42 protein-coding genes (1 of these 42 only partly in view) are annotated in these 48,034 nt (G+C 72.2%); 15 read left to right on the forward strand and 27 right to left on the reverse strand.

Going from position 1 to position 48,034, the window contains the following annotated elements; translation table 11 throughout:
* From AB0230_RS09720 to AB0230_RS09730, 3 genes are all read right to left on the reverse strand, one after another.
* Positions 1-873: the 5' portion of a LacI family DNA-binding transcriptional regulator gene (locus tag AB0230_RS09720; RefSeq protein WP_363578635.1), read on the reverse strand. It extends 99 nt beyond the left edge of the window; the window shows 873 of its 972 coding nt (coding positions 1-873); the start codon lies at positions 871-873; its stop codon lies beyond the left edge, outside the window.
* A gap of 279 nt (positions 874-1,152) precedes the next feature.
* Entirely contained in the window at positions 1,153-2,040 is an 888-nt protein-coding gene (locus tag AB0230_RS09725) for a hypothetical protein (protein WP_366375416.1), read from the reverse strand.
* 50 nt (positions 2,041-2,090) lie between these two features.
* Complete coding sequence (locus tag AB0230_RS09730; RefSeq protein WP_366375418.1) at positions 2,091-3,461, reverse strand: FGGY family carbohydrate kinase; 1,371 nt, start codon at positions 3,459-3,461, stop codon at positions 2,091-2,093.
* A gap of 47 nt (positions 3,462-3,508) precedes the next feature.
* Here AB0230_RS09730 and AB0230_RS09735 point away from each other — a divergent pair, with 47 nt between their 5' ends.
* Both AB0230_RS09735 and AB0230_RS09740 read left to right on the forward strand, forming a co-directional pair.
* Positions 3,509-4,765, forward strand: a complete 1,257-nt coding sequence (locus AB0230_RS09735) for an HAD-IA family hydrolase (RefSeq protein WP_366375420.1) — start codon at positions 3,509-3,511, stop codon at positions 4,763-4,765.
* Between the two features lie 72 nt (positions 4,766-4,837).
* Positions 4,838-5,317 carry a GNAT family N-acetyltransferase gene (locus tag AB0230_RS09740; protein ID WP_366375422.1) on the forward strand — a complete coding sequence of 160 codons (480 nt, stop codon included), beginning with the start codon at positions 4,838-4,840 and terminating at the stop codon, positions 5,315-5,317.
* Positions 5,318-5,418: 101 nt separating this feature from the next.
* Here AB0230_RS09740 and AB0230_RS09745 read toward each other — a convergent pair whose 3' ends face one another.
* Positions 5,419-6,108 carry a DUF2848 domain-containing protein gene (locus AB0230_RS09745; RefSeq protein WP_363391075.1) on the reverse strand — a complete coding sequence of 230 codons (690 nt, stop codon included), beginning with the start codon at positions 6,106-6,108 and terminating at the stop codon, positions 5,419-5,421.
* Between the two features lie 129 nt (positions 6,109-6,237).
* Here AB0230_RS09745 and AB0230_RS09750 point away from each other — a divergent pair, with 129 nt between their 5' ends.
* Positions 6,238-7,584: an MFS transporter gene (locus tag AB0230_RS09750; RefSeq protein ID WP_366375424.1), complete on the forward strand. Its 1,347-nt coding sequence runs from the start codon at positions 6,238-6,240 to the stop codon at positions 7,582-7,584.
* Between the two features lie 63 nt (positions 7,585-7,647).
* Here the strand turns inward: AB0230_RS09750 and AB0230_RS09755 are convergent, their stop codons facing one another.
* Positions 7,648-8,307, reverse strand: a complete 660-nt coding sequence (locus tag AB0230_RS09755) for a GntR family transcriptional regulator (protein WP_363391078.1) — start codon at positions 8,305-8,307, stop codon at positions 7,648-7,650.
* 45 nt (positions 8,308-8,352) lie between these two features.
* On the opposite strand from AB0230_RS09755, the gene AB0230_RS09760 reads away from it, so the two are divergent.
* Positions 8,353-9,156: a carbon-nitrogen hydrolase family protein gene (locus tag AB0230_RS09760; RefSeq protein WP_363578211.1), complete on the forward strand. Its 804-nt coding sequence runs from the start codon at positions 8,353-8,355 to the stop codon at positions 9,154-9,156.
* Between the two features lie 88 nt (positions 9,157-9,244).
* Here the strand turns inward: AB0230_RS09760 and AB0230_RS09765 are convergent, their stop codons facing one another.
* The 10 genes from AB0230_RS09765 to AB0230_RS09810 all read right to left on the reverse strand — a co-directional run bounded on the left by AB0230_RS09765 (position 9,245) and on the right by AB0230_RS09810 (position 21,846).
* Complete coding sequence (locus AB0230_RS09765) at positions 9,245-12,052, reverse strand: FAD-binding and (Fe-S)-binding domain-containing protein (RefSeq protein WP_366375427.1); 2,808 nt, start codon at positions 12,050-12,052, stop codon at positions 9,245-9,247.
* Entirely contained in the window at positions 12,049-13,047 is a 999-nt protein-coding gene (locus AB0230_RS09770) for a PfkB family carbohydrate kinase (protein ID WP_366375429.1), read from the reverse strand. Before AB0230_RS09770 ends, AB0230_RS09765 begins: the two co-directional genes overlap by 4 nt.
* Positions 13,044-13,886, reverse strand: a complete 843-nt coding sequence (locus AB0230_RS09775) for a class II fructose-bisphosphate aldolase (protein ID WP_366375431.1) — start codon at positions 13,884-13,886, stop codon at positions 13,044-13,046. Before AB0230_RS09775 ends, AB0230_RS09770 begins: the two co-directional genes overlap by 4 nt.
* Before the next feature lie 233 nt (positions 13,887-14,119).
* On the reverse strand, positions 14,120-15,109 hold the full coding sequence (locus AB0230_RS09780) for an ABC transporter substrate-binding protein (protein ID WP_366375433.1): 990 nt from the start codon (positions 15,107-15,109) through the stop codon (positions 14,120-14,122).
* Between the two features lie 41 nt (positions 15,110-15,150).
* Positions 15,151-16,233, reverse strand: a complete 1,083-nt coding sequence (locus AB0230_RS09785) for an ABC transporter permease (RefSeq protein ID WP_315995228.1) — start codon at positions 16,231-16,233, stop codon at positions 15,151-15,153.
* Positions 16,230-17,009: an ATP-binding cassette domain-containing protein gene (locus tag AB0230_RS09790; protein ID WP_366375435.1), complete on the reverse strand. Its 780-nt coding sequence runs from the start codon at positions 17,007-17,009 to the stop codon at positions 16,230-16,232. Before AB0230_RS09790 ends, AB0230_RS09785 begins: the two co-directional genes overlap by 4 nt.
* A gap of 2 nt (positions 17,010-17,011) precedes the next feature.
* Positions 17,012-18,403, reverse strand: a complete 1,392-nt coding sequence (locus tag AB0230_RS09795; protein WP_315995230.1) for an FGGY family carbohydrate kinase — start codon at positions 18,401-18,403, stop codon at positions 17,012-17,014.
* Positions 18,400-19,437, reverse strand: coding sequence for a class I mannose-6-phosphate isomerase (locus AB0230_RS09800; RefSeq protein ID WP_366375438.1), 1,038 nt, complete (start codon positions 19,435-19,437; stop codon positions 18,400-18,402). The genes AB0230_RS09795 and AB0230_RS09800 overlap by 4 nt, the downstream gene beginning before the upstream one ends.
* The gene (locus tag AB0230_RS09805; RefSeq protein WP_366375440.1) at positions 19,437-20,729 is read right to left on the reverse strand and encodes a LacI family DNA-binding transcriptional regulator; all 1,293 of its coding nucleotides are present in this window, start codon (positions 20,727-20,729) and stop codon (positions 19,437-19,439) included. The genes AB0230_RS09800 and AB0230_RS09805 overlap by 1 nt, the downstream gene beginning before the upstream one ends.
* A gap of 85 nt (positions 20,730-20,814) precedes the next feature.
* Entirely contained in the window at positions 20,815-21,846 is a 1,032-nt protein-coding gene (locus tag AB0230_RS09810; RefSeq protein WP_366375442.1) for a DUF4432 family protein, read from the reverse strand.
* A 94-nt stretch (positions 21,847-21,940) separates the two neighbouring features.
* Here AB0230_RS09810 and AB0230_RS09815 point away from each other — a divergent pair, with 94 nt between their 5' ends.
* From AB0230_RS09815 to AB0230_RS09825, 3 genes are all read left to right on the forward strand, one after another.
* On the forward strand, positions 21,941-22,780 hold the full coding sequence (locus tag AB0230_RS09815; RefSeq protein ID WP_363391112.1) for an aldolase: 840 nt from the start codon (positions 21,941-21,943) through the stop codon (positions 22,778-22,780).
* Positions 22,777-23,931, forward strand: a complete 1,155-nt coding sequence (locus AB0230_RS09820) for a Gfo/Idh/MocA family oxidoreductase (protein WP_366375444.1) — start codon at positions 22,777-22,779, stop codon at positions 23,929-23,931. The genes AB0230_RS09815 and AB0230_RS09820 overlap by 4 nt, the downstream gene beginning before the upstream one ends.
* A gap of 144 nt (positions 23,932-24,075) precedes the next feature.
* Complete coding sequence (locus AB0230_RS09825; RefSeq protein ID WP_315995236.1) at positions 24,076-25,071, forward strand: LacI family DNA-binding transcriptional regulator; 996 nt, start codon at positions 24,076-24,078, stop codon at positions 25,069-25,071.
* A 23-nt stretch (positions 25,072-25,094) separates the two neighbouring features.
* On the opposite strand, the gene AB0230_RS09830 is transcribed toward AB0230_RS09825, so the two are convergent.
* On the reverse strand, positions 25,095-26,435 hold the full coding sequence (locus AB0230_RS09830; protein ID WP_366375446.1) for a hypothetical protein: 1,341 nt from the start codon (positions 26,433-26,435) through the stop codon (positions 25,095-25,097).
* A gap of 31 nt (positions 26,436-26,466) precedes the next feature.
* Between AB0230_RS09830 and AB0230_RS09835 the strand changes: the two genes are divergently transcribed.
* From AB0230_RS09835 to AB0230_RS09845, 3 genes are all read left to right on the forward strand, one after another.
* Positions 26,467-27,909, forward strand: coding sequence for an oligosaccharide flippase family protein (locus AB0230_RS09835; RefSeq protein ID WP_366375448.1), 1,443 nt, complete (start codon positions 26,467-26,469; stop codon positions 27,907-27,909).
* A 161-nt stretch (positions 27,910-28,070) separates the two neighbouring features.
* Positions 28,071-29,258 (forward strand): nucleotidyltransferase family protein, encoded by a 1,188-nt coding sequence (locus tag AB0230_RS09840; RefSeq protein ID WP_366375450.1) that lies wholly within the window; start codon positions 28,071-28,073, stop codon positions 29,256-29,258.
* A gap of 136 nt (positions 29,259-29,394) precedes the next feature.
* Positions 29,395-30,399 (forward strand): glycosyltransferase family 1 protein, encoded by a 1,005-nt coding sequence (locus AB0230_RS09845; RefSeq protein ID WP_315995240.1) that lies wholly within the window; start codon positions 29,395-29,397, stop codon positions 30,397-30,399.
* A 12-nt stretch (positions 30,400-30,411) separates the two neighbouring features.
* Here AB0230_RS09845 and AB0230_RS09850 read toward each other — a convergent pair whose 3' ends face one another.
* Positions 30,412-31,497: a glycosyltransferase family 4 protein gene (locus AB0230_RS09850; RefSeq protein WP_366375452.1), complete on the reverse strand. Its 1,086-nt coding sequence runs from the start codon at positions 31,495-31,497 to the stop codon at positions 30,412-30,414.
* 140 nt (positions 31,498-31,637) lie between these two features.
* Here AB0230_RS09850 and AB0230_RS09855 point away from each other — a divergent pair, with 140 nt between their 5' ends.
* The 4 genes from AB0230_RS09855 to AB0230_RS09870 all read left to right on the forward strand — a co-directional run bounded on the left by AB0230_RS09855 (position 31,638) and on the right by AB0230_RS09870 (position 36,150).
* Positions 31,638-32,540, forward strand: a complete 903-nt coding sequence (locus AB0230_RS09855; RefSeq protein ID WP_315995242.1) for an SDR family oxidoreductase — start codon at positions 31,638-31,640, stop codon at positions 32,538-32,540.
* A gap of 217 nt (positions 32,541-32,757) precedes the next feature.
* Positions 32,758-34,152, forward strand: coding sequence for an alpha/beta fold hydrolase (locus AB0230_RS09860; RefSeq protein ID WP_366375454.1), 1,395 nt, complete (start codon positions 32,758-32,760; stop codon positions 34,150-34,152).
* Positions 34,149-35,702 carry a GMC family oxidoreductase gene (locus AB0230_RS09865; RefSeq protein ID WP_366375456.1) on the forward strand — a complete coding sequence of 518 codons (1,554 nt, stop codon included), beginning with the start codon at positions 34,149-34,151 and terminating at the stop codon, positions 35,700-35,702. Before AB0230_RS09860 ends, AB0230_RS09865 begins: the two co-directional genes overlap by 4 nt.
* Before the next feature lie 103 nt (positions 35,703-35,805).
* Positions 35,806-36,150 (forward strand): LysR family transcriptional regulator, encoded by a 345-nt coding sequence (locus AB0230_RS09870; RefSeq protein WP_315995245.1) that lies wholly within the window; start codon positions 35,806-35,808, stop codon positions 36,148-36,150.
* A 166-nt stretch (positions 36,151-36,316) separates the two neighbouring features.
* On the opposite strand, the gene AB0230_RS09875 is transcribed toward AB0230_RS09870, so the two are convergent.
* The 10 genes from AB0230_RS09875 to AB0230_RS09920 all read right to left on the reverse strand — a co-directional run bounded on the left by AB0230_RS09875 (position 36,317) and on the right by AB0230_RS09920 (position 46,890).
* Positions 36,317-37,957 carry an ABC-F family ATP-binding cassette domain-containing protein gene (locus AB0230_RS09875; protein ID WP_363391136.1) on the reverse strand — a complete coding sequence of 547 codons (1,641 nt, stop codon included), beginning with the start codon at positions 37,955-37,957 and terminating at the stop codon, positions 36,317-36,319.
* A 184-nt stretch (positions 37,958-38,141) separates the two neighbouring features.
* The gene (gene xerD, locus AB0230_RS09880; protein WP_363391139.1) at positions 38,142-39,071 is read right to left on the reverse strand and encodes a site-specific tyrosine recombinase XerD; all 930 of its coding nucleotides are present in this window, start codon (positions 39,069-39,071) and stop codon (positions 38,142-38,144) included.
* A gap of 1 nt (position 39,072) precedes the next feature.
* Positions 39,073-39,651, reverse strand: coding sequence for an NUDIX hydrolase (locus AB0230_RS09885; protein ID WP_366375459.1), 579 nt, complete (start codon positions 39,649-39,651; stop codon positions 39,073-39,075).
* A 1-nt stretch (position 39,652) separates the two neighbouring features.
* Positions 39,653-41,350: a CTP synthase gene (locus AB0230_RS09890; protein ID WP_315995279.1), complete on the reverse strand. Its 1,698-nt coding sequence runs from the start codon at positions 41,348-41,350 to the stop codon at positions 39,653-39,655.
* Positions 41,351-41,460: 110 nt separating this feature from the next.
* Positions 41,461-43,155, reverse strand: coding sequence for a DNA repair protein RecN (gene recN / locus AB0230_RS09895; RefSeq protein ID WP_315995249.1), 1,695 nt, complete (start codon positions 43,153-43,155; stop codon positions 41,461-41,463).
* Complete coding sequence (locus AB0230_RS09900; protein ID WP_315995250.1) at positions 43,152-44,072, reverse strand: NAD kinase; 921 nt, start codon at positions 44,070-44,072, stop codon at positions 43,152-43,154. The genes recN and AB0230_RS09900 overlap by 4 nt, the downstream gene beginning before the upstream one ends.
* The gene (locus AB0230_RS09905) at positions 44,069-44,869 is read right to left on the reverse strand and encodes a TlyA family RNA methyltransferase (RefSeq protein WP_363391149.1); all 801 of its coding nucleotides are present in this window, start codon (positions 44,867-44,869) and stop codon (positions 44,069-44,071) included. The genes AB0230_RS09900 and AB0230_RS09905 overlap by 4 nt, the downstream gene beginning before the upstream one ends.
* The gene (locus tag AB0230_RS09910; protein WP_363391152.1) at positions 44,866-45,036 is read right to left on the reverse strand and encodes a hypothetical protein; all 171 of its coding nucleotides are present in this window, start codon (positions 45,034-45,036) and stop codon (positions 44,866-44,868) included. Before AB0230_RS09910 ends, AB0230_RS09905 begins: the two co-directional genes overlap by 4 nt.
* Before the next feature lie 19 nt (positions 45,037-45,055).
* Positions 45,056-46,093 (reverse strand): HAD-IIA family hydrolase, encoded by a 1,038-nt coding sequence (locus tag AB0230_RS09915; RefSeq protein WP_315995253.1) that lies wholly within the window; start codon positions 46,091-46,093, stop codon positions 45,056-45,058.
* Positions 46,090-46,890 carry a hypothetical protein gene (locus tag AB0230_RS09920; RefSeq protein ID WP_366375462.1) on the reverse strand — a complete coding sequence of 267 codons (801 nt, stop codon included), beginning with the start codon at positions 46,888-46,890 and terminating at the stop codon, positions 46,090-46,092. The genes AB0230_RS09915 and AB0230_RS09920 overlap by 4 nt, the downstream gene beginning before the upstream one ends.
* Before the next feature lie 6 nt (positions 46,891-46,896).
* Between AB0230_RS09920 and AB0230_RS09925 the strand changes: the two genes are divergently transcribed.
* Positions 46,897-47,937, forward strand: a complete 1,041-nt coding sequence (locus AB0230_RS09925) for a hypothetical protein (RefSeq protein WP_366375464.1) — start codon at positions 46,897-46,899, stop codon at positions 47,935-47,937.
* Positions 47,938-48,034: the final 97 nt, after the last annotated feature.

Here is a 48,034-nt window from a genome sequence, read left to right on the forward strand (position 1 = left end):
CTCGGCGGCGAGCGCGCCGATGCGGCGCGGGTCCTGGTCGATCACCGTGACGGAGGGGGTGAGCGTGTCGGCCATGGGGAAGTCGCCGAAGCCGACGAACGGCAGCGGATCGCCGCGCAGCACGTGGGCGAGCGCCATCGACGACCGGGCGTTGGCGGAGAACAGGGCCGTGGGGGGCTCGTCGAGGCCGCGAAGACGCTCGAGAGCGGATGCCGCCGATGCGCGGTCGGAGACCTGCGAGGCGACGAGTCGCTCGTCGACGTCGACGCCCGCATCGCGCAGCGCCCGCCTCCAGCCCTCGACGCGCTTGGTCTCGGTCGAGAGGTGCACCATGTCGCCGACGTAGGCGATGCGGCGGTGCCCGTGCGAGAGCAGGTGGGTGGTGGCCAGGTGAGCGCCGGCTTCATCGTTCTCGGTGAACGTGTCGGTCAGCAGTCCCGCCGGCGCACGGTCGACGAACACGATCGGCGTATGCCCGCGCCACCGCTCGAGCCACGAGTGGTCGGTGCCGACGGGGGCGATGACCAGTCCCGTGAGCTGGCGACCCAGCAGCGACTCGAGCGCGGGCCTCTCGTCGTCGGGGTTCTCGCCCAGGCTCGTGACGAGGGTCGACAGGCCATGGCGGCGCGCGGTGTCCTCGACCGCGCGGGCGATGGCGGCGAAGAACGGATCGACCACGTCGGGGACGGCGACCCCGATGACCGAGGCGCGGCCGGCGCGGAACGTCGTCGCCAGGGCGTTGGGGACGTAGTTGAGCTCGCGCATCGCGGCCTCGACGAGGGCTCGCGTGTCGGGGAGCACGTGCGGATCGTCGTTGAAGACGCGCGACACGGTCTTCGTGCTCACCCCGGCGCGCTGAGCGACGTCGCGCATCGTGGTCACGAGGCACCTCCGGGGTTCGGGCGAGTGGGGGCTTCGACGTGCCACCCTATCCGCCGGACCGACCGCGCGCCCCGCACGGCGGCACGGACGACGGGCGCCGAACCCCCGCGCGCCGCGGGGGTGGGCGCCGCGCGACCGGCGTCGCGGATCGACCCGAGTGCCCGCCCGGCACGGCGGCATCCGTCTTCCGCGTGCACCCGCGGGGAGCCGGTCCGAGGGGAGTCGGACGCGACCGGACGACGCAACCGGTGCCGGGCGGACGGGCTCATGTCAGCGGCCGTCGACGGCGTCGGCGAGCTCGCGCAGGCGCGGCAGGGCGCGGCCCGAGAGCAGCTCCTCGCGGCGGTCGGCGTCGATCGAGAGGCTGTCCTTCCACAGCGACCGGCCGGCCATCGCGCCCGAGGCGCCGTTGGCGACGGCCGTGCGCACCTGCTCGATGAACGTCTCGTGGTCGACACCGGCCGACAGCACGGCCCACGGCACGCCCTGGGCGGCCTCGGTCACGCGCGCGCTCGCCTCGGCCGAGCCGGGGTACTGCAGCTTGAGGATCTTCGCGCCGCACGCGACGGCGAGGCCGGCTCCGTCGACGACGAGGTCGGCGAACTTCTCCGCGTACTCCTCGTCGCTCTCGCCCTCGAGCTGGTACGTGAGCAGCTCGACGATGAGCAGCAGGCCCTCCTCGTCGCACGCCTTCACCAGGTCGCGGATCTCCTGCGCGACGCGGGAGTCGGCATCCTGCTTGTCGGGGCGCGTGTACCAGAGCATCTTGGCCACGTCGGCGCCCTGCTCGCGGATGGAGTGCGGCGTGGTGCCGGGAACGAAGCGCGTGTACTTCAGACCGTCGACCGTCTCGGCACCCGAGGCGTCGAGACCGACGACGAGCGCGGTGTCACGGGCGAGCACGCCGTCGTGGACGATCTGCGGCAGCGCGACCTCGGGGTCGAGCAGGATCGCCGGCGCGTGGTTGGCGAGGTGGCGGACGAGGTCGGCCTTCACCTCGGCGAGCTCCTCGCGCGAGATCCCGTCGGAGCCGTTGGGAGCGTCCTTGATGGCGGCCTTCATGCCGTTGCGCTGGTCGGCGGCGACGATGAGCATGTGACCGTCGGGCGTGCTGATCGACTGCAGCGCGCGGCGCTCGATCGTGGTGAGTGCGTTCATGATCTCTCTTCTCTGGGGTTCTCGCGCGCGGGTGGGCGCGGGTGGTCTGTTCAGGAGGGGACGGATGCCGAGACGAGGCGCCGCGCCATTTCGGCGGCTCCCCACGCGACGTCCTGCTCGCGGGTGGACAGGGACGGATCGGGGAGCACCTCGGCGCGGGCGCGACGGACGGACGCCATTCCCGCCCACCCGCCGGTGAGGGTGGAGTGGGTGGCGGGAGCCACCTCGCGGTCCATCGCCGCGATGAGCGCGGCGACCTCGTCGTTGCTGTGCCGCAGCACCGCGCCGAAGATCTCGGCGGGGCTCGCCTCCGTGTGCAGCGTCAGCCGCAGCACGCCGTCGTCGTTGCGGGCGCCGGTGACCTCGATCGCCCCGGCCGGCAGCTCGCCCTCGTACGGGAGCGCCATGACCGCGTCGTCGAGCGCATCACGGCCCGCGCGGTCGCTGACCCCGGCGGCGTGCAGCGCGCGGCGCAGCAGGAGACCGGTCTTCACCCCGGCGACGAGCACGTGCTTGCCCGGGACGACGTGGCGGACCTCGTTGATGAGCGCGTCGGCCAGTCGTCGGCGCGCCGCGAAGCCGACAGGCGCATCGAGCACCCTCAGCAGCACCTCGGCCGTGCCGAGCGAGACGTGGTAGCCGTCGGCATCCAGGGTGCCGTTGGCCTGAGCGGCGACGAGGTGGTCGTGCCCGGCGACGGTGAGCGCGGCCCCCGCGACGCGGGGTCCGAAGGCGGCGGATGCCGTGCCCCAGGCCGTCCCGCCTCCCCGCAACGGCGGCAGCAGCGCGTCGTCGACGCCGAGCGCCTCGAGCATCGCCGGCCAGGCGGCGCCGGAATCCTGGTCGATGAGGCCGGTGCGCGAGGCGAGCGAGAGCTCGAGAGCCACGTCTCCGCCGAGGGCGGCGACGACGAACTCGGGCAGGTCGAGCCAGCGCAGGCCCGTGAGGTCGGTGCCCTGGTCGCGCAGCCATGCGAGCTTCGCGACGCTCACCTGGGCGCCGAGCGGCAGGCCGGTGCGGCCGGCGAACTCGTCGCGCACCTCGGCGGGGAGGGCGGCGATCTGCTCCCACCCGCGCGGGTCGAACCACGCGAAGCCGGGTGCTGCGGCTCGACCGTCGACGTCGATCAGGATGCCGGTCTCGCCCATACCCGCCACGGCCAGGGACGTCAGCGCAACGGACGTGACAGGGGCGAGCTCGGCGTCGACGAGATCGATGAGCGCGCGGACGGATGACCGCAGGTCGTCCGCGTCGATGTCGGTCGTGCCGCCCGGGCCGACCCGCCACGGGGTGGGCACCTGGGCCCCCGCGATCTCGGTGCCGGCGTCGTCGACGACGAGCATCTTGATGCCCGTGCTGCCCAGGTCGATGCCGCCGTGGAGGCGCGACTGCTCGGCATCCATGTCACCGGTGTCTTGCATGAGCGGCCGTCCTCTCCGGAACCTCTTCGAGTCCCGGAATGACGAGCATGACACCGGTGACTTGCTACGTCTATGGTGGAGGTATGCCGTCGTCGTGTCAAATACCCGAATCGCTCGCCGTCCTCGTCGCCGGTCCCGCCGGCAGCGGCAAGAGCACGCTCGGACGCGCCCTCGCCACCGCGCTGCGCGCACCCCTCGTCGACCTCGACAGCGTGACCACCCCGCTGCTCGACGCCCTTCCCGCCGACGCCCTCGGCGGACACTGGCTCGCCTCCCCGCACGCCGGGGCCATCCGCGCCGGTCGCTACGCGGCACTGCGCGCAACGGCCGCCGATGCCCTCTCCACGTCGGGCCGCGTGGTCGTCGTCGCCCCCTTCACCGCGGAGCTCGCGGGCGGGGACGACTGGACGGCGCTGCGCGAGGCACTGCTGCCCCTCGAGCCCGTCGTCATCCATGTCGACGGGGACCCGGCGATCCTGGCGTCCCGCCGCGCCGCGCGGGGCGCCTCCCGCGACGCGCACCGCGTGGACGTCACGACGGTCGCACCCGCCGTCCCGGTGATCGCCGTCGACGCCGAGCTCACCACCGGGCAGCAGCTCGCCCGCGTCCTGCCCGCGCTCGGCATCCGCCGCCCCCTCGACGCGGGAGCCGCGATCTTCGCGCGCGAGTTCGACGCCGTGCTGTTCGACCTCGACGGAACCCTCGTCGACTCCACGGCATCCGTCGCCCGGTCCTGGCGGCGCTTCGCCGAGCACTTCGACGTGTCGATGGAGGCCCTGCACGCCAACCACGGTCAGCCCGCGCGCACGCTCGTGAGCCTGCTGCTGCCCGCCGAGCGGCATGCCGAGGCGCTCGCGCACGTCACCGACCTCGAGGTGGCGGATGCCGTGGGTCTCGCCCCCATCCGCGGCGCCGCCGACTTCTTCGCCGCCGTACCGGCCGACCGCCGCGCCATCGTGACCTCGGGGTCCGTCCCCATCGCCACGGCCCGCCTGGCCGCGGCCGGGTTCGCCCACCCCGACGTGTTCGTCACGGTCGACGACGTCGTCAACGGCAAGCCCGACCCCGAACCCTTCCTCCTCGCGGCCGAGCGTCTCGGCGTCGACCCCTCGCGCTGCCTCGTCGTCGAGGACGCCCCGGCCGGCATCGCCGCGGCCCGCGCGGCCGGCTGCGCCGTGATGGCGCTGACCGGCACGACCGCCGACGAGGAGTTGGGCGCCGATCTGGTGGTGGACGGACTGGATGCCGTTCGGCTCGAGGTCACGGCATCCGGGGCACTGCGGTTGCGGGGCTCCGTCGGCTGACCATCCGCGACCGGGATGCGGAGGATCCACCTCCCCGGAGGCGGGCGGCCCCGCGGGGCGATGATGGAGGGAATGACCCTCTCAAGCAGCCACGTCCTTATCACCCGCATCACGCCGGCGATGGCACGACGAATCGTCGCTCGTGACGAGGAACCCGGAGACGACTGGCATCCGGACTATCCGTTCGTCGACGAGCTCGACCCGCTCGACGCCCTCGCGGCGTCCGAGTCGAGCGCGTCACCGTTCACGATGTACGCCATCCGTGAGCCGGCGACGCGGCTCGCCGTCGGCGGCCTCGGCTTCTTCGGCCCACCCGACGCGAGCGGAACCGTCGAATTCGGCTACGGCCTCATCCCCGCGGCACGAGGACGGGGGCTCGCGAGTGCCGCCGTCATCCTCGCCCTCGCGCACGCCCAGCACTGGGGCGCCCGCCGGGCGGTCGCCGACACCGAGACCGACAACGGCGCCTCGCGCCGCGTGCTGGAGAAGGCCGGGCTCCACGAGACCGGGCGACGCGGCACCCTCGTGCTCTTCGCCCGCGACCTCCTCTGAAGGCGCGGGCGGGACGAGAGCCCGAGCGACGACGAAAGCCCGGACCGTTCGGTCCGGGCCGTCGTCGCTCACGGCCGGTGGACCGCGGCGCGAACGCTCGCTCAGCCGATGGGCGTCGGCATCCGCTCGACGTCGTAGCGGACGACGCTCGACTCCCCGGTGCTCTCGTCGAGCAGCTCGACCTCCCAGCGGTCGCTGAACTGGTCGACGCCCGCGACCATCGGGATCGTTCCCGAGATGAGGGCGACGCCCTCCTGGCGCTCGCCCCGCTCGGCCAGGACGTCGAGCCAGTACTGCGGCGAGAGCAGCTCGCCGACGCGGCCGTCCTGGATGAGGGTGCGCTCGGCGCCCACCCACGCCCGGAGGCGCAGGTCGTCGGCGCGATCGGCCAGAGACGACAGACGCCAGGCCCGGCGACCGAGCATGTCGGGACCGGCGTTCTTGCTCCAGGCGACGCCGTGCACCTCGAGGGCCCGATCGGTGTGGTCGCAGGCGACGGTGAGCAGCACGTCGTCCTCGCCGGGGCCGATGACGACGATGCCCCACTCGGCCTCGCCGGACGTGCGCTCGTGCTGCGCCTCGACCCGGTCGCCCTGACGGGCCAGATACGACGAGACGGGGTACAGCGAGGGGGTGGTGGTGGGCGCCGGGACTCCCAGCTCGGCCAGTTCGTCGATGTGGTGCTTCACGGCCGCCTGGTCGCGACCGGCGTAGCCGGCGTTGTACATGTGCGTCACGTCGACGGAGACGAGGGTGCCCTCGCCGATGATCTCGAATTCCAGAGCGGTCACGTCGCCTCTTCCCATTGTTACGACGCGGGAAAATTTCCCCGTATCGGTTGCGTATACGTTTTGTATACAGGAAGTATGAGGGAAACGAAAACGCGGCGGTCCTCCTCGCCGACATCAGATGGGACTCTCATGACGAACGTTCGAAACGCTGTACCGGGCGGCCGGGAGCGCACGCGCTCGCTCGCCAAGGCGTACACCGCCAGCCTCACCGGCACCGCCCTGGAGTGGTACGACTTCGCCGTCTACTCCGCTGCCGCCGCCGTCGTGTTCCCGGCGCTGTTCTTCCCCGAGAACGACCCGCTCACGGGCGCGCTGCTGGCGTTCTCCACCTACGCCGTGGGGTACCTGTCGCGCCCGGTCGGCGGCATCGTGTTCGGCCGCCTCGGCGACAAGATCGGCCGCAAGAGGGTCCTCGTCATCACCCTCCTCCTGGTGGGCATCGCGACCTTCCTCATCGGCGTCCTTCCCACCTACGGCGCCATCGGCCCGCTCGCGGCCGTCATCCTCGTGCTGCTGCGCTTCGCTCAGGGCGTCGGCGTCGGCGGCGAATGGGGCGGGGCCGTCCTCCTCTCGAGCGAGTTCGGAACTCCGCGGCGCCGCGGCTTCTGGGCCTCCGCCGCCCAGGTCGGCCCGCCCGCCGGAAACCTGCTGGCCAACGGCGTGCTCGCCGTCCTGACCCTCGCCCTCTCCGACGAGCAGTTCCTCGCGTGGGGATGGCGCGTCGCCTTCCTCCTGTCCGCGGTGCTCGTCGCCTTCGGCCTGTGGATCCGCCTCGCCCTGGAGGACACCCCGATCTTCCGCGCCATCGAGCAGTCCGGCGACCGACCCGAGGCCCCCATCAAGGACGTGTTCCGCCTCGAGGGCCGCGGACTCCTCGCCGCCATCCTGTGCCGCCTCGCACCCGACATCCTGTACGCGATGTTCACCGTCTTCACCCTCACCTACGGACTCACGCAGCTCGGCATGGAGCGCTCGCAGGTGCTCACGGCCACCCTGATCGGCTCCGCCTTCCAGCTGGCGCTCATCCCCCTCGCCGGGTGGATCAGCGACATGGTCAACCGCCGCCTGCTGTACGCGATCGCCGCCGTGGCGGCCGCAGGATGGCCGTTCGTGTTCTTCCTCATGATCGGCGGCGGCTCCCAGCCGCTGTTCATCCTGGGCGTCGTCGTCGGTCTCGCCATCCACTCGTTCATGTACGGACCGCAGGCCGCCTTCATCACCGAGCAGTTCAGCCCGCGCCTGCGCTACACCGGATCGTCCCTCGCCTACACGATCGCCGGCGTCTTCGGCGGCGCTCTGGCTCCCGTGATCTTCACGGCGCTGCTCAGCGCGACCGGCAGCTGGGTCGCCCCGGCGATCTACCTCGGCGTCGCGGCCGTGCTCACCATCGTCGGACTGCTGCTCGGCCGCAACCCGCAGCACGAGGAAGACGAGGAGTACCTCGACGTGCTGACCGGAGCACGGGCCACGTCGTGACGACCGACGGCATCCGGTCCCCTCGGTCGGAGCGCTGCCCGCGCCCCGGCCGAGGGCCGCGCCTCACGCCCCCGTCAGGATCGTCCGGAGCGTGATGCTCAGGTGGTCGTCGATGGCCTTCTCGGCGGCCGCCTGATCTCCCGCGCGCAGGGCCTCGACGATCGCGCCGTGCTCGTGCGTCACGGCGTTCCACCGCGAGGGGCCGATGCTCAGCGCGGAGATCCCGACCCGCACCTGCTTCTCGCGCAGAGCCGCGTAGTTGCGCGAGATCAGCGCGTTGCCCGCGGCGTCGACCAGGGTCTGGTGGAACTCCCGGTCGAGCTCGATGCACTCGCGGGCCTGCTCGAAGGTCAGGCGGTCGAGTCCCGCGGTCACCGCGTCCTGACGTCGCATGACCTCGGCGAGTGCGTCGTGCGGCGAGAGCCGCTGGGCCAGGGCGCGCTGGACGGCGAACCGCTCGATCAGCCCGCGCATCTCCATCAGCTCGGCCGTCTCGCGCGGGGTGAGCGCGGCGACGCGGGCTCCCCGGCGGGGCTCGAGGTCGACCAGGCCCTCCGACGCCAGGATCAGCAGCGCTTCGCGCACCGGGGTGCGCGAGACCCCCACGGCGTCGGCCACGTCCTGCTCGTTGATGAAGCCCCCCTCGACCTGTGGGTCGGTCAGCAGCGAGCGGAGGTGTCCGAGAGCACGGTCTCGGCCCGAGGGGGGCGCGACAGAAGGCATACGACAGGTATACAACACGGGGATACCCGTACGAAGGAGACTCACATGCGCATCGCCCTGGCTCAGGTCGTCGCCGGTTCCGACCCCCTCGAGAACCTCTCGATCATCGCCCGCGAGGCCGCGCGCGCCGCCGAGGACGGCGCCGCACTCGTCGTCTTCCCCGAGGCGGTCATGTGCCGCTTCGCCGGCCCCGACCTCGCCGAGGTCGCGCAACCGCTCGACGGCGCGTGGGCCGACGAGGTGCGCCGCATCGCCCGCGAGGCGGGTGTGACGATCGTCGTCGGCATGTTCACCCCGGCCGACACCCCCGGGCGGGTGCGCAACACGCTCCTCGTCGCCGGGGCGGCCGAGACCGCCTACGACAAGATCCACCTCTACGACGCGTTCGGCTATCGCGAATCGGATGCCGTCGAACCCGGCCTGCAGCCCGTGCTCTTCGATCTGAACGGCGTCCGCATCGGACTGGCCACCTGCTACGACGTCCGCTTCCCCGCCCTGTTCCGCGCTCTGGCCGACGACGGCGCCCACCTCGTGCTGGTGGCCGCCTCCTGGGGGTCGGGACCCGGCAAGCGCGAGCACTGGGAACTGCTCACCCGTGCCCGCGCCCTCGACACGACGACCGTGGTGGTCGCGGTCGGCCAGGCCGACCCCCGCGCCACCGGACGCGACGACGGCGTCGGAGCGCCCACCGGCATCGGCTACAGCGCGGTGGTCGCCGCCGACGGTGCGGACCTGGTCCGCCTCGGCGAGGCCCCGCAGACGCGGGTCGTCGACGTGTCCGAGGCCCTGTCCGCGGTCGCCGAGGTGCGCGCGAAGATCCCGGTCCTCGCCAACGCCCGGCGGTTCTGACCCGGGCACGCATCCCCGCCCGCCGGAGCACGCCTCCCGCCGCCGCTCCCGCGGTGCAGCCGGGCGCCCCGCGCCACGACGCGGCCCCTCAGCCGAGGGGTCGCGTCGCCTCCTCCAACAGCTCCAGCACGTGCACGTACGACTCCCCCGTCGCCTTCGTCATCCCGAGCTCGCAGGTGCGGTTGCACGACGCGAAGGCATCAGCGCCGAACCCGGCGACCTCGGCCGCCTCAGGGGCGGTCGCCGCCTCGGTCAGCTCGGGGTGCAGCATCCCCCGGTCGCCCGCGTACGCGCAGCATCCCCATGCGTCCGGCACGCGCACCTCCGACGCCACGGCCTCCCCCACCGCCCGCAGCGCCGGATCGATCCCCAACTGCGTCGACGAGCAGGTCGGATGCAGGGCCAGCAGCTGCGCCACCGGCGTCGGCGTGAGACGCGGAAGAAGAGTGGATGCCGCGAAGGCCACGGCATCCACGACCTCCACGCCCTCGTCGCGCAGGGTCGCGGCGAAGCCCTCGGTGCAGCTGGACGCGTCGCAGACGACCGGGAGGGCCCCGTCGTGCGACGCCGCGCGCACCGCGGCGCGCACGCGGGAGGTCATCGTGGCGTGTCCCTTCGCGTAGCCCTTCGACGACCACGGCGTCCCGCAGCAGAGCGCGTCGATGCCGTCCGGCACGACGGCTGAGACCCCCGCACGTTCCAGCAGGCGGGTGAACGCCGCGGTCGCACCGATGCCCTCGGCGGGCCCGAACATGCTGCCCACGCACGCGGGGAGGAACACCGCGACCGGCTCCACTCCGGGAGCCCCGACGACGGTCCCGAGCGATCGACGAGACGCCCCACCCGCGGGCAGCTCCGCCGCGTACCGGGGCACCGTGTCGGTGCCGAGCACCGCGCGAGCGGCATCCGTCACCGCGCGCACGGCGGGAGTGGGGAGGGCCGATGCGACGCTCAACGCGGCGGCCCCCGCCCGTGTCACCGCACCCCACCCGGTCGCCGCGGCGGACCAGCCCGCAGCGAGCACCGGGTTCGCCTCATCGCGGCGGAAGCGCTTCATGAGCGCCCCGGTGTTGATCTGCACGGGGCACGCCGTCTGGCACATGCCGTCGACGGCGCAGGTCTGCACGCCGTCGTAGTCGTAGTCCTTCTCGAGCTCCGCGACGAGGGCGCCGTCGCCGCGTTCGCGGGCGGCGGTCGAGGCGCGCCGCACGACGATGCGCTGGCGGGGGGTCAGCGTCAGCGACCGACTCGGACACACCGGCTCGCAGTACCCGCATTCGACGCATCGGTCGGCCTCGGGCTCGATCGACACCGGGGTCTTGAGGTTCCGCATGTGCGCGGCCGGGTCGTCGTCGATGATGACGCCCGGATTCAGGATGCCGCCCGGGTCGAGCAGCCGCTTCAGTCGCACCATCACGTCGTACAGTTCGTCGCCGTACTGCCGCCGCACGTACGGCGCCATGGCGCGGCCCGTGCCGTGCTCGGCCTTGAGATTCCCGCCGGCGTCGAGGACGAGGTCGACCATCGCGTCGGTGAAACCCTCGAAGCGCCCGAGGGCCTGCGCGCCCTCGAAGCGGTCGGTGAGCATGAAGTGGATGTTGCCGTCCTTGGCGTGGCCGAAGATCACACTGTCGCGATAACCGAAGCGTTCGAACAGCTCCTGCAGACCCTCGCACGTGTCGGCGAGGCGCTCGACCGGCACCACGACGTCCTCGAGCAGTGCGGTCGTGCCGCTCGGCCGGGCACCCGCGACCGAGGCGTAGAGGCCCTTGCGGAACGTCCACGCGGCGGCGCGCTGCGCCGCGTCGCTCGAGAACACCGCGGGCTCGCGCAGCGGTTGCTGCCCGAGCACACGGGCGCCGGCGGCGGCGAGATCGTGCAGCGCGGGGGCGTCGTCGGCGTGGTACTCGACGAGCAGCGCCGCCTGCGTCGTGGCCTCGAAGCCGTGGATGGCGGCGGGCGTGCCGGCCAGACGCTGTCCGACGCGCAGGGAGGTGGCATCCATCAGCTCGAGCGTCGCCGCGCCCGTGGCCATCAGAGCCGGGAGCGAGCGGGTGGCCGCGTCGAGGGTCGGGAAGACGGCGAGGGTGGTCGCGATCGCCGAACGGATCGGCACCGTGCGGAAGGTCGCCTCCGCGACGAAGGCGAGCGTCCCCTCCGACCCGACGACGAGGTGCGCGAGCAGCGCCGCGGGGCTGTCGAAGTCGAGGAACGCGTTCAGGGCGTAGCCCATCGTGTTCTTCATCGCGAACTGCCGCTCGATGAGGGAGACGCTCGCGGGGTCCCCCACGACGCGCTCGCGCAGCCGCAGCAGCCCCTCGACGAGGGCGGGCTCGCGCTCGTGCAGCAGCCGGTCGGCATCCGGGTCGGCCGTGTCGACGACGGTCCCGGATGCCAGCACCAGCACGACCGATTCGAGGGTGCGGTACGAGTTCTCCACCGTGCCGCACGCCATGCCGCTGGAGTTGTTCGCCACGACACCGCCGATCGTGCACGCGGCCTCGCTCGCGGGGTCGGGGCCGAGGCGATGCCCGTGGCGCGCGAGCCGCGCGTTGACCTGCCGCACCGTGGCGCCCGGTTGCGTGCGCACGCGGCGTCCGTCGTCGAGCACGTCGATGCGTCCGAACCCCTGGCGCACGTCGACGAGCAGTCCCGCCCCCGACGACTGGCCCGACAGGCTCGTGCCGCCCGAGCGGAAGGTCACCGGGGTGCGCGAGGCGGAGGCGGCGCGCAGGATCGCGCCGACCTCCGCGGCCTCGGCCGCGACGACCACGGCATCCGGAGTGAGCAGGTAGTGCGACGCATCGTTCGCGTAGGCGACGCGGTCGATCGCGCGCGTGCGGATGCGCGAGGAATCGGCGACGGCCGCGGCGACCTCCGGGGCGAGCGGGGTCATGCCTCCCCCTCGGGGCTGAGCGCCCGTGTCAGATCCGGTTCGGTCTCCACGAGAGCCCGGATGCCGTGCGGCGGTCCCGCGACCAGCGTCGAGGCGTGCGCGACGGCGTGCGCCCCCCACTCGGCGGCCGACGCCGCGGCGAGGACGAGGGAATCCGCTCCGGCTGCGACGGCCGCGGGTTCGCGGGTCACGCCGAGGAGGTAACCGGCGAGGGCGGCGTCTCCCGCCCCGGCGGTGTTGGCGACGAAGGGGGCGTCGGCCCGCGCGAACACCGCGCGCTCCACCGTCACGGCGACGAGGCCGTCGGCGCCGAGGCTCGCGAGCACCGTGCCCACGCCCCGCTCGACGATCTCGCGCGCGGCGGAGACGACGTCGCCGAGGCTCGGGAGGGGGCGACCGACCGCGGCCGCCAGCTCGTCGGCGTTGGGGGTCAGCAGGTCGATGCCGGCGGGGTCGGCGAGCAGTGCGTCGAGAGCCGTTCCGCTGGTGTCGACGGCGACGCGCGCGCCGTGCTCCCGGGCCACCGCGCGGACCGCGTCGAGATCGACCGGCGCGCCGGCGCCCGCGAGGTCGGGGAGGCTCCCCGAGATCACGAGCCACGGCTCCGTGCGCGCGGCGAGCTCCGCGCGCAGCGTCGCGACGGTGGCATCCCATGCCTCCGGTGACAGCGGCGGGGTGGGGGCGTTCACCTTGGTGGTGGCACCGTCGGCGTCGATGATCGAGGTGTTCACACGGGTCGACCCGGGCACCTCGACGATCCGCAGCAGCGGAGCGGTGAGTCCGCAGCGCGCGAAACGCACGTCGTCGGCGCCCAGCACGACCACCGCCGCGGTGTCGGCACCCCCGGCGGCGAGGGCGGCCGAGACGTTCACGCCCTTGCCGCTCACCTCGCGCGTGTAGCTCTCGGCGCGCGTGAACGCTCCGCGCCGCAGCGCGCCGACGCGGTACGTGGCGTCGATCGCCCCGGCGGCGGTGAGGGTGACGACCCCGGTCACGCGCGGACCTCCGTCGCGACCCGGCCGGTGACGACGTCGAGCAGACGGTGCACCTCGGCCGCGACCGCGGAGCGCCCGGGGGCGAGCCAGCGGCGCGGGTCGATGGCATCCGGATCCCGATCGAGCTCGGCGCGCACGGCCGCCGTGAGCACGGTGTTCAGGTGCGTGCCGATGTTGATCTTGCGCATGCCCGCGCGCACGGCGCCGTCGATCCCGGCGTCGGCGACTCCGCTGGAGCCGTGCAGCACGAGGGGCACGGACACGGCCGCGGCGAGCTCGGCGATCAGCGTTTCGTCGAGCCGGGCGCTGCGCTCGCGCATGGCATGCTCGCTGCCCACGGCGACGGCGAGGGCGTCGACGCCCGTGGCCTCGACGAAGCGCACCGCCTCGGCGACGTCGGTGCGCACGCCCGGCGTGTGGGCGCCCTTGCCGCCGATCTCCCCCAGCTCGGCTTCGATCCAGGCTCCCGCGTCGTGCACGTGGGCGGCGACGGCGGCGGTGCGCTCGAGGTTCTCGGCATCCGTCAGGTGGGCGGCGTCGAACATCACCGAGCGGATGCCGACGGCCAGCGCCTCGTCGACGAGCGGCTCGTCGGTCGCGTGGTCGAGGTGCACCACGACGTCGACGTGCGCGGCGTCGGCCAGGCGCAACGCGGCGCCGGCGGCCGGGGCGAGACCCCCGTGGAACGCGATGGCGTTCTGCGACAGCTGGAGGATCACACCGGTGCCGGCCGCCTCGGCGCCGGTGACGATGGCCTCGGCGACCTCGAGGGTGATGAAGTTGAAGGCCCCGACCGCGCGGTGCGCGGCGAGGAGGGCGGGCATGTCTGCCAGGGGCACGTCGGTGTCTTTCTCGTCGGGTACGGCCCCGTGACGAGTACGCCGCGCGGGCGCATCCCCGGGGTGGGGCCGTGTCTGTCTCACCGGGGCGCGGGGCGCGTCCGGGTTCGGGGCGTGTTTCGTCGTTCGGGGCGTGAGGTTTTCGCCCCACGGCGCGGAACCCGCCCCGAACCGGGAAGGGAAGGGGGGTGCATGCCGGGACCTCGCGTGTGCGGGGTCCCGGCATCCGGGTGTCAGCAGGACGACTTGTAGACCGCGTCCTTGCCCTCGCCGTCGATGTTGTCCTTCGTGAGGATGGTGAAGCCGGTCTGGATCTTCTCCTCCGTCGACTCGCCCTTCAGTGCGGCGATGGCCTGCTTGACGCCGTCGGAGCCGATGGTGGCGGGCTCCTGCGCGACGAGCGCCTGGACGGTTCCGGCTTCGAGGGCCTTGACCTGGGCGGGACCGGCGTCGAAGCCGACGATCGTGACCGAACCCTGCTTGCCGGCCTGCTGCACACCGGTCGCGGAACCCTCGGCGGCGAACAGGTTGGCGGCGAAGATGCCGACGATGTCGGGGTCCTTCTGCAGCGCGGCGGTGACGATCTCGGCCGCGGTCGAGGGCTCGTTGTGCGAGTACTGCACGCCGACGGATTCGAACTTCGAGTCCTCGGCGACGGCGTCTTCGAAGCCCTTCGCGCGGGCGTCGGTGGTGGAGATGCCGGGATCGACCGACACGACGAGCACCTTGCCGCCGTTGGGGTTGGCATCCTGGATCGCCTTGAACGCGGCAGCCCCGCCGCCTTCGTTGTCGCTGGAGATCTGCGACACCGCACCGGACGGGTCCTCGAGCGTCGTGTCGACGAGGACGACCTTGATGCCCGCGGCCTCGGCTGCCGCGATGGGTGCCTGCATGGCCGACACGTCGGTCGGCGCGATCAGCAGCGCGTCGGGCTTGGAGGCGACCACGGCGTCGACGATCGGCTTCTGCAGGGTCGGGTCGAACTTCTCCGGCCCCTGGGTCGTGACGGTGGCGCCTTCTTTGGCGGCTTCGTCCTGGATGCCGCACTGCATGGAGATGTAGAACTCATCTCCGGCGACGCCCTGCACGAACGCGATCTTGTAGCCGCCGTCGGAGCCGCCCGAGGCGGATCCCGACGACGAGCCGCCGGAGCACCCGGCGAGGACGAGGGTGGCTGCGGCGCCGAGGGTGGCGAACGCGAGAACCTTCTTGTTCCACTGCATTGTGATGACCGTTCTCTCTTGGGGGTGTCGGATGCCGGGCCTCAGCCGCGGCGTCCTCCGCTTACGAACTTCCGCCAGAGGCTCTGGGTGTTGCCGCGGGTCGCGGCGGTGCGGCGCACCTGGTCGACGTAGACGGCGGTGATGAGCACCGCGCCGACGGCGACCTGCTGCCAGAAGGGCTGCACGCCGGTGATGACGAAGCCGTTCTGCAGCACGGCCGGGATGAAGAGGCCGACCACCGTCCCGAAGATCGTGCCGACGCCGCCGAAGAGCGACGTGCCGCCGATGACCACGGCCGCGATGACGTTGAGGTTGGTCTGCGACTGCCCCGCGATCGCAGTGGTCGAGAACTGCGACAGGGCCAGGATGCCGGCGAGCCCGGCGAGCGCCCCCGACAGCGTGTAGACCGAGATGAGGTGGCGGTCGACCTTGACGCCGACGCGACGGGCGGCGAGTTCGCTCGAGCCGACGGCGTAGGTGTAGAGGCCGAATTTGGTGAAGTGCAGCACCACGGCGCCGATCACGACGACCACGAGGGCGATGACGCTGATGATCGGCAGCGACCCGAAGACGTTGCCGTAGCCGATCGACACCGTCAGCACGGTCGGCACATCGCGGATGTCGACACCGCCGGTGAGGATCTGCGCGAGACCGAGGGCCATGCCCAGGGAACCCAGGGTGACGATGAGCGGCGGGATCTTCGCCTTGGCGATGAGGAACCCGTTCAGCAGCCCCCAGCACACGCCGCTGAGGATGGACACGAGGATGCCGATGGTGGCCACTCCCCAGCCCTCGCCGCCGAGCGCCCGCATCGTCAGGGCCGAGACGACGCCCGAGAACACCAGGACCGAGCCGATCGAGAGGTCGATGCCCGAGGTGATGATGATGTACGTCATGCCGACGCCGAGCACCGCGAGGATCGAGGCGTTCTGGATGATCAGGCGGAAATTCGACCACTGTGCGAACGAGTCCGGCGCGAGCGCGCTGAAGATCAGCACGATGACGATGAGGATGAGCAGGATCTGGAAGGCCTGCGCCTTCAGCAGTCCGACGAAGAAGTTCGGCTTGGTGTCTTCGAACGTGCCGATGGCCACCGTCTCGGTGGGAGGGGTCGTGGTGCTCACTTCTGGTCGTCCTTCGTGACGGCGCCGGTCATGAGCCCGACGAGTTCTTCCATGGAGGTGTCCTTCGCGGAGACGTTGGCGACGCGCGTGCCCAGACGCAGCACCTGCACGCGGTCGCACACCTCCATGACGTGCGGCATGGAGTGCGAGATGAGCACGACGGCGATGCCCTTGTCGCGCACACGGCGGATCGTCTCGAGCACGTTCTTCGTCTGACGCACGCCGAGGGCTGCCGTCGGTTCGTCGAGGAAGACGAGGCGACCGGCCCAGTGCACCGCGCGGGCGATCGCGATCGCCTGACGCTGGCCGCCCGACATCTCGCCGACGGGCGAGGTGAGCGAGCGCACCGTGGCGCCGAGCTCGTCGAACGCCGCGCGCGACGCCTTCGCCATGTCCTTCGTCTTCATGAAGCCGAGGGCACCGGCGAGCCCCGGGCGACGGATCTCGCGGCCGAGGTACATGTTCTGCACGGGGTCGAGGTGGGGCGCGAGCGCGAGGTCCTGGTAGACCGTCTCGATGCCGAGCGACGAGGCGACCTGGGGGTTCGACATCTCGATCGGCTTGCCGTCGAAGAGGATCTCTCCCTCGTCGATGGCGAGGTTGCCCGATAGGGCCTTCACGAGCGTCGACTTCCCTGCGCCGTTGTCACCGATGAGGGCGGTGACCTCGCCGGGGTAGACCTCGAAGTCGACATTGCTGAGGGCGCGGACATGACCGAACTGACGCGACAGACCGCGTGCCTGGAGCACGGGGACCGCCGTGGTGACTGACGACATCGTCAGCTCCTTTCCGTGGTGAGAAGAGGGGAGGAGAGGAACGTCTCGGCGACGTCCTCGAAAGAGCGGGGGTCGACGGCGAACGCGGCGAAGAGCGCGGCGCCGTACGCGGTGCCCTCGTCGTGGGTGGACACCGTGACCGCGGGCAGCAGCGCCGAGCGCGAGCGCACGACGGATGCCATCGACGACCAGCCGCCGGTGAGCACCGTGGACGTGGGCGGGGCCACCTCGCGGTCCATCACGGCCATGCATTCGGCGAGCATGTCGTTGCCGTGGCGCAGCGACGCCGCGAACAGCTCGGCGGGACTGAGCCCGTCGCTCTGCGCGACGATCTTCAGCACGCCGTCGTCGTTGCGGGCGCCCGAGACGGCGAGTCCGGCATCCGAGACGGTGCCGGCGACGGGCAGCCCCATGGTCTCGTCGTCGATGCGCGCCCGGCCCACGGCATCCGTGATCCCGAGCAGCTGCAGCACGCGGCGCATGAGCAGACCCGACTTGGTCCCGGCCAGCAGCACGTACTTGCCGGGGATGACGTGGCGGACGCAGTTGATTCCGGCGCGCGCGAGGCGCTCGCGGGCGTCGAATGCGAGGGTGTCGTCGAGCACGCGCACGAGGGCTTCGGCGGTGCCCATCGAGTCGTACAACTGCCCCGTGTGCGTGGCGCCGGCGGCGACCGCCGAGACGAGGTGGTCGTGCCCCGCGACGGTGAGGGCCGCGCCCCGGAAGCCCGCGGGCAGCAGCGGGTCGGTGATCGTCCCCACCGCTTCGCCCGCACTGACGAGAGTCCCGAGGATCGCCTCGTCGACGCCGAGCACATCCAGCGCCGCCTGCCAGGGGGTGCTGTCGTCCTGGTCGATGAGCCCGGTGCGCGACACGAGCGAGTACTCGGCCACGCGCGGTCCGCCCAGGGCGTGCACGACGTACTCGGGCACGTTCAGGAAGGTGGTCCCCCGCAGCTCCACACCCTCGTCGCGCAGGTGGAGGAGTTTCGAGAGGGATGCCAGGGGCCCGACGGGCAGGCCGGTTCGCCCGAGGAACTCGGCGCGGAACGCGTCGGGCGTCGCCATGATCTGGGCAGCCCCGCGCGGGTCGAACCACGCCATGATCGGCGCGAGCGCGGTGCCGTCGGCATCGAGCAGCACTCCCGCCTCGGCCATTCCCGACACTCCGAGCGCCAGGATGCGGTATCCGCCCTCCAGCCGCGCGTCCGCCTCGGCGGCGAGGTCGCGCACGACCGCGATGGCCTGCGCGGCGGTCATCTCGGCTCGACCGTGGTCGAGGTTCGTCCAGGGCGACCGGCGGCTCACCACGAGCACCTGGCGTCCGTCGGGCGTGGCCACCAGCAGCTTGGTGCTGGTCGAGCCCATGTCGACGCCGACGACGTAGTCGGTCATCGCACCCCACCCCCGCGCAGGGTTCCGGGCCACCCGGCGCCGGGGGCGGCGACGAGCACCTCGGCCTCGCCGGTCAGACGCCACGCCCCGAAGGCGTGGGGCACGGCGTAGACCTGGCCGCGCTCGACATCGACCGACGCCGTATCCGACACGAGCGCCCCCGACCCCTCGCGCACGAGCACGACGGCGAAACCGGCCTCGCGCGCCGCGGTCTCTCCCGCGGCGTCGAAGAGGCGGAAGTACGGGTCGGCGACCGCGGGGAGCAGCGAGCGGAAGTCCGCCCCCGCCGGGGTCGTCCCGGCGGTGCTGGTCAGGGCGTCGAGGGCAGCGGCATCCAGCTTCTCGGTCGACACCGAGGGCATGACGGCGTCGAAGCCGAGGTCGAGGTGCGACTCCTCGCGGGTCGAGGTCGTGACCGACCACTCCAGCAGGATCGAGAAGTCGGTGGGTTCCTGCACTTCGGCGACGAAGATGCCGCCGTCGATCGCGTGCACGGTGCCGGCGGGCACGAGCACGCCCATCCCCGGTCGCACGACGACGCGGTTCATGCGCGAGAGCATCCACTCGCTGTCCTGCGCGTCGCGGCGGCGGTCGAGTTCGTCGCGGTCGACGGACTGGTTCCAGCCGACGTGCACGGCGCAGTCGTCCTCGGTCTCGAGCACGTACCAGGCCTCGGTCTTGCCGTAGGGGCAGTCGAGGTGGGCGGCGGCGAAGTCGCGGCCCGGGTGCACGTGGACGGGGAGGCGCTGACGCGCGTCGAGGAGCTTGACCAGGATGCCGAGATCCGCGGCATCCCGTCCTCCGCGCGCCCCCACCCACAAGGCACGATCCCCCGCCACGAGGTCGCGCAGGAGATCGCCGTCGTCGGTGACCGCGAGGCCGACCTCGTCGGATCCGAAGCGCGAGACGGTCGAGCCGAGCCACTCCTCGGGCTGTCGGTCGGTCTGGGGCACGATGCCGCGGAGGGCGGCGATGCGATCGCCGCCGCGGTAGAAGTGCTGCACGGGGTTGGGCGGCAGGAGGACGGGCTTCATCACGGGGCTCCGATGGGGGCTGCGGCCGACACGTCGGCGTCGCCGGCCGGCTGGGGGTGGACGAGGGCGAGGGCCGTCGCCGCGAGGGCGGCGGCGGGTTCGGAGAGAACGGGGAGAGGGTCGGCGTCGGGCGAGGGATCTCCCGCGACCACGCCGGCGGCGTCAGCGGATGCCTCCGAGCCCGCCGAGCGCACCGCGACCCCAGCCGTGGCCCCTGAGCCCGTCGAAGGGTCCGCCGCGGTGCCCGTCGGTGGTTCGACCTCGCCCGACCCCCGGGGCACGAGCCGCGTCGGCACGACGATGCGCACCGGCCCCTCGTCGGGCCGCTCAGCCCGCTCGCGCAGCCGCCGGAACGCGGCGGCACCGAGCAGACGCGGGTCGTGGTCGACGTACGTGATGCCGGGCTCGAGCACCTCGGCGAGCGTGAAGTCGCCGAACGAGACGAGCGCCGGCATGCGCAGCCCCCGCGCGCGGATGGCGCGGACCGTGCCGATGGCCGCCAGGCTCGTCGCGCACAGCAGCGCGGTGGGAGCGTCGTCGCGCTCGAGCAGGAGCGCTGCCTCGGCGGCGTCGCCCGAGCCGAACCGCTCGTGCGTCACCACGAGCGACGGGTCGAAGGGCAGTCCCGCCGTCTCGAGAGCCGACCGGTAGCCGGCGAGCCGGTCGCTCACCGTGGGGTACGACACGTCCTCGCGCATGAAGGCCACGCGACGATGCCCGCGCGCGATCAGGGCGGTGGTGGCCTCGACGGCCGCACCGACGTCGTCGATGACGACCGCGTCGATTCCCTCCCGCGCCCGGTCGACGGTCACGAGGGGGAAGCGCGCGCCGAGACCGGCGAGCGTCTCCGCCTCCACTTCGACGGGGGCGACGATGAGTCCGGCCAGACGGTGACCGGTCAGGCGGTCGAGCTGCGTGCGCTCGCGCGCCGCGTCGTATCCGGTGCTGGCGAAGATGACGCTCAGTCCCTCGGCGACCGCGAGCTCCTCGACGACGCTCACGAAGGCGGCGAAGAACGGGTCGGAGATGGCGTCGATCAGGATGCCGACGGTGTCGGCCGCACGTCGCTTGAGCTCCCGGGCGCTCCGGTCGGGCACGAAGCCCAACGCCTGCACCGTCTGCCGCACGCGGTCGCGGGTCTGCGGCAGCACGCCCGGCTCGTCGTTGATGACGCGCGAGACGGTCTTGGGGCTGACGCCCGCCGCGGTGGCGACGTCGATGAGACGAGCGCGGGGGCGGGGCGCCGGGGCCTCGCCGACCGTGGTCGCGGCCACCGTCTCGTCGTGCGTCATCGCATCTCCGACATCGTTGTCATTCGGGGCGAAACCCAGGGCCGGGCTTCGATGGAGTCATCCTGCGACTACGTGGACAACGTTGTCAAGTCTCGGATCGGTCACGGATGACATCGATGTCGAGACCCAGCTCCCACGAGGCGCCCGGCGCGAGGGCGCGCAGCAGCCCCGCGGCGCGCGCGTCGGCACGACCGAGGATCGTCGCCGCGGTGGCAGGCTCGACCCCCAGCACCGATCCGTCGTCCTGCGCCACGCGCCACTGGAACATCGCCGGCAATGAGGCGGTGTCGAAACCGATGCGGATGCCGAGCCCCGACGTCGCGACGACCTCCGCGCTCACCCGCCGGTCCGCCGGCAGATCATGGCGGAACACCTGCTCCGGATACTCGGACGCCGGCGCGGGGAACTCCGCCCAGGTCGCTGCCCCGGCCGCCGCGGCCGCGTCGCGCGGAAGAACGCGCCCCGCCGGAGACCGCAACAGCGTCCCCTCGTCCACGAGGGGCCAGCCGAGGTTCAGGTGGTAGAGCACCATCGGCTCGACGGGACCCGCCCCGCGGTTGACGATCTCGTCCCGCAGCTCGATCCGCGCCTCGCCGAGCGGCACGCGCACGCGGCGACGCAGCTCCAGGTGCGCGCCGAGCACGGTGGCCTCCACCACGGTCGCTTCGACGACCACGGCATCCGCGCCGACTTCCGCTCGCCGGACGGATGCCGACAGCCCGCTGTAGCGACCGTGCTGCGGGTGGTCGCCCTCGGCGTCCGACGACGGCGGCCCGAACGAGAGCAGGCCGCACGTCGTGACGAGCCCTCCCCCGAACGACGCGCCGAAGCCGCTCGCGCCCGGCCGCGGCCACCCCGTGGGAGACACCCAGGCGAGCGGGACGCCGCGATACCGCACCTGCCCGATGTCGAGCCCGCGGTCGGGCAGCAGCTCGATGTCGAGGTCTCCGGCGACGACCCGTAGGCGCCGGGTGCCGGCATCCGGTCCGTCGGTGCGCAGCGACTGCTCCACCGACGCGACCTGCGCCGCCGAGCCCGCGCGCCGGAGCGCCTCGTCGATCGATCGTCCGTACAGCTCACCCATGAGCTCCGCCTTCCTCGCCGTGCTGCGCCTCACGGTAGCAGCGATTGACAACGTTGTCTTGCCCCCGCATACTGACCGTCGAGCGCAGAGCCGCGCCCCGACCCGACGTCTCGGAGACCCACACCCCATGTCGAAACCCCGCCTCAACCGCCTCTTCAACGCGCGCTCCGGTCGCGCGTTCGACGTCGCCGTCGACCACGGCGCGTTCCACGAACCCTCGTTCCTGACCGGCATCGAAGACATGGCGAAGACCGTCGCCACCCTCGTCGACGCCGGCCCCGATGCGGTGCAGCTCACCCTCGGCCAGGCCCCGCTGCTGCAGTCCGTCCCCGGCAAGCAGAAGCCCGGGCTCGTGCTGCGCACCGACATCGCGAACGTCTACAACGACCCGCTCGAGGCGCCTCTGCACAGCATCCACGTGCCCGACGCCATCGAAGTGGCGGTCCGCCTGGACGCCGTGGCCGTGTGCGTCAACCTGCTCGACCTGCCCGGAGAGCCCCAGGTGCGCGAACAGTGCATCCGCTCGATCCTGGCGCTGCGCACCGACGCCGAGAAGTACGGGATGCCGCTGATGATCGAGCCCCTCGTGATGCAGACCAAGCCCGGCAGCGGCGGATACGGCGTCGACGGCGACACCGCCAAGGTCGTCACCCTCGTCCGTCAGGCGCGCGAACTCGGCGCCGACCTCATCAAGGCCGACCCCACCGACGACATCGGCGACTACCACCGCGTCATCCAGGCCGCCGGCGACACCCCCGTGCTCGTGCGCGGCGGCGGGCGCGTCGACGACCGCACGCTGCTCGAGCGCACGCAGGCGGTCCTCGAGCAGGGCGCCCGCGGCATCGTCTACGGCCGCAACGTCATCCAGCACCGCGACCCGGCGGGCATCACCGCCGCCCTCATGGCCGTCGTGCACGAGAACGCTTCGGTCGACGAGGCGCTCGCCCTGATCGGCGGTGCGGCATGACCGGCAAGAAGATCGGCGTCGGCATCATCGGCGGCGGCCTCATGGGGCGTGAGATCGCCGCGGCGCTCCGCCGCTGGCCCGCCCTCATCGACCACCCGGCAGAGCCCGAGCTCGTCGCGGTGTGCGACATCAACCCCGCGGCGCTCGAATTCTTCGAACGCATCGACACCGTGCAGCTCACGACGACCGACCACCACGAGCTGCTCGCCGACCCGCGCGTCGACGTCGTCTACATCGCCGTCCGGCACGACCTGCATGAGCGTCTCTACGTCGACACCGTGCGCGCGGGCAAGGCGCTGCTGGCCGAGAAGCCGTTCGGCATCGATCAGGCCGCGGCCGACGCCGTCGTCGCGGCCATCGCCGAGACCCCGGAGTCGTTCGTCCGCGTGTCGAGCGAGATGCCGTTCTTCCCCGGCGCGCAGTGGGCCGTCGACTACGTGCGGTCCGGCGCCCTCGGCCGCATCGTCGAGGCGAAATGCACCTTCCTGCACTCCAGCGACATCGACGTGAACAAGCCCCTCAACTGGAAGCGGCAGAAGCAGTTCTGCGGCGACGCGGGAGTGCTCAACGACCTGGGCATGCACACGTGGCACGTCCCTCTGCGCCTGGGCTGGACGCCCGAGAGAGTCGTCGGCATCCTGCAGGACATCGTCACCGAGCGCCCCGGTCCCGACGGCTCGCCGCAGCCCTGCGACACGTGGGACAACGCCGTCATCCACTCCTGGGCCCGCCACGAGGGCGCACCCTTCCCCCTCACGACCGAGACCAAGCGCATCGCGCCGGGCCAGAAGAACACCTGGGAGTTCGAAGCCATCGGCATGTCCGGCGGCGTCCGCTTCAGCACGAAGAACCCGAAGCAGGTCGAGGTGTTCGCCTTCGTCGACGTGCCCGGCGTCGGCCGCGAGCAGAGCTGGCAGAGCGTCGACGCCGGCAGCCAGTCGGTGTGGCCCACGGTGACGGGTCCGAACTTCGAATCCGGATTCTCGGATGCCATCCTGCAGATGTGGGCGGCCTTCCTCGCCGAGTACGTGGGCGAGCTCGGCGACGGGTTCGGCTGCGTCCGCCCCGAAGAGGCGGCGCTCACCCACCGCCTGTTCGCCGCGGCCATCGCCTCGCACGAGACCGGCACGCTGGTGGCCCCCACCGCCTGACCCCCTCGAGTGTCCACGACACGCCGCCTCCCTCCCCGCGACGCGGCGCGTCGTGGACACTCGACAGTCGGTCGCCTCCGCGTCGGCGGCCGGGATCCCTATGCTCGGAGGATGCCGTCCGACGGCATCCACCCGAGGAGACGCATGCGAAAGACCGGCCGGCCGACGATGGTCGACGTCGCGGCAGAGGCGGGCGTCAGCTTCAAGACGGTCTCGCGGGTCATCAACGGCCAGCCCAACGTCGACCCCGCGATGGCGGAGCGCGTGCTCGCCGCGGTCGATCGCCTCGGCTACCACCGCAACGCCCTCGCCGCCAGTCTGCGCTCCGGTGACCGCGACACGGTCGGCTTCATCGCCGCCGATCTGTCGAACACGTTCTACATGTCGGTCGCCGCCGCCGTCTCGTCGGTCGCCTCCCGCGAGCGCATGCACCTGGTGATGGCATCCAGCGAAGAGGATGCCGCGACCGAGCGCACCCTCGCTCTCGACCTCTGCCAGCGCCAGGTCGGCGGTCTCATCGTGGTGCCGACGGCCGATGACCACTCCTACCTGCAGCGCGAGGTCGAGCTCGGCACCCCGGTCGTGTTCCTCGACCGCCCGGGCAGCGGAATCCCCGCCGATGCGATCCTCCTCGACAACCGCGGGGGTGCGCGCGCCGCGGTCGCCGAGCTGCTCGAGGCCGGGCACCAGCGCGTCGCCGTCCTCCTCGACGCGCGGAGCATCTTCACGATGGCCGAGCGCTGGGCCGGCGTCGAAGAAGCCTTCGCCGCCGCCGGGCGCGCGGCCGACCCCGCCCTCGTCGTCGACGGGCTCCACACCCCGGCCGTCGCGCGCGACGCCATGCTCCGCCTGCTCGACTCCGACGCCCCGCCCACCGCCGTGTTCTGCGCCAACAACCGCGTCACGATCGGTGTCCTCGAGGCGATCCTCCCCCGTGGCGCCGACATCGCCCTCGCGGGCTTCGACGACTTCGAGCTGTCCCATCTGCTTCCGCGCCGCATCCGCATCGTCGACTACGACGTCTCCGGGCTCGGTCGCCTCGCCGCCGAGACCCTGCTCGCGCGTCGCAACGCCCCGGCGACCGGCTCGCACACGCATCTCGTGCCGACGCACCTGGTCGACCGGGGCGGCGTCCGCTGACAGCCGCGCGCGCGTGACCCGCCTCAGCGGGCGCGCCGGCGGAGAGCGGCGCGCGTGAGCGGGGCGACCGGGGCGTCTGCGGCAGCAGACCGGGCGAACGCCTCCTCCTCCCGTTCGATCCAGGGCCGGCCCGCCACGACGACGAGCGGGACCAGCACGGATGCCGACAGCGGACTCCACCCGACGAGCTCCATCGGCGTCTCCGTCGCCCCGATCACGAGCAGGCCGATGACGAAGGCGATGCCGACCGCGCGTTCCCGAGCCGACGGATGCCGCAGCGCCGAGACGAACGCTGCGACGATCAGCACGCCGCCGGTGAGGGCGACCACCGCCCCGCCCTGCACCATCGTCGTCAGCGCGAGATTGTGCGCGTGACTGGCGGCGCTGGAGAGCACGTTGCGCAGCAACGGGTAGTTGTCGGCGAACCAGTGCGCGCCGAGCCCGAACATCCCGTGACCACCGAGCTGCCCGCGGTCGAAGATCCAGATCGCGCCGCGGTAGGTGTAGGCGTCCGGATCGGTCTCGGTGAAGGGCAGCCAGAAGACCGCGAACACCGAGGTGAGGAAGCCGACGACGGCGACGGGGAGGAAAGCCGCCCGGGGAAGCAGTCGAGCGAGCAGCATGACGGCCAGGACCGCCCCCGCCCCGGCGAGCGCGGTCCGCGACGACGACAGCACGAGCGCGGCGCAGATGACCGCCACGAGCAGCAGACGCACCAGGAGACGGCGGGCGAGGAACGCGCACGGAAGGGAGAGCGCAAGGAACATGCCGAACGTGTTCGAGTGCGAGAAGATCCCGGCGAGCAGTGGCGCGCCCGTCAGCGACTTGTCGAACGTGCCGATGCCGCCGGAGACGAGCACCTTCGAGGGGACGACGACGAACGCGAGGATCGACGCGCCGGCCACGACGGCGCCGACATGGCCGAGGATCGCCAGGTCGGGCATTTTCACCCGCACACTCACCATTAAGGCCCCCACCGCCGAGGTGATGAGCAGGCCGAGCGTGGGTGACCGGCCGTGGACGAACTCGTTCGCCGCGAGCATCAGACCGGGCGCGATCGCCAGAAGCAGGGGCGGCCCTTCGACCCGCCAGAAGAGCAAGACGACGAAGGTCGCCGCGATGGCGATCGCCGGGACGACGACGGCACCCAGGTCGTCGAGGGCCGCCGCCACGGCGACCGTGGAGGTCTTCCCCTCCACGTAGTGCTGTCGGTCGCCCAGGAGGGTCTCCACGATCGGCGAGGCGAGGGAGTACAGCCCCACCACGATCACCATCAGACGGCGCGCACGGAGGGAGTCCGCTAACCCCCGCTTCGGGAAGTCGGCGCCCCCGGGAACGGCTCGAGGGGTGGTTAGCGTGCTCACGGCCGCCACCGTATTGCGCAAGGAGCCCTCCGTGACCACCACCGACGTCGTCGCCCCCCGGAGGAAAGGGGCGTTTGTCCTGCTCGGGGCGCAGTGGGGCCGGTACCTCTCGCAGGTGCTCGGGATCGTCATCCTCGCGCGGCTGGTCGGCCCGGGCGATTTCGGCATCGTGGCGCTCGGCGCCTCGGTGGCGGGGCTCGCGGCCGTGCTCGGGGACTTCGGCCTCAGCATGGCGGCGTTGCGCGCTCCCTCCCTCACCGACCGACAGCGCACGAACCTGTTCTGGATGAACACCGGCATCGGCACCGCGGCCGCGGGTCTGGTCGCCGGGGTCGCCCCGGCCTTCGCCGCCGTCTTCGACGACACACGGCTGGTCGTCGTGCTCCTCCTGCTCGCGCCCGCGTTCCTCCTGCGCTCGGCGAGCGCGCAGCTCCGCGTGGAGTTGAACCGGTCTGGTCGACTCGAAAGGCTCGCCGGGTCAGAACTCGCGGGCGACCTGTCGGGACTCGCGGGCGCCGTCGTCCTGGCCCTGCTGGGCGGGGGCTACCTCGCCCTCGCCCTGCAGGGAACGCTGGCCGCCGCGGTCACCCTGGCGGTGGCGTTCGCGTGCACGACGTGGCGGCCCGGTCTCCCCCGTCGCGGAGCGGACATGCGCGGGCTCCTCGCGTTCGGCGGGAACACCTTCGTCGTGCACGCCCTGAACTACGCCTCCACCAACGTGGGCACGCTGATGATCGCGCGGTCCGCCTCCGACCAGGTGATCGGCTTCTACAACCGGGCGACACAGCTCGTGAACCTCCCGATCGACCAAGTGATCACCCCTCTCACGCGCGTCGTCATCCCTCACCTCGCGGGTGCGACCTCGGCATCCGATCTGGGCACGCGACTCGCGAAGTTCCAGGTCGTGCTCTGCTATCCCGCCTTCGCCTACCTCAGCCTGTTCGTCGTCGCGGCGCCCCCCGCCATCGAGGTGGTGCTCGGGCCCGCGTGGACGCCGGCCGCGGCGTTCGTCCCGGTGCTGGCCGTCGGCGCGGTGTTCCAGACCCTCGGCTACCCCCAGTACTGGGCGTTCGTGTCCACCGGTCGATCCGCCCTGCTCCTGGCCTCCGAGGCGGCGGGACGCCTCGCCATGATCGCCCTGGCGATCGGGCTCGCGCCCCTCGGCCCCCTCGCGGTGGCGACGGCGGTCGCGGCCGGGCAGTTCCTGTTGTGGGTCGCGGCGGCCGTCGTCTTCCTGCCGCGCACGGGGGTGCCGTCGTGGCCGCTCGTTCGCGCCGGACTGCGACCCATTGCGATCTTCGCCACGGCACTGGCGGCCTCGACCCTGGTCGATCAGCTGTTCTCGGCCTCCTTCGTCGCCCTCGCCCGCCTCTGCGCCATCGTCGGCGTCTGGGGCGTCGTCGTGACAGCGCTGATCCTGCTCGCCGGCCGTCGCGACCTGCGCGTCATCGCCGGGAGCCTCAGACGTCCGTGACGGCTCCGCGCGTCACGAGACCGCGGGTGAGGTGCGTCGCAAGACAGGACCACGGGGCGGGTGATCCCCCTGACGGACGACTGCTCCTGGGGCGCATACCCGCCTCGACCCCTCCCTGAAGACGCCACAGTGGGGGTTTCCCTTCCTCGCCCCGGAGCAGCATGACGTCCACCGCCTCGCCCGTCATCGCCTGGACGGCGATCGCCGCCGGCGTCCTGGACGTCCGCGCGTCGCCGACCTTCGGCGCAGAGGCCGAGATCCTCCTCCTCCCCGCGCTGCCCGCCGAGGCGTTCTGCCTCACCTCGATCGGAGCGGCGCTGTGGCGACGTCTCGTGGAAGACGGGCCGCTCGCCCCCCACCACGTCTCTCCCGCGGAAAGAGCCCTCCTGGAAGAGATGGAGGAGCATGCGATCGTCGCCCGCGATCCGACGCACCGCGCCCGCGTGCACCGGATCGACCGGCCGACGATGTCGTCGCCCTTCCACGAGCTGGTCCACGCGCTGGTGGCGCACGTCGCGGACGAACGCGGCATCCGGTGCGTCTTCATCAAGGGGCCGACGCTGCACCGGCAAGGACTGCGGACCCGCGAGCACTCCGGCGACGTCGACCTGTGGTGCGCGCCCGACCGATGGGATGATCTCGCCGACGCGCTGCAGGCGTGGGGATGGGAGCGGGAGCCCCACCCCTGGAGGGGCGCCCAGGCCCACCACACCATCACGATGAAACCGACGGGCTGGGGCTGCGAGATCGACGTCCATCGACGCATGCCGGGGCTCACCCTCGACGACGCCGATGCCTTCGCTCTCTTGATGAGGGATGCCGCCGCCGTGCGATTCGCGGGTGCCGAGGTGCTCGTGCCCCGGGCCGACGCGCACGCGGTGCTGGCGGCGCTGCACGCCGTCCGTCCGGAGATCGGTCGCCCGCGGCCCGCGGGAGCTCATGCCGTCGCCGTCGATCTGCTGACCCGCGCGACCGGATCGATCGCCGCCGCGCGGGAGATGGGTGCCGTCCCGGCGCTGCTCGACGAGCTGCGCGAGATCGATCCAGGAACGGACTTCTCACAGGATGCCGGGGGCACGCCGCGCGACTGGGAGTGGCGTCGTCAGCCGACACGGGCGCGCGCGTACTGGATCGCTCTGCGCGACGAGCCCCCGCTGGTCCTGCTCCGCTGCGCGGTGAGATCGCTGTGGGCGCCCGACGACGTCGCCCTCGCCTCGGCCCGCCGCCGGGGAGAGCCGACGACGAGCGTCGTTCGCGCCCGTTATCGACGCGTGAAGCGGGGAATCAGCGATCTCGCGCGCACGGTGTGTTCCCCCGCCGGCACCGAGGCCGACGGGACGAGGCGGTGACCCCCGAGCGCGCGAAGCCGACGGGGATCGTGACGGGCACCGGCTCGGATCGACCGAGCCAGAGGGAGAAGGAATCCTGAACGCCAGCAGCACCGTCGTCGTCAACGGGCGGTTCCTCACCCACACCCCGACCGGTGTGCAGCGGTTCGCCCGCGAGGTCACGCGCGCGCTCGCGACGATGCGCCCCGTCACGGTCGTCGCACCCCCGGGCGATCTCATCGACGCCGATCTGGGCGCGGAGATCGTGCAGGTCGGCCGGCTGAGCGGACACGCGTGGGAGCAGGTCGCCCTGCCCCTCCACCTCCGCCGCAGCGGGTCCCCCCTCCTCCTGGGGTTGGCGAACACCGGCCCTGTCGCCTATCGCCCGCAGGTGGTGACGTGTCACGACATCATCTGGGCGCGGCATCCCGAGAGCTTCGCCCGGTCGTTCCGCCTGCTGTACGCGACGATGACGCCGCTGCTTCTGCGCCGGAGCGCCCACGTGCTGACCGTGAGCCCCTTCTCGCGCGGCGAACTCGTCCGGGAGTTCGGCATCGACCCCCGCCGCATCACCGTGGTCGCCAACGCCGTCTCGCCCGCGTTCCACGCCGACGGTCCGGCGCACGACGAGGGCGTCCCGTACGTCCTCGCCGTCTCGTCTCCGAACCGCCACAAGAACTTCGACGCCCTCGTCGCGGCGTTCGAGGCGGCCGACCTCACGCATATCCACCGGCTGCTCATCGTCGGTCAGCAGGCGCGAGCCTTTCACACGCAGGCGACAACGGCCGCTCCGCGGACGCGCGCGCTCGGCCGCGTCGACGACGACGAGCTCATGCGGCTCTACCGCGGCGCCACGGCGTTCGCCTTCCCCTCGTTGTACGAGGGTTTCGGCATCCCCCCGCTCGAAGCGCAGCGCATGGGCACCCCGGTCCTGGCCGCCCGGTCGAGCGCTCTGCCCGACGTGCTCGGCGACAGCGCACTCTGGGTCGACCCGCACGACATCGACGACATGCGCCGCGGGCTCGAGACGCTCGACGGCGATCCGGCTCTGCGCGCCGACCTCGCGCGACGGGGGCGTGAGAACGAGGCGCGCTTCTCCTGGGAGGCCTCCGCCCGCCGGGTCTCCGACGTCATCGACCGGGTCATGACGACGCGGCGGTGACGACGTCGCCCCTCACCCCCAGACGCGCTCGAGCGCGACGCGCTGAGACGGCGGTGTGAACCGACCGGCAAGGTAGCGCCCCCACCGCGCGCGATTGTCGGCCGCCCAGTGGTCCAGACGTCCCGCCCGCACCGCCTCGACGAGCCTCGGCATCCCGGTGTCCAGACGCACCGCCGGCGGCAGCTCGGGCATGGCCGGGATAGATCGGGCGAGGATGGGGATGCCGCATTCGTACGCATCGAGCACGGCGATCGCCACGGCCGCCTCCCACGCCGCCGTGTGCACGTAGACGTCGAGGCCGGCGAGCTCGGCGGCGACCCCTTCCGGCGACTGCCACCCGGTGACCTCGACGTCATCCGGCGCGTCCTCGGCCCCCTCTCCCCCGCCGATCCACTTCGCCCGCACGTTCACCCCCGGCAGCTCGGCCCGCAGACCGCGGACGACGGAGACGAACGCGTCGGGATCCTTCTGCGGCGCCCAGCGCCCCAGCATCCCCACGGTCACCGTGTCCGCCGCGCTCTCCGACCGGGGCCGCGCGGACGGAGCGCGACTCACCGACGGCACGTTGGGGATGACGAGGAGCCGATCCTCGGGATAGCCGAGGCCTGCGGCGGCGAGCGCCTCCCCGGGGCCGCCTGCCGCCAGGACGTCGGCGCGGGGGCGCAGGATCCTCTCGATCGCCCGGTACAGCATCCGGGCTGCGGCGCCGATGTCGCGACGCTCGAAGGCGAAGCAGTGCGGGGTGTACACGAGCCGCGCTCGTCCCGTCCCGAGCACCCGCGCGTAGACCCCGGGGAAGCTGGAGTGCGCATGTACGACGTCAGGGCGCACGTCGGCGACGATCCGGCGCAGAGACGACAGCGCGCGCAACGATGTGGTGACGTCCCAGGCGGCATGGCGGATCTCCCCCACCCCGTTCCCCTCCCGCCAGACCGGAGCCGGAGCGCCGTCGAAATGCGGGGAGGCCACGACGTGCGTCAGACCCGCGGGCGTGTTCGCGATGTAGCTGCGGACGGCGACGGGCACGCCACCGGTCGTGCGGTCCACGAGATGGAGGACGACACGAGGCGGGCGGGGCGGATCGATCGCGGGAGGCACCCCGAGACGGTAGAACCGCACGGCGAGCGTGCGGTCCCGCTCCGAGCGGGCGCCGCCCGGGTGACACGCACCCGTGGGCGCCGCCACCCCGAGCCGTCAAGGCCCGGCCAGGACAGCCGGCCCCTGTCTACCGTCGTCCCATGAGCCACGATCGCGACCAGTTCACCTTCGACAACCCGGTCACGCGCTACGCCCGCGTCGAACCGCCCGTGCAGCACCAGCCCGAGCCGGGGGTGCAGGCCGATATGACGCCCGTGCCCGACCTGGGAGAGAAGACCTATCGCGGCCTCGGACGCCTCACCGGACGCAAGGCCCTCATCACCGGCGGCGACTCGGGGATCGGCGGGGCCGTCGCGATCGCCTTCGCACGCGAGGGCGCCGACGTCGCGATCGTGCACCTGCCCGACGAGCAGCGCGACGCCGACCACATCCTCGACCAGATCCGGGATGCCGGCCGCACCGGCGTCTCGATCGCGACCGACATCACCGACCCGGGCGCGTGCCGCGACCTCGTCGCCCACGCGGCCGAGGCGCTCGGTGGACTGGACATCGTCGTGAACAACGCCGGAAAGCAGGTCATGGTCGAGAAGGTCGACGACCTCTCCGACGAGCAGTTCGAGCAGACGTTCCGCACGAACGTCTTCGCGCCGTTCTGGATCACCAAGGCCGCGCTCGCCCACCTCCCGGAGGGCGGCTCGATCATCAACACCGCGTCTCTCGAGGCCTATGTCCCGGCACCCGACCGCCTCGACTACGCCGCCACGAAGGCGGCGATCAACAACCTGTCGAAGGGCCTCGCGCAGCAGCTCGCCTCCCGCGGCATCCGCGTGAACGTGGTCGCGCCCGGCCCGACCTGGTCGGCGCTGCAGGTGAGCCAGGGGGTCTCCGACGACCAGATGGAGCACTTCGACGACGAGAGCACGTACCAGCGCGCGGGGCAGCCCGCCGAGATCGCGCCCGCGTTCGTCTTCCTGGCATCCGCCGAATCCAGCTACGTCTCGGGCGAGACGCTGAACGTCAACGGCGGCATGGTCACCCCCTGACCCGGCGTCGATGCGCGCCCCGGCAGTCCTTCACCCGACGGCCGGGGCGTTCGTCGTCTCACGGCGGAGATCCCGTCTCGTCGGGCGACGACGGCGCCCGGCGCGGTGAGGCCGCCCGTCCCGACGTCCGACGTTCTGCCCTCGCCGCGCGCTTGCGTAAAACGTTCGGATCCGCAAGCGACCCTTCCCCGACCGCGCGGTACGAAACGGTGAAGACATGTCCGAAGACACCGCCTCCGCTCCCGACGAGGCGCCCCTCACCCTGTACATGCTGCACGCGCTCGGAGCGAGCGCCCGGTCGTTCGACCGTGTGGCCGCGCGACTGGCCGGACGCGTCCGCGTCGTCGGCATCGACGTCCCCGGATTCGGCTCCGAGGCCCACTCCACTGAAACCGACCTCGCCCACACCGTCGCACACGTCGAGAAGGCGCTCGCGGCGCACGAGGGCGGCCGATGGCTGCTGGGCGGCCACAGCATGGGCGGCAAGATCACGGCACTCGTGGCCTCCCGCGTCCTCCGCGGAGAGGCGGCCCTGTTCGGCCTGGCCGGCGTCGTCCTCATGGCCCCGTCGCCACCCCGCCCCGAGCCCATGGACGAGGAGCGGCGTCAGCGCATGCTCTCGTGGGTCGCCGACGGACCGCTCTCCGATGAGGATGCCGAAACCTTCCTCGCCCAGAACGTCGCCGAGCCGCTCGACGCCGAGGCGCACGCGGTGGCCCTCGACGGCCTGCGCCGCACCTCTCCCGCGGCGTGGCGCGCGTGGCTCGAGACGGGCAGCACCGTCGACGCCTCGGCCGAAGCGGGCCTGCTCGACCTGCCGGCGCTCGTGCTGGCCGGTGAGGACGACGCCGATCTCGGCGCCGCGGCTCAGCCCGGCTTGCTGGCCTCGGTCTACCCGCGGGCCCGCTTCGTCGCCCTGCCCGACACGGGGCACCTCATCCCCCTCGAGCGCGACGCCGAGGCGGCCGAAGCGATCGCCCGCTTCGTCGATGAGGAGGTGCGGGTCGGCCCTGTCGTCGCCGATGACTGGGCCCGCCTCATCGCCGGTGATCGCGTCGATGACCGAGTACGCGGCATCCTGGCCCGCCGGGCACTGCCCGACGACCGCGGCTACGCGCCCGCGGTGCTCGACCTGGCGCAGTTGACTCTTCTGCGCGAGATCGCCGACCTCGTGGTCCCGCAGGATGGCCTCGCGATCGACATCGCGGCCCGCGTCGACGCACAGTTGGCGCGCGGAGAGGGGGACGGATGGCGCAACGCCGACCTGCCGCCCGACCCCGAGGCGTACCGCGCCGGACTCGACACGCTCGCCGCCGTCTGGCCGACGGACCCCGTCGATCGCGAGAGCATCCTGCGCGCCGCGATCGACGGCGAGAGCACCGCCGAGGGTCCGTTCGACGCGGCACGCCTGAAGGTGTGGCTCGAGGATGTGCGCAACGACCTCGTCCGTCAGTGGCTCGCGCACCCCGCGAGCATGGCGCGCGTCGGGTACGACGGGTTCGCCACCGGCGGCTCGCCCATCCGCGGCTACGTGGAGCTGCGGTTGGGACGCCGAGAAGACTGGGAGCCGTCCGGAGTCGGCGGCACGATCGCGACGGGAGACGCCGCATGAACCTCGAAGCCATGCGCACGTTCGCCGATGACGAGACGGTCGACGTCGTCGTCGTCGGGACCGGCGCCGGTGGTGCGCCGCTCACGGCCGAACTGGCCCGCAAGGGGCTCAGCGTCGTCGCCCTCGAGGCCGGGCGCCACTTCGCGCTCGACGATCTGACCCCCGACGAGACCGAAGCGGTCGAGATCAACTGGATGTCGGAACGCCTGAGCGGCGGCGATGACCCCACGGCGTTCGGACCGAACAACAGTGGTCGCGGCGTCGGCGGCTCGATGCTGCACTGGGGCGCCTTCACGCCGCGTCCCGACCGCCGTGATCTCGCCCTCCGCACGGAGTCGGGCGTGGGCCGCGACTGGCCGGTCGACCCCGACGAACTGTTGTCGTACGTCGAGCGCGTCGAGGGCGACATCGGCGTCTCGGGCCCGAGTCCCTACCCGTGGGACCCCGGCCGCACCTACGCCTACGCCCCCGCCAAGCGCAACGCGCCCGCGAACCTCGTGGCCAAGGGCTGCGACGCCCTGGGCGTGCGGTGGGCCGATGCCCCCGCCGCGGTGCTCACGCGTGCACGCCTGCAAGACCACCACGGCGAGCGCAGCGCCTGCGTCAACTGCGGAGAGTGCCATCAGGGATGCCGGGTGGATGCCAAAGCCTCCACCGCGAACACCTACCTGCCGGCGGCGGTCGCGGCCGGCGCCGAGATCCGCAGCGAGTCGATGGTGCACGGCATCGAGCTCGACGACCGCGGCCACGTCTCCGCGGTCGTGTACCGCAAGGACGGCGTGGATCGCCGTCAGCGCTGCCGGGCGCTCGTGCTCGCGGGCGGCGGGGTCGAGACCCCGCGTCTGCTGCTGCACACGGGACTGGCCAACGACAACGGTCAGGTGGGCCGCAACTTCCTCGCGCACGGCGCGACCCAGGTGTGGGGACGCTTCGACGAGCCGGTACGCGGACACCGCGGCTATCCGTCGTCACTCATCTCCGAAGACATGATGCGCCCGGCGGACGCGGATTTCGCGGGCGGCTACCTCGTCCAGAGCCTCGGTGTCATGCCCGTGACCTTCTCGACGACGCTCGTGCGCGGCGGGGGCCTGTGGGGTCCCGAGCTCATGCAGCGGCTCGAGCAGGCGCGCTTCATGGCGGGCATCGGCATCAACGCCGACTGCCTGCCGGCCGACGACAACCGGTTGGTGCTGAGCGACGAGACCGACGAATTCGGCATCCCGCGGGCGCGCGTGAGTTTCACCGCCGGAGAGAACGAGAAGGCGATCGACAAGCACGCGACGGCGTTCATGTTGCGGGTGATGGAGGCCGCCGGCGCGCGCGAGACGATGGTGCTGGCCCGGACGGCCCACACGATCGGCACGTGCCGCATGTCGAGCGATTCCTCGGACGGCGTGGTGGATGCCGACGGCCGCTCCCACGAGATCCCCAACCTGTGGATCTGCGACAACTCCGTCTTCCCTTCGGCGATCGCCGCGAACCCCGCCCTGACGATCATGGCGCTGTCCCTGCGCACCGCCGACCGGTTCCTGGCATCCGCCGCCGCCTGACCCCTCCTTGCCGAGTGTCCAGGACACGCCGTACGCACCCCTCGCGACGCGGCGTGTCCTGGACACTCACCACCACGTGGCTCCGCACGGGAGAATGGATGCCATGAAGCTCGAGCACCTCGTCCGGTTCGCCGCCCTCGCCGAGGAGCTGCACTTCCCGCGCGCGGCCGACAAGCTCGGCATCCCCCTCGCCTCGCTCTACACGACGCTCGACAAGCTCGAGGAGGAGGTGGGGCAGCCGCTGGTGCAGCGCACGGCGCCCACGCGCCTGCTCCCCGCGGGCGCCCTGCTGCTCGAGGAGGCCCACCGGCGCATCGCCGATGCGCCTCCGCCCGCGCCGAAGCAGAAGGCTCCCGGCGGCGGCAAGGCCAAGGCCAACAAGGGCAAGGGTCGCGCGCCGATCGTGAAGGGTCAGCCCAAGCCCTACAAGAAGCGCCAGGGCCGCTGACCCGCGGAATTCTCCTTCCCCCCTTCCGCGCCTGATCGATCTTCGGGTCGACCCGACGCTCACCGCTGCCTGTACCCAGGAACGCTGCTGACACGGCATTCCTCGTCACGGGCGGGAGGGCAGCGGCCTCGCATCTCGACGAACGGCGGGCCCCTGGCGACCGGATCTAGAGCTCCGAGACCCGCCCGGCCTCCACGTGCCAGCGACGATCGGTCTCGACGGCCGCGAGCATGCGCCGGTCGTGGGTGACCAGCAGCAGCGTCCCGGTGTACGAGCCCAACGCCTGTTCCACCTGCTCGATCGCGGGAAGGTCGAGGTGGTTCGTCGGCTCGTCGAGCACGAGCACGTTGACCCCGCGCGCCTGCAGCAGCGCGAGCCCCGCGCGCGTCCGCTCCCCCGGCGACAGACCGTCGACCGGCCGGGTGACGTGATCGGCCTTGAGGCCGAACTTCGCCAGCAGAGTGCGGACCTCCCCGGCGTTCAGCTCCGGCACGAGCGCTTCGAACGTCTCCGCGAGCGGCCGCTCCCCCACCAGCAGCGACCGCGCCTGGTCGATCTCGCCGATCGCGACGCTCGTCCCGAGCGACGCCGTGCCCTCGTCGGGCGACTGTCGACCCAGGATGCCGCGCAGCAGCGTCGACTTCCCGGCACCGTTCGGCCCGGTGATGCCGATGCGCTCGCCGGCGTTGATCTGGACCGAGACGGGTCCGAGGGTGAAGTCGCCCTGTCGGAACACGGCCCCGGAGAGCGTCGACACGACCGAGCTCGACCGCGGGGCCGACCCGATCGTGAATTCGAGCTGCCACTCCTTACGGGGCTCCTCGACCTCGTCGAGTCGCGCGATGCGGCTCTCCATCTGCCGCACCTTCTGCGCCTGCTTCTCACTCGACTCGGTAGCGGCCTTGCGGCGGATCTTGTCGTTGTCGGGTGACTTCTTCATCGCGTTGCGCACGCCCTGGCTCGACCACTCGCGCTGCGTCCGGGCTCGAGACACGAGATCGGCCTTCGTCTCGGCGTACTCCTCGTACTTCTCCCGCGCCTGTCGCCGCAGCGTCGCGCGCTCCTCGAGGTAGGCGTCGTACCCTCCGCCGTAGACGCGGTGCGTGTTCTGCGCCAGGTCGAGCTCGAGCACCCGGGTCACCGATCTGGCGAGGAACTCGCGGTCATGGCTGACCAGCACCACGCCGCCGCGCAGGCCCCGCACGAAGTCTTCGAGCCGCTCGAGGCCGTCGAGGTCGAGGTCGTTCGTGGGCTCGTCGAGGAGCGCGATGTCGAAGCGCGACAGCAGCAGCGCCGCGAGCCCCACGCGCGCCGCCTGACCCCCGGAGAGCCCGGTCATCCCGGCATCCGGTCCCACCTCCAGCCCGAGGTCGGCCAGAACCTGCGGCATCCGCTCGTCGAGGTCGGCGGCGCCGCTCGCGAGCCACCGCTCGAGGGCCGTGGCGTAGGCATCGTCAGCGCCCACGGCCGTGGGGTCGCCGAGGGCCGCCGCCGTGGCATCCATCTCGCGGGTCGCCTCCGCGCACCCGGTGCGACGAGCGATGTACTGCGCGACCGTCTCACCCGCGACGCGCTCGTGCTCCTGCGGCAGCCACCCGACGAACGCATCGGCGGGCGCGAGGCTGACGGTTCCGGCGAGGGGCTCGTCGGCCCCGGCGAGCAGCCGCAGCAGGGTCGACTTGCCGGCCCCGTTGGCCCCGACGAGCCCGACCACGTCGCCGGGCGCGACCGTGAGGTCGACGCCCTCGAAGAGCGTGCGGTGGCCGTATCCCCCGGCGAGGTTCTGGGCGACGAGGGTGGCGGTCATCCCCCTATCCTCCCAGGCCGGCCGCCACGCACTGCGCCGTCACCGGTGGGCCGGAGGCCCCGCCGGCGCTCCGCGTCGGTCACGTCGCTCGACCACGACGACGATGAGCCCCAGGATGCCGAGACCGGCGACCGGGAGTGCCCTGGCGACGACCGCGGTGCGCACCGCCGGCGCGTCCCGCGCCTCACCGCGCCCGCGGATGAGAGGTCGCGTACACGTCGCGCAGCGCGTCGACCGAGACGTGCGTGTAGATCTGGGTCGTCGCGACCGAGGCGTGGCCCAATAGCTCCTGCACGACCCGCACGTCGGCGCCGCCCTGCAGCAGATGCGTCGCGAACGAGTGCCGCAGGGTGTGCGGTGAGACGTGGGCGGTGAGCCCCGCGCCGTCGGCCGCGGCCTGGATGATCAGCCAAGCGCTCTGACGCGACAGCGGGGCGCCGCGCACGCCGAGGAAGAGGCGCGGCGTCGCGCGTCCCTTCGCGGCGAGGGCGGGTCGCACGCGCGTCAGGTAGGCATCGAGGGCAGCCCGGGCGTACGAGCCGACCGGCACGATGCGCTCCTTGTCGCCCTTGCCCCGCACGCGCAGCAGGTCCCCCTGAGCGACGTCGTCGACGTCGAGGTGGACGATCTCCGACACGCGGGCTCCCGTCGCGTAGAGCAGCTCGAGCAGCGCCCGATCGCGCACCGCAGCGGGGTCCGCGGCCGTGGCGTCCGCGGATCCGGGCACGGGTCCCGCGGCATCCAGCAGGGCGTCGACCTGCGTGATCGTCAGTGCCTTCGGCAGACGCCGGGGCGCCTTCGGCGGCCGCAGGCGTCCGCTCGGATCGGCCTCGGACCGCCCCTCGCGCACGAGGAAGCGGTGGAGTCCCCGCACGGACGACTGCATCCGCGCCAGGGACGATGCCGCGGGAGGAGGCTCGGCCGAGGCGCGCTCCGCGCCGAAGTCGGCGACCCGTTCCGGCGTCACCGCGTCGACGTCGACGATCCCGCGTGCGCGGAGCCACTCCACGTACACGTCCAGATCGCGGCGGTACGCGGCGACGGTGTGATCCGACAGGCCCCGCTCGAGCGCGATGTGACGCAGATACGTCTCGACGGCGCGCTCGAGCTCCACGTCAGGCCGACGCGGCCTCGCGGCGGAGGACCTCGGCGGCGGCGAGCGCCCCCGCGGCCAGGATGCCGTTGCGCAGGCGCCCGCCGATGACCCCGTCGATCAAGTCGGCGAGCGGCACGCGCTCCACCCGCATGTCGGACTCCTCGTGCTCGCGCTCGTAGTCGGTCTCGACCGTGCGCAGGCCGCGCGCGAGGAAGAGATGCACGACCTCGTCATTGCCCCCGGGCGTGGTGTGCATCGACAACAGGTGCTGCCAGCGGTCGGCTTCGAGGTCGACCTCCTCGGTCAGCTCGCGCTTCGCGGTCTCGATCGGCGGCTCGCCCGCCACATCGAGCAGGCCAGCCGGGATCTCCCAGTCGCGCTCCTTGATGGGGTGGCGGTACTGCTGGATGAGCACGACCCGTCCCTCGTCGTCGATCGCCACGACGGCCGCGGCCCCCGGGTGCTCGACGTACTGGCGGGTCATCTCCCCGTCGCCGTAGCGCACGGTGTCGCTGCGGACGTCCCATACGGCACCCTCGTAGACCACCTCGGTCGAGACGACCTCGAGGTCGACCGGCTCGTCGCGCAGCTGCTCCACGTCAGTCCTCCTCGACGTCGAACAGTTCGCTCGAGCGGTGACGCTCGAGGGCCGCGCCGACGAGCCCGCGGAACAGCGGGTGCGGCTCGGTCGGACGCGAGCGCAGCTCGGGATGCGCCTGCGTGGCGATGTAGTACGGGTGCACGTCGCGCGGAAGCTCGACGAACTCCACGAGGTCGAGGTCGGGATTCAGTCCCGAGAACACCAGGCCCGCGTCGCTGAGCTGCTGACGGTAGGCGTTGTTGACCTCGTAGCGGTGGCGGTGGCGCTCCGAGATGCTGTTCGCTCCGTAGACCTCCGCGGCGAGCGAGCCCTCCGCGAGGGCGGCCGGGTACAGCCCCAGACGCATCGTGCCGCCCAGGTCGCCGCTCTGGAGGATGTCGACCTGCTCGGCCATCGTCGCCACGACGGGGTGAGCGGTGTCGGGATCGAATTCGCTCGACGACGCGCCCTCGAGACCGGCGACGGTACGCGCGTACTCGATGACCATGCACTGCAGGCCGAGGCAGATGCCGAGAGTGGGGATGCCCTGCTCCCGAGCGAAGCGCAGCGCACCGAGCTTGCCCTCGATGCCGCGGATGCCGAACCCGCCCGGCACGATGATGCCGTCGACGGCTCCGAGGGCCTTGGCCGCCCCCTCGGGCGTCTCGCACAGGTCGGACGGGATCCACGTGATCTTGACGTGGGTCTCCTGCCCGAAGCCACCGGCCTTGATGGCCTCGGTGACCGACAGGTACGCGTCGGGGAGGTCGATGTACTTCCCGACGAGACCGATCGTGACCTCGTGCTTGGGGTTGTGCACCGCCTGCAGCACGCGGTTCCAGCGCGACCAGTCCACGTCGGCGGCCTTGGAGATCTCGAGAGCGTCGACGATGTACGCGTCGAGACCCTGGTCGTGCATCATCGACGGGATGTCGTAGATGCTCGGAACGTCGATCGCGTTGACGACCGCGTCCTCGTCGACGTCGCACATGAGCGCGATCTTGCGCTTGTTCGACTCGGTGACGGGCCGGTCGCTGCGCAGCACGAGGGCGTCGGGCTGGATGCCGATGGAGCGCAGGGTCGCGACGGAGTGCTGCGTCGGCTTGGTCTTCTGCTCGCCCGAGGCGCCCATGAAGGGAACGAGCGAGACGTGCACGAAGAAGACGTTCTTGCGACCGAGCTCGTGACGGATCTGCCGCGCCGACTCGATGAACGGCTGCGACTCGATGTCGCCGACCGTGCCGCCGATCTCGGTGATGATGACGTCGGGCTGCGGGCTCTCGCTCGCCTGCAGGCGCATGCGGCGCTTGATCTCGTCGGTGATGTGCGGGATGACCTGCACGGTGTCGCCGAGGTACTCGCCGCGACGCTCGCGCGCGATGACCTGCGAATAGATCTGGCCCGTCGTGACGTTGGCCGCCTGGCTGAGCTCGATGTCGAGGAAACGCTCGTAGTGGCCGATGTCGAGATCGGTCTCCGCGCCGTCGTCGGTCACGAAGACCTCGCCGTGCTGGAACGGGTTCATGGTGCCCGGATCCACGTTGAGATAAGGATCGAGCTTCTGCATGACCACGCGGAGTCCGCGGGCCGTGAGGAGGTTGCCGAGGCTTGCCGCCGTCAGGCCTTTACCCAGGGAGGAGACGACCCCTCCGGTCACGAAGATGTGCTTCGTCGTGAAGGTCGTGCTGTCTGAATGTCCCGCGTCCGAAGTCTGCATCACGGGCTTCGATCCTATCAGTCGGGTGTGGGGGTTCGCCTCAGAGTCTGGCAGCCCCTTCCGACATCCACGTCACGCCCGCGTGTCGATCGGGGGTCGAAGCACTCGGATCAGCGCGTCCGGCCGGTCTCGAGCAGTTCCCGCGCGTGCGTCAGAGCGGCATCCGAGTCGGAGAGTCCCGACAGCAGCCGCGCCATCTCCGCTTCGCGCTCCGCTCCGTCGAGCCGACGGACGCTGGATGCCGTGACCGCGCCGTCGTTCCCCTTGACGACGGTGAGGTGGTTGCCCGCGAACGCGGCGACCTGCGCGAGGTGCGTGACCGCGATCACCTGCGAGGATTCGGCCAGGCGCGCCAGACGTCGTCCGACCTCGATGGCCGCGGCGCCGCCGATCCCGGCATCCACTTCGTCGAAGACGAACGTCGGCACCGGGTCGACGCCGGCGATGACCACCTCGATGGCGAGCATCACACGGCTGAGCTCTCCGCCCGACGCCCCGCGCGACACCGGCCGCGGGTCGGCTCCGGGGTGCGGAGCGAGGAGGATCGAGACGTCGTCGCGGCCGTGCGCCGCGGGTGCCGCGGCAGCCACGTCGACGGTCAAGCGCGCATCGGGAAGGGCGAGGGCGTGCAGCTCCTCGGTCACCGCCGCGCCGAGCCGCTCCGCCGCGTCCCGGCGGGCCGCGGTCAGGGCGTCGGCGGCCGCGTCGAGTTCGCGGGCGGCGGCGTCGCGCTGAGCGGTGAGGCGCTCGACCCGATCGCCGTCGTCGTCCAGTTCGACGAGGCGGGCCGATCCCGTCGCCAGAAGCTCGATCGCGGCGTCCACGGAGCCGTGGGTGCGCGCCAGCGCCGCGAGCACGCCGCGGCGCTCGTCGACCGCCGCGAGCTCGTGGGGACCGGACTCGTCGAGGTCGGCGAGATAGCCCGACAGTGCGACGGAGGCATCGGTCGCGCGGTACCCCAGATCGGCGACCTGCTCGCCGATCGCCGCCAGAGCGGCGTCGCTTCCCGAGATGCGTTCGAGGGCGCGACGGGCCTCCGCCAGGAGTGACACGACGTCCGGGGCGCCGTCCTCGTTCGACAGCGCCGCGTGCGCGGTCACCGCGGCGACGCGCAGTTCCTCGGCGTTCGCGAGGCGCTCGGCGCGGCGCGCGAGCTCGTCCTCCTCGCCGGGGAGAGGAGCGGCCGCCTCGATCTCCGCGATCGCGGCACGCAGCTGCTCGGCTTCGCGAGCCCGGTCATCGCGGTCGCCGGTCAGCGCCGACAGCTCGGCGTCGAGGGTGCGCCAGGCGTCCCACGCGGCGCGATAGGCCGTCCGGGCCGCGGTCACGGTGTCTCCGCCGAAGCGGTCGAGCGCATCGCGCTGCGCCGAGGCCGACCGCAGCCGCAACTGGTCGGATTGCCCGTGCACCACGACGAGATCGTCGGCGAGGTCGGCGAGCACTCCCGCGGGAGCGGTCCGGCCGCCCACGGTGGCGCGACCCCGGCCCTCGCTCGACACGGTGCGCCCGAGGTACAGCTCCGCCGCCCCCTCGCCGACCGGCTCGACGTCGCCGCCCGCCTCGCGCACGCGAGCGGCCACGGGGCCGTCCTCCGGTACGAGCCACACGCCCTCGACCGCGGCCTGAGCGGCGCCCGAGCGCACCGCGCCCGAGTCCGCCCGCTGCCCCAGCAGCAGTCCGAGACCCGTGACCACCATCGTCTTGCCCGCGCCGGTCTCCCCCGTGATCGCGGTGAACCCACGCCCGATGGGCAGGGTCGCGTCGGCGATCACGCCGAGGTCTTTGAGCCGCATCTCCTCGATCACGCCGCACCTCCGGTGGCGCCGCGCCACCCGGTGACGGGAAGGCGGAACTTGCGGACCAGTCGATCCGTGAAGGCCGCCGGGTGCAGGCGGGCGAGACGCACCGGCCGCGACGATCGCCGCACGACGACTCGCGCCCCGGGCGGCAGCTCGTGAGAGCGACGACCGTCGCACCACAGGATGCCGCTTCCGCTCGTGCGCTCGAGCACCTCGACGGCGACCGTGGCGTCGGGGCTCACCACGAGGGGGCGAGCGAAGAGCGCGTGCGCTGACAGCGGCACCACGGCGATGGCTTCGACGGTGGGCCAGATGACCGGCCCCCCGGCCGAGAAGTTGTACGCGGTCGATCCGGTGGGCGACGCGACGACGACCCCGTCGCATCCGAATGACGACAGCGGTCGGCCGTCGACCTCCATGACCACCTCGAGCATGCGCTCCCGGCTGGCCTTCTCTACAGTGGCCTCGTTCAGTGCCCAGGTCTCGAAGATGACGCTGTCGTCGGCATCCAGCACCCGCACGGCGAGGGCGAGACGTTCCTCGACGGTGTAGTCCCGCGCGATCACGCGGCGGACCGCGTCGTCCATGTCGTCGCGCTCGATCTCGGCGAGGAACCCGACGTGCCCCATGTTGATGCCGAGGATGGGCGCCCGCCCTCCGCGCACGGTCTCGGCGGCGCGCAAGATGGTGCCGTCGCCGCCGAGGACGATCGCGAGTTCCACGTCGGCGATGTCGACGTCGACGCCGAGAGTCTCGACGCCCTCGAGCGAGAGCCGCTCGGCCAGTTCGGGCCGGTCCTCCGCCGAGACGACGGGGGTCGCCCCCGCCGCGCGCACGGCGGTGAGGATGCGTTCGGCGGCATGGACGGTGTCGTCACGACGGGCGTGCACGACGAGGAGGATTCGGCGATCGCTGGGGGTCATCGGCTTCCGGTCAGTTCGGTCACGGTGCTCTCCCATTCTGAGGGGTCACCGCCCCGGACGGCCGAGAACCACGCGACATACTCCTGGTTGCCGTGCGTTCCGACGAGGGGCGACGCGATCAGGCCGGCCGTGCGCAGTCCCGTGTCCCATGCCGCCCACAGCACGCCGTGCACCGCGTCGGAGCGCAGGGCGGGGTCGGTGACCAGCCCGCCCTTCACCGCCGTGCGACCCACTTCGAACTGCGGTTTGATCAGCAGGACCACGTCGGCGTCGGGGGCCGCGGTGTCCGCGACGGCCGGGAGCACGTGGTGCAGGGAGATGAACGACAGATCGCCGGTCACCACGCGCGGGCGCTCGTCGACTCCCGTCGCGGCGGCGAGGGAGTCGGCGGTCATGAACCGCACGTTATACCCCTCGACCGACACGACGTCGGGGTCGCCGGCCAGAACGGTGGACAACTGCCCGTGGCCGACATCGACCGCCATGACCGGTCGGGCACCGCGCTCGCGCAGCACCTGCGTGAACCCGCCCGTCGATGCCCCGAGGTCCAGGGCGGTGCGCCCCTCCACCTCGATCGGGAAGGCGTCGAGTCCCGCGATCAGCTTGTGCGCCGCGCGGCTGACGTAATGGTCGGCGCCGGCGACGGAGATCTCGTTGTCGTCCACGACCGGCGTCGACGGCTTGACCACCGGCCGCCCGTCGACGCTCACGACGCCCGAGGCGATGAGCTGCGCCGCGTGCGAGCGCGAACGGGCGAGTCCGCGGGCGGCGAGGGCCGCATCGAGGCGGGTCGTCACGGGCGCGACGCGGCCGACGAGTCGGTGGGGGCCGACGCGAGGCGCTGCGCCAGTTCGTCGTGCACGGCGGCGTAGGCGTCCGCGCGCACGTCCAGCGGCTGCTCCTCGATGAGGCGCAGCCGATCGATCAGATCGGTCGGGGCATCCGGGGCGGCATCGTCCGACATGGATGCCATGCTACCGACGTCAGCGCACCCGGAACGGGTCCGCATACAGCTGCTCCGGCACGCGGAAGCCGAAGATGGCCCGGCCCGAGTTCCAGATGGCGGCTGCTCCCGCGCGCAGGAGGTCGATCTGACGGTCGCCGGTCGACACGATGCGCAGGTCGACGCCGTCGATCTCGACGACCGCGTCGCCGACCCGCGTGCGGTCACCCTTGACGACGGTGGCCGGGTACGGCTCGAACAACTGACGCAGGTCTTCGACGATGTAATCAGGGCGCTGGGAGGGCGGTGCCGCCAGCACCTGCTTGGGCCGGTCGATGCCGGTCAGCACGAGGACCGACGGCATCTCGGCGACGCGCGCGCCCTGGATGTCCGTGTCGAGACGGTCGCCGATGAACAGCGGCGAGGTCGCGCCCGTGCGGGCCACGGCTTCGTCGAAGATGGGGCGTTCCGGCTTGCCTGCGATGGTCGCCAGGCGCCCCACCGCCGTGTGGACGGCCGACACGAGCGTGCCGTTGCCCGGGGCGATGCCCCGCGCCTGGGGAATGGTCCAGTCGGTGTTCGTGGCCACCCAGGGGATGCCACCCTCTTCCACCGGCGTCGCCAGCGCGTAGGCGGCCTCGGCGAGGTGCTTCCACCCCACCTCGGGCGCGAAGCCCTGCACGACCGCGGCCGGGGAATCGTCGGCGCTGCGGGTGACGACGAAGCCCGCCTTCTCCACCTCGACGACGAGTCCCTCCCCGCCGATGACGAGGAGCGTCGAGCCCGCCGGGACGAGGTCCTTCATCAGCCGCATCGCGGCCTGCGGGCTCGTGGTCACGTCCTCGGCCGCGACGCTCAACCCGAGCGAACTCAGGTGCTCCGCCACCGACGCGTCGGTGCGCGAAGCGTTGTTCGTGATGTACCCGAGACGGAGCCCCGCGGCCTGGGCGCGGTTGAGGCTGTCGACCGCGTGCGGGAGTGCACCCGGGCCCGCGTAGACCACGCCGTCGAGGTCGGAGAGCACGACGTCCACCCCGTCCAACGGGGTGGGCTGCGCGGCTGCGCGGCGGAAGATCATCGCGACCCCTCGGCCTCGTCGTCCGACGCGGTCCCCTCGTCATCCGGGACGACGTCCTCGTCCGACGCGGATGCTTCCTCGTCGGAGGTGGCAGAGCCCGGGTCCGTCGCAGCGGAGTGCTCGTCGGGCTCGGCGCCGGCCGTGTCATCGGACGCCTCCGAGGCGTCGTCGTCGTCGACGTCGTCGACGGGAATGACACCGGATGCCACGTCCACTCCGCCGTCGTCATCGATCAGGTCGATCTCCTCGACGACGATGACCTCGCGATCGGCCACTCCGGCAGCGGCGTCCAGCGCCTCTGCGGCGATGTCCGCGCGCCGTTGCCACTCCGCGGCCTCCGCGTCGCGCCCCAACTCCTCGAGGACGGCCGCACGCGCGGAGAAGAGAGCGGGGCTCCATTCGAACGCGCGGTCGGGATCGGCCTCGGGGATATCCAGCTCCTGCAGGGCACGATCCGTCTGCCCGAGGTCGAGGCGGGCACCCGACATGGCGATCGCCAGCTGGACGCGCACGGGCACCGACAGAGTCGAACGGTCGACCGCCCGGCCTTCCTCGAGTGCGCGGTCGGCACGACCGACGCCGCGTTCGCTGTCGACGATCAGCGGCAGCTGCTCGTCGGAGCCCGTGATGCGGCGGTGCGTGCGCAGCTCGCGCAGGGCGAGCGCGAAGTCGCCCACCGCGTAGGCGGTGATCGCGACGGTCTCCCGGACGACGCCCACGCGACCCGCGCTGCGCGAAGCGGCGAGGGCGTGCTGGTGGGCGAGCGCGGGGTCCTCGTCGATGAGGCGGGCCGCCATCGCCAGATGCCGGGCGACGTTGTCGGCGTTGTCCTTGCTCAGGGTCTTGAGCTCGTTGCGCGCCGCGCCGGGCAGGTCGAAGGCCGTGATGTCGTCGGGCAGCTCGGGGCCACGTTCGCGCCGGTCCTGCGGCGGGCGGGTCGCGCGCGCATCGTCCCGGTCGAAGCGGCGGGGCGCTCCCGCGCCGGGGCGGCTGTCGCGCGAAGGACGCCGATCGCCGCCGCCGAAGCCACGCTCACCGCCGTCACGACGCACGGGACGGTCGCCGTCGCGACGGAACGGACGGTCACCGTCGTTCCGGTACGGACGAGCCTCTCCGTCACGACGGACAGGTCGATCGCCGTCACGACGCACGGGACGGTCGCCGTCGCGACGGAACGGACGGTCACCGTCGCTCCGGTACGGACGAGCCTCCCCGTCACGACGGACAGGACGGTCGCCATCACGACGAACAGGACGGTCGCCGTCACGACGCACGGGACGGTCGCCGTCACGACGGAACGGACGGTCACCGTCGTTCCGGTACGGACGCGCCTCCCCGTCACGACGGACAGGTCGGTCGCCATCACGACGGACAGGTCGGTCGCCGTCACGACGGAACGGACGGTCACCGTCGTTCCGGTACGGACGAGCCTCCCCGTCGCGACGGACAGGTCGGTCGCCGTCACGACGCACGGGACGGTCGCCATCACGACGCACGGGACGGTCGCCGTCGCGACGGAACGGACGGTCACCGTCGTTCCGGTACGGACGCGCCTCCCCGTCACGACGCACAGGTCGGTCGCCATCACGACGGACAGGACGGTCGCCGTCACGACGGACAGGACGGTCGCCGTCACGACGGAACGGGCGGTCGCCGTCGCGCCGAGGACGTCCGGCGCTATCGCCGTCACGGCGGGGAGGCCGCTCTCCGCGAGACGGCGAACCGTCGCCGCGCGCAGACCGACCACGGTCGAATTCACGGTCGCTCGAGCGCCCGTCGTTACTCCTGCGCTCGTTGGAATCGTCCGTCGACATGATCGTCCTCCCCGGGGAATGTGCCCGTAAATGCGAAATGGCCACCCAGCGTTGGGTGGCCATTTCGTTAAAGGAAGTCCGGCGGTGTCCTACTCTCCCACAGGGTCCCCCCTGCAGTACCATCGGC

Source organism: Microbacterium sp. NPDC089190, from assembly GCF_040701795.1.
Lineage (GTDB): Bacteria > Actinomycetota > Actinomycetes > Actinomycetales > Microbacteriaceae > Microbacterium > Microbacterium galbum.

What these genes read in the sequence shown, in the direction of transcription:
- AB0230_RS09725 (WP_366375416.1), bottom strand. Translation starts at nt 2,040, where the DNA reads ATGAACGCACTCACCACGATCGAGCGCCGCGCGCTGCAGTCGATCAGC.
- AB0230_RS09730 (WP_366375418.1), bottom strand. Translation starts at nt 3,461, where the DNA reads ATGCAAGACACCGGTGACATGGATGCCGAGCAGTCGCGCCTCCACGGC.
- AB0230_RS09735 (WP_366375420.1), top strand. Translation starts at nt 3,509, where the DNA reads ATGACACCGGTGACTTGCTACGTCTATGGTGGAGGTATGCCGTCGTCG.
- AB0230_RS09740 (WP_366375422.1), top strand. Translation starts at nt 4,838, where the DNA reads ATGACCCTCTCAAGCAGCCACGTCCTTATCACCCGCATCACGCCGGCG.
- AB0230_RS09750 (WP_366375424.1), top strand. Translation starts at nt 6,238, where the DNA reads ATGACGAACGTTCGAAACGCTGTACCGGGCGGCCGGGAGCGCACGCGC.
- AB0230_RS09755 (WP_363391078.1), bottom strand. Translation starts at nt 8,307, where the DNA reads ATGCCTTCTGTCGCGCCCCCCTCGGGCCGAGACCGTGCTCTCGGACAC.
- AB0230_RS09760 (WP_363578211.1), top strand. Translation starts at nt 8,353, where the DNA reads ATGCGCATCGCCCTGGCTCAGGTCGTCGCCGGTTCCGACCCCCTCGAG.
- AB0230_RS09765 (WP_366375427.1), bottom strand. Translation starts at nt 12,052, where the DNA reads ATGACCCCGCTCGCCCCGGAGGTCGCCGCGGCCGTCGCCGATTCCTCG.
- AB0230_RS09780 (WP_366375433.1), bottom strand. Translation starts at nt 15,109, where the DNA reads ATGCAGTGGAACAAGAAGGTTCTCGCGTTCGCCACCCTCGGCGCCGCA.
- AB0230_RS09790 (WP_366375435.1), bottom strand. Translation starts at nt 17,009, where the DNA reads ATGTCGTCAGTCACCACGGCGGTCCCCGTGCTCCAGGCACGCGGTCTG.
- AB0230_RS09795 (WP_315995230.1), bottom strand. Translation starts at nt 18,403, where the DNA reads ATGACCGACTACGTCGTCGGCGTCGACATGGGCTCGACCAGCACCAAG.
- AB0230_RS09800 (WP_366375438.1), bottom strand. Translation starts at nt 19,437, where the DNA reads ATGAAGCCCGTCCTCCTGCCGCCCAACCCCGTGCAGCACTTCTACCGC.
- AB0230_RS09805 (WP_366375440.1), bottom strand. Translation starts at nt 20,729, where the DNA reads ATGACGCACGACGAGACGGTGGCCGCGACCACGGTCGGCGAGGCCCCG.
- AB0230_RS09815 (WP_363391112.1), top strand. Translation starts at nt 21,941, where the DNA reads ATGTCGAAACCCCGCCTCAACCGCCTCTTCAACGCGCGCTCCGGTCGC.
- AB0230_RS09820 (WP_366375444.1), top strand. Translation starts at nt 22,777, where the DNA reads ATGACCGGCAAGAAGATCGGCGTCGGCATCATCGGCGGCGGCCTCATG.
- AB0230_RS09825 (WP_315995236.1), top strand. Translation starts at nt 24,076, where the DNA reads ATGCGAAAGACCGGCCGGCCGACGATGGTCGACGTCGCGGCAGAGGCG.
- AB0230_RS09840 (WP_366375450.1), top strand. Translation starts at nt 28,071, where the DNA reads ATGACGTCCACCGCCTCGCCCGTCATCGCCTGGACGGCGATCGCCGCC.
- AB0230_RS09855 (WP_315995242.1), top strand. Translation starts at nt 31,638, where the DNA reads ATGAGCCACGATCGCGACCAGTTCACCTTCGACAACCCGGTCACGCGC.
- AB0230_RS09860 (WP_366375454.1), top strand. Translation starts at nt 32,758, where the DNA reads ATGTCCGAAGACACCGCCTCCGCTCCCGACGAGGCGCCCCTCACCCTG.
- AB0230_RS09865 (WP_366375456.1), top strand. Translation starts at nt 34,149, where the DNA reads ATGAACCTCGAAGCCATGCGCACGTTCGCCGATGACGAGACGGTCGAC.
- AB0230_RS09870 (WP_315995245.1), top strand. Translation starts at nt 35,806, where the DNA reads ATGAAGCTCGAGCACCTCGTCCGGTTCGCCGCCCTCGCCGAGGAGCTG.
- AB0230_RS09875 (WP_363391136.1), bottom strand. Translation starts at nt 37,957, where the DNA reads ATGACCGCCACCCTCGTCGCCCAGAACCTCGCCGGGGGATACGGCCAC.
- AB0230_RS09890 (WP_315995279.1), bottom strand. Translation starts at nt 41,350, where the DNA reads ATGCAGACTTCGGACGCGGGACATTCAGACAGCACGACCTTCACGACG.
- AB0230_RS09900 (WP_315995250.1), bottom strand. Translation starts at nt 44,072, where the DNA reads ATGACCCCCAGCGATCGCCGAATCCTCCTCGTCGTGCACGCCCGTCGT.
- AB0230_RS09910 (WP_363391152.1), bottom strand. Translation starts at nt 45,036, where the DNA reads ATGTCGGACGATGCCGCCCCGGATGCCCCGACCGATCTGATCGATCGG.
- AB0230_RS09915 (WP_315995253.1), bottom strand. Translation starts at nt 46,093, where the DNA reads ATGATCTTCCGCCGCGCAGCCGCGCAGCCCACCCCGTTGGACGGGGTG.
- AB0230_RS09920 (WP_366375462.1), bottom strand. Translation starts at nt 46,890, where the DNA reads ATGGCGGCCCGCCTCATCGACGAGGACCCCGCGCTCGCCCACCAGCAC.
- AB0230_RS09925 (WP_366375464.1), top strand. Translation starts at nt 46,897, where the DNA reads ATGCCGGGCGACGTTGTCGGCGTTGTCCTTGCTCAGGGTCTTGAGCTC.